Here is a 50,540-nt window from a genome sequence, read left to right on the forward strand (position 1 = left end):
CCGGACCCTAGAGGTCGTGGGGGAGAAGTGGACGATCCTGATCCTGCGCGAGGTCTGGTACGGCTCGTCCCGCTTCGGCGACTTCGAACGTGTCCTCGGCTGCCCCCGCAACCTTCTCGCGGCCCGGCTTCGGATGCTTGTCGAGGAAGGAATCCTGGCCACGGAGACGTACAAGGAACCGGGCTCGCGGAGCCGGCCGAAGTACGTGATCACACCCAAGGGTGTGGACCTGGTCCCGGCCGTGATGGGGCTCCTGCAGTGGGGTGACCGCTACCGTGCCGACCCGGAGGGCCCGGCCGTACTGACGCGGCACCGCGGATGCGGTGCCCACGTCGACACCCAGATCCGCTGCGAACGGGGCCACGCCGTGCCGGCGGAAGACATCGAAAGCGTCCCCGGCCCCGCATTTCGTATGAGGCCCGCGGAGTGAGCCCGGCGCGGATCGCGCCAGCTGCCCACGGGCTCCGTCTGCCGGAGGGTGCCCACTCCGCCCGAGGAGCGCGCGGCGCACGTATCCGCGCCGCGGACGCGCGTGCCGTATCCCGGCGGACAACGGGTGGGAGTCACACCCGAGGCGCGGGGACCGGGAAGAGCATGCAGCTGCTGGTGGCGTGGGCGAGCAGCCGGTCCGTCGCGTCGACCAACTGCGCCTGGGCAAGGGCGGTTTGGCGGCCCTTGCTGATGACCGTGCCGATCGCGCGCACCGGGCCTGTGTCCACGGTGATCCGCCGCAGGAACTTCACGGTCAGGTCGAGCGAGGTGTACGCCGTGCCCTGCGGGAGCGTGGACTGGACGGCGCAGCCCGCCGCCGAGTCGAGCAGGGTGGCGAAGATGCCGCCGTGCACGCTGCCGATCGGGTTGTAGTGCTCCTCGCCCGGTGTCAGCGAGAAGACCGCCCTGCCGGGCTCCACCTCGTCCAGGGCGAAGTCGACGGTGTAGTTGATCGGCGGTCCTGGCAGGCGCCCCGCCTGCAGTTCGCGCAGGAAGTCGATGCCGGCCATCCGCCCGGCGGCCTCTGCGAGGATCGCGGGGTCGTCCCATTGATACGTACGCGTTCGCCCCACGGTCCGGCGCCCTTCCCTCTGACTGTCGGCTGACTTTTTCAAGTGAAGCTAGACGTGTGCTCCACTGACTGTCAATGGCGAAGCCAGGTCGCCTACGATGGCGGGATGGAGTGGCTTGAGGCGAGCACGGAGAACTGCCCCGTCCAGCGCACGCTCGACGTGATCGGGGAGAAATGGACGCTGCTGATCCTGCGTGACGCCGTCAACGGCGTCCGCCGCTTCGACGACTTCCACCGCCACATCGGCCTTTCGGAGGCCGTTCTCAGCGACCGCCTCCGCAAGCTGACCTCGGCCGGCATCCTCAGGACCGTCCCCTACCAGGAGCCCGGCAGCCGCTCCCGCAACGAATACCGCCTGACCCGCAAGGGCTGGGACCTCTGGCCCGTCCTGATGGCGCTGAGCCAGTGGGGCGAGACCTACACCCTCGGCCCCGAGGGCCCCGTGCTGGACGTCCGCCACGCCGAGTGCGACGCCCCGGTCCGCGTCGTCGTCGAGTGCTCCGCGGATCACTCCGCCCTCACTCCCCGCGACGTCACCGCCCGGCTGGGAACGGGCGCCCGCCTCCGGTCGTGAGCGATCGACCTCGCGGTGGCGGGCCGGACGGCGGTGGCGCGTCAGTCGCGGTTCCGTGGCGGGGACGGACGTAGGTCGGAGCGGCCCGTGCGTCGGCGGCGGGCGGCGAGGCGCGTCGGCGACGGGTGGCGAGGCGCTGAACTCCGTGGCACGTCCTGTTCTGCTTCTGCGGTGCTCGTCGGCGACGCCCTCTCGGTGACAGATCCTGGGTGGCCGAGGGGGCGGCGGCCTGCCTTGCTGTCGCGCAGCGTCCGCAACTCGTGGCACATCGCGTGCTCTGTCCCTGTGCGGGGTGCTTGCGATCGCCGAAGCGCCCGTATAAGATTATGAACGTAATTTAAATCTGGCGTGCTCGCCCGTACGGTGCGCGCCGTTCTCACGCGGCCCCAAGGGCCTTGAACGCCTGCGGTACGTGCCTGTGGTACGGCCGACATCGCGTACCGGCGCCGTAGCCCCGGCGTGGTCGCTTCGGGCAGTGAGCCCTCCTACTCCACCAGGAACTCTCCATGGACCTTTCCGCCAGCACCGCCCTCGTCACCGGAGCCAACCGGGGCTTCGGCCGCGCACTCGCCGCCGAGCTGCTCAGCCGCGGGGTCACCGTCTACGCCGGCGCCCGCAATCCCGACCAGGTCGACCTGCCCGGCGCCAAGCCGATCGCGCTCGACGTCACCGACCCCGCCTCCGTCACGGCCGCCGCCAAGGCCACCGGCGACGTGAGTGTCCTGATCAACAACGCGGGGTCCTCCACCGGCGCCGACCTGCTCGCCGCCGACCTGGGCGACATCCGCCTGGAGATGGACACCCACTACTTCGGCACGCTCTCCGTGACCCGCGCCTTCGCACCCCAGATCGCGGCCAATGGCGGCGGGGCGGTGCTGAACGTCCTCTCCGGCCTCTCCTGGGTCAGCTACCCGGAATTCGGCGCCTACTGCGCGGCCAAGTCCGCCCAGTGGTCCCTCACCAACGCCCTGCGCCAGCAGCTTGCCGACCAGGGCATCCGAGTGGCCGGCCTGCACGTCGGCTACATGGACACCGACATGGTCCGGACCGTCGAGGCGCCCAAGTCCGACCCTGCCGAGATCGCCAGGATCGCGGTGGACGGCATCGCCGCCGGCGCCTACGAGATCCTCGCGGACGACGCCGCCCGCCAGGCCCAGGCCGCGCTGTCCGGAGGTGTCTCCGTGCTCTACCCGCAGCTCCCCTGAAGGTCCACCGCCCGGCAGGCCCCACCGCGGCGGCACAGGGCGGCGAGCAGTACTCAGTCGTCGTCGTCTGTGCCGGCCCGCATGGCCTTCCCGGCCGAGACGGCCACCTTCCTCGCCACCTGACCACGACGACCGGAACACCGGCACCGCTCACGGAAACGTCGTCGGGCCCCGCTCGCGTCCAACCCGCCTGTTCGACCCGCATTGAAGAAGCGCATGTCTTCCTCGGACGTCGAGAACCGAACGGCCACAGCCGACTTGCGCCGGCTTGCCGATGAGTACGTCAAGCTCATCAACCTGCATGACCTCGACGGCCTGTTCGCCCTGTACGCGTCGGACTTCCGCAACCACGCCGCCGACGGCAGAGACCCGCGCGGTGCTCGCGTCGTTCCTCGACGCGGTCCCCGACTTCGCCGCCGAGCCGGTCCGTGTCGTCGCTGAGGACGACTGGTTCGCGATCAGCTTCGTCCTCACCGGCGCGAACACCGGGCCCTTCACACGAACACCGGGCCCTTCAACGGCACTCCCGCCACCGGCCGATCCGGGGAAACTCGCCGACCACTGGGGCCTCGTCGACCTCGCGACGCTCTTCGCCCAGCTGCAGTCCTGACCGATCCGGCCTCGGCCTCGTCGAGCCCGCGTCGTCTTTGGATTACGTTCGCAATATCATAGACTGGCGCAGTCGGTAAAGGGCAACGGGTCCGTTTGGTCGGCGAAGGAGCGTGTGCTGTGGTGCGGTACGGAAAAGAGCACAAGTCGGAGACGAGGCGGCGGATCATCGAGACGGCGGGCCGCCGGTTCAAGCAGGACGGGATCGACGGTTCCGGCGTCTCGACGCTCATGAAGGACGCGGGGCTGACCAATGGTGCCTTCTATGCTCACTTCGCATCCAAAGAAGACCTCGTCACCACGGCTATCGCCGACCAGTTGAAGGCGCAGGCCGAGAGCGTTGTCGCGCAGGCCGCGCCCGGCCGTGCGGGACTCGAGCAGATCGTGCGGGGTTACCTTTCGCCCCAGCACCGCGAACTGCTTGGCGAGGGTTGCCCCAACGCCGCCCTGCTCGACGAGATCGGGCGCTGCACCGACGCGACCAGGCAGGCGTACACCGACGGCGTGCTGATCCTCATCGACGGCATTGCCGCCCGCATGGCGCCCGAGGCCCCGTCCTCCGCCCGTGTGAAGGCGCTCAGCCTTCTCGGTCTCATGGCCGGGACGCTGCAGCTCTCCCGCGCCCTGACTGACAACCGACTCGCCGATGAGCTCCTCGAACAGGGCGTGAAGAACGTCCTCGCGCTACTGGACGCCGGGCAGCGCGTCTGACACACCACGTTCCCGGGGCGGCCTCATTTTCATCGTGTGCACTGCATCTCTTGCGGCCTCATGAAATTACGGTCATACTTTAAAAAGTCGGCGTGACGTTGAAAGGCTCAACCGAACCGGACTTCGACTCCTGCGGATCTCCCGTCGTCGACCGAACTGACTGCAGACGCAGTGCAGAACCCCACCAGAAGGGCACGGTCATGAACGACGCACAAGGAGTCCGAGCCGAGGTGGTGACGTCGTACAGGAAGGCCCCCACCCGCACCCTCACCGCCGGCGGAGTGACCTTCGCCTACCGTGACCTCGGTCCGAGGACCGGCGTCCCGGTGATCTTCATCAACCATCTTGCCGCGGTCCTCGACAACTGGGACCCCAGGGTCGTCGACGGCGTCGCCGCCAGGCATCGCGTCATCACCTTTGACAACAGGGGTGTCGGCGCCTCCAGTGGCGCGACACCGAAAACCATCGAGGACATGGCGAGGGGCGCCGTCACCTTCATCCGCGGACTCGGGCTCGAACAGGTCGACATCCACGGCTTCTCGATGGGCGGCATGATCGCCCAGGTGATCGCGCAGGAGGAGCCGCGGCTCGTCCGCAGGCTGATCCTCACGGGTACCGGCCCCGCGGGCGGCGAGGGCATCAAGAACGTGACCTGGCTGTCCCATCTCGACACCGTCCGCGGCCTGTTCACCCTTCAGGATCCGAGGCAGTTCCTCTTCTTCACCCGCACCGCGGGCGGACGCCGAGCCGGCAAACAGTTCCTGGCCCGGCTCAAGGAGCGCACCCACGACCGCGACAAGGCGATCTCCCTCACGTCGTACTTCGCCCAGCTCAAGGCCATCCACCGCTGGGGCCTCGCGCAGCCCCAGGACCTGTCCGTCATCCATCAGCCCGTGCTCGTCGCCAACGGCGACAACGACAGGATGGTGCCGACGAAGAACTCGTCCGACCTGGCCCGGCGACTGCCGGACGCCGATCTCGTCATCTACCCCGACGCCGGCCATGGAGGCGTCTTCCAGTTCCACGAGCAGTTCGTGACGGAAGCCCTGGACTTTCTCGAGCGGTAGTGGGTGTCGGGGACGGGCGGAAGGTGATCGCGTCCGGGCGCGGCGCAACGTCCCCGCCCACTGAGTGAAGGAACCGCCGCCCGCGACGCGTCGCCGACGGCCCCCCGGCCTCGCGGTTCGGGTTTCCGGCGCCCGCAGCGATCCCTACTGAACGCCCTCACGGCGGCCCCGCAGCTCTTGGCACCACTCGTTCGGAGCTGTTTATATTATGACCGTAATGTAACGACCGCAATGCAAGTGGCGGAGCAGACGCCCTCCGCCCGTACCCGATGAGGTCAGATGAAGACGACAAAGAACATGAAGTGGGTCGACGTGCCCACCCGCACGATCGACGTCGGCGGGGTGCCGTTCGCCTACCGCGAGCTCGGTCCGGCCGGTGGTGTTCCGGTGGTGTTCCTGCACCACCTGATGGCTGTCCTGGACGACTGGGACCCGAGGATCATCGACGGCATCGCCGCCCGCCGCCGGGTGATCACGTTCGACAACCGCGGGGTCGGCGCGTCCGGAGGGTCCGTGCCGCCCGACCTCGAGGACATGGGGCGCGACGCCGTGGCCTTCATCCGTGCGATGGGACTCGACCAGGTCGACCTTCTCGGATTCTCGCTCGGCGGCGGGGTCGCACAGATGGTGGCCCTGCAGGCCCCCGAGCTGGTGCGCCGGATCATCCTGGCCGGGACCGGCCCCCGCGGGGGCGGCGGCATCAAAGAGATCAACAAGGTCGCGGTCAGTGCGTACGTCAAGTCCGCGCTCACCCTGAAGGACGCCAGGACGTTCCTGTTCTTCCCGCGCAACGCCGAGGGCAAGCGGGCCGCGAAGGACTACCTCGCCCGGCTCAAGGAACGTACCCAGAATCGTGACGAGAAGATCTCCCTGCAGGCTCGACGCGCGCAGCTGAAGGCCATCCGCGCGGCCGGACTGCACGCCCCCGACGACCTGTCGGTGATCACCCAGCCGGTCTTCGTCGCCAACGGTGACAACGACCTCATGGTGGCGAGCAGCAACTCGGCCGACATGGCCCGCCGGATCCCGAACGCGACGCTGAAGATCTACCCGAACTCCGGGCACGGCGGCATCTTCCAGCACCACCGGGACTTCGTCCCCGCCGTTCTGGAGTTCCTCGATGACTGAGAGGCCAGACCGGTCGATCGCCGGCAAGGTCGCCCTCGTCACCGGCGGCGGCCGGGGCCTGGGCGCGGCGACCGCACGGTCCCTGACCGCGGCCGGGGCCCGGGTCTTCGTTGTCGATCTGCACCGGCCGGCCGCGGGCGAGCCGATCGACGAACGGGTCACCTACCTGGTCGGCGATGTGACCGACCTCGGCGACATGACCCGTGCGGTCGAGACCGTCGTCAGGGACGCCGGCCGCCTGGACATCGTGATCGCGAACGCGGGCGTGCTCGCGCGGGGCGTGACCGTCCGGGCGTCATCGGCTCCAGTTGTCGATCGCCTCTTCGACGTGAACGTCGGGGGTGCGCTCAACACCGTCCGTGCCGCCCTGCCGAGCCTCATCGAGAACCGTGGCCGGCTCGTCCTGGTCTCGTCGGTGTTCGCCTTCGTCGAGGAGCGGACGGTGGGCCGGCTGGGCATGAAGGGGTCCGCTGTGTTGCGGAAGACGATGCGGAACAGGAAACCGAACGCGGCGTTCATTTCAATGAACGCCCTGATCGGCACTGGAGTGCGTGTGCGTCACCGGGAGGCCAGTCTTCGGAGGACGACTGAGGAGATGCTCGTGGGCAGGGCGCTCAGCGTGCGAACCAGCGCTGTCGTCGCCCAGGGGAAGTACGCCTGCGCCGGCTCCTTTTCCAGCGCGCGTACGACATGGCGTGCCGCACGTTCCGTGCTGACTTGGAAGGGCTTGGGCAGGCCGTCGGCGTCGACCCGGTCGGTCGCCACGAAGCCGGGGTGAATGCTGGTGAACCGGATCCCCTTGGGTGCCAGTTCGACGCGCGCGGCGTCGATGAGCGTGCGTGCGGCCGCCTTCGCGGCCGAGTAGGGGCCTTGGCGTGGGATGCCCATGAGCCCTGCGAGCGAGTTGGTGTGGGCGATCAGGCCGCCGTGCGCCTGGTTTCCCATCTGCGCGATCAAGGGGACTAGGTAGTTGACGACGACGTCGTAGTTCAGCGCCATGATCCGTGACACGTCTGCCACGCTGACGTCGTCCATCGACATGTCCGGTCCCTGACCGGCGTTGAGCAGGGCGACATCGACAGATCCGTACGCGGCGACGGCGGCCGCCACCACGTCGGCGGCCGCCTGCGGGGCCAGGGCGTCGGCGGCGATGTCCAGGCAGGCGCTGCCGGCGGCTCGTACTTCCTTTGCCAGGGCCGCCAGTTCGGGGCCGCGTCGTGCCGTGATGACCAGACGGTTGTCGCCGTGGCCGAGCTGCCGCGCCACCTCCGCCCCGATCCCTGACGAGGCGCCGACGATCAGAACCGTTCTGTTCGTGATCCGTGCCATGGGGTTCCTTCGCTTGCTGACGTGAGGAGAGGCTCTGCATCCGCAGGGCTTCGGGGATGACGCGGCGACGTTGAAGCTCCCGCGCCCGGGACGCATGCTGGGGCGCTGCGGACGGCGTCGAGCTCGATGATGCCCTGCGGAATTCGGAACGGGGTCGCCTATACCCGGTCTTCAGCCTGGACTTCGCCGGACCCGGGAGACGCAGACGCAGACGCCGTCGCACAGCGCACGGATGTGCGGGCGGCTTTGTTGGTGGAGGCTGCTCGTCTGGTGCCCGGCAGCCGGGACTTCCTCTTTGAGGAAACCGCCTGACCCGGACTGCATCCGTCTGCGTCACAGCGTGGCGCGCAGATGGCTGACGGTGACGAAGTGGTAGCCGCGAGCGGTGAGGGTGCGCAGGATCTCGGGGACTGCCGCGACCGACGTGGGATGGATGTCGTGCAGGAGGACGACGTCGTCGGGATGGGCCTTGGTGATGACGGTCCGGGCGACCTTGGCGGGGTCGCGGTACTTCCAGTCCTCGGTGTCCACGTCCCACAGCACGGGGGAGAGGCGGGTGGCCGCCCGGACCAGCCGGCTGATCGCCCCGTAGGGCGGACGGACCAGGGTGGGGGCCGTGCCGGTGGCGGCCTTGATGGCGGCGCTGGTGCGGTCCAGCTGGGAGGCGATCTGGCTGCGGGTGAGCCGGGTGAGGTCGGGGTGGTTCCAGGAGTGGTTGCCGACCTCGTGGCCGGCCCTCGCCTCGGCGCGGACGAGTTCGGGGTGGGCGGCGACGTTCTGGCCGACGGTGAAGAAGGTGACGCGTGCCCGGTACTGGGCGAGGTAGGTCAGCAGGGTCGCGGTCTCGGGAGCGGCGGGTCCGTCGTCGAAGGTCAGGGCGACGCACTTGACCTTCTTGCAGTCGGTGTCGTCGTCACCGGAGGCGGTACGGGCGGGGACGGCCGGGGCGGGGACGCGGGGCGCGCCCAGGTCGAGCGAGGGGCTGGGACCGGCGGTCTGCCGCTGGACGCGCTTGCCGAACCCGGACAGCCACGGCGTGATCGTCGCCTCGGGGAGGGTGACCGTGTAGGCCCCGGCCGGCGGGGCGCCCACCTCGCCGCGGTCGAGGTTCACCCGCAGTGCCCCGCCGGCGGTGAAGTCCATGTCGTCCAGGGCGGCGGCGCGGGAGTCCGGCTCGGAGAGCGTGCCGTCCAGGGTGGCGGCGTCCACGCCCTCCCGGCCTCGCAGCTGGTCCTTCACCGCGGCGACGAAGGCGTCCCGGGAGCCGCCGGCGACGAGTCCGAGCGCCGTGCTGTAGGCGCCTGCCTTGCCGTCGTACCAGTACGTCCTCGCGGACTGCCCGTCCGAGGCGGCGCTGTGGTCCTGCGTGGTGAGGCGGACGCCCAGCACGTCGCCGGAGGCCACCAGGAACTGGTGGCTGATGTTGAGCTCGCTGCCCTCCATGCTGTCCGAGCCGTCCGAGCACGCCCCCGAGCGGAAGGTCGCCAGGCGCTGCTGCACGTCCTTCTTCATCGCGGCCGTCATCGCCTCCGCGCCGGGCACGTCCGGGTAGCTGGTCGCGAAGGGGCAGGAGCTGTTCTCGCTGTTGTCGTCGACGATCTCCAGGCCCTTGATCTTCGACGGGTCGACCGTCCGGGCCGGGGAGGGTGAGGAGCCGGCCCGGGGACCGTCCGTGACCGGGGGTTCGGACGTGCCGTTTGCACAGGCCGAGGTGAGCGAGCCGAGCAGCAGGAGGGCGGGGAGCAGAGTGCGAGAGCGCATGTGACCAGAACCTGAGGAGAGGAGGACCGGCCGCCGCGTCGGAGGGACGCCGACGGCCGTTGTGATCTCCGATCGTTCTGGTCAGGGGCGTTTTTCAGCGAGCCCCGGAGTCGCCGTGAACAATTCAGCGCCCCGTCGGGCAGATTTGCCGGTACGGCGCGTCGGGGACGTACCGGCGCCACTGCGCCCTGGTCAGTCCGCCACCGGCGCGTTCGCAGACGGTCCGGACGGCCGCGTCGGGGGCGATGGGGTGGCGTTGCAGCACCACGTCCGGGCCGGCTGCGTAGACCGTGCCGTCGTCCCGGCCGAAGGCGAGGGAACGGATCTCGCCCCCGGGCGTGGGCAGGTCGCCGCCGAGGAGCCGCTGGCCCGCGGTGTCCCACAGCCGGAGGGTGCCGTTGGCTCCTCCCACGGCGAGGGTGCTGCCGTCGGCGGAGAAGGCCAGCGCGCCCACGGCCTCGGGGACGCCGGGCGGGGCCGTGTCGGCGGTGCCGGTCAGGACACCCGTGGTGTGGCGCAGGTCGCCGTCCCAGAGGGTCACGTGCCCGGTCGTGTCGCCGACGGCGAGGCGGCTGCCGTCGCGGCTGAAGGCGAGGGCGGTGACCTCGCGGCCGTCGGCGAGCGCCCACCCGGTGACCTTGCCGGAGGGCAGGTCGGCGTACTGGTCCAGGTCGCCGACGAGGAGCTGGCCGTCCGGCCGCACGGCCACGGCCTGCCCGAAGAGGCCGTGCAGGGCTCGCGGGCTGCGACGGGCCCGGGTGTCCCAGACCTCCGCCGCCTCGCGGTCGCCCGCGGAACGTACCGCCAGCAGCGTGCGCCCGCCGGTGCCCAGGGCGAGCGCGGAGACAGGACGGTCGGCCGCGCCGGAGGTCGTGAAGCTCGTACGGACCGTATGGGCTCGTACGTCCCACACCGTGAAACGCAGCCGCAGGGAGCCGCCCGAGGAAGTGGTGTCGGCGACGGCGAGCGTCCGGCCGTCCGGGCTGAAGGACAGCAGCGGGGTTTCGTCGCCGGTGTCGCCCGGCAGGGGGCCGAGCGCGCTCCGGGCGAGTACCGCGCCGCTGCCGGTGGAGCGCAGGTCGAGGCGGTAGCCGTGCCCGGCCCTGGTGACGGTGGCGAGGGTGGTGCCGTCCGGGTCGAGGAGTGTGGCGTCGGCCGGGGTGTGCCGCCAGGGGGTGGTGAGGCGGTCGCTGAGGTCGAGGGTGTGGACGGTGGCGCGGTCGAGGTAGCGCAGGGTCCGGCGGCCGTGGTCCGGGGTCCACGTCAGCCCCCTGACCTCCGCGCCGGCCAGCGGCCGGTGGAAGACCTGCCCGCCCCCGGACGCCAGCTGCCATACGGCGATCTCCTGGTCGTCGGTCGTGGCGAGGAACTCTCCGTCCGGGGAGAGGCCGGCCTCGGTGAAGCCCGTGGTGCCGCCGCCGGCGAAGTCGGCGACGCCACGACCGCTGCGGATGTCCCAGACGTCGGCCGAGGCGCCGTAGGTCACGGCCAGCCGGCTGCCGTCCGCGCTGAGGCGCAGCAGGCGCTCCCCGCCGTCGGCTCCCGTGCCGGTGCCGCAGACCATGCCGTCCGCCTTGTCCCACGCGCCGGACAGCCGCCTGCCGCGCACGGTGTCCCACACCTGCGGCGGCCCCTGGGCGGGACAGAGCGCGGCGAGGCGTCCGCCGGGGCCGAGGGCCGACGTGGTGATGGCGCGGGAGACGCCGGTGGTGAAGAGGACCTTGCCGTCGTCCGTCCGCCGAACCTGCACCTGGCCGGGCCCGTCGATCGGCTGGGTGAGATACGCGTCTCCGTCCGGCGCGGTCGCCCCGAGCTCCGCATCGCCCAGATCGGCGGCGGACCTCCCTTCGGGGAGGTTCCACAGGGTGTCGCTGTCCTCCCCGGTCAGGACGAGGAAGCGCCCGCCGGGGCCGACGTCGGACGCCTCGGTGCCGCTCGGCAGGCGGTAGACGCCCGTGCGGCGGTGGCCGGCCACGCTCCAGGCGGTGGCCCGGCTGCCGTCGGCCCTGAGCAGGGTGCGGCCCTGGTCGGTGAGGAACCGCCGGACGTCCTCGCCGGCCTGCGGGTCGGTGAAGGAGTCCCGTTCCGGCTGGGCGAGCGCGCCCAGCACGGCCGAGCGGGACTCGGTCAGCGGGGCGATCCGCCACGCGGCGGCGCCGAGCAGGGACGCGGTACGGGGATCCGTGGCCCGCAGGCTCTCGGCGACGGTGGCCAGGCGCCGGGCGGCGGCCTTGGCGGACTCCTCCTCGCTCACCCGCTCGCGCTGCCAGGCGACGAGTCCCGCGGTCAGCGCGAGCACGAGGAAGACGGAGAGACCGACGCTGAGCGCACGCGTGCGGCGGGCGGTGCGCGTGACGGCGTCCCGTTCGCCATCACGGGCCGTGGCCGAGGCGGTCAGGAAGGCCCGCTCCAGCCGGGTGAGGTCGTCGGTGTCGTCGTCGTCGTTCTCCCGCTGCCCGCCGAACAGCTCCTCGGCGCGCTCCAGCCGTGCCCCCCGGTACAGCGCGCCGGGGTCGCGGTCCAGCTCCTTCCAGGCGCGGGCGGCCTCCCCGAGGATCCGCTGGGCGCGCAGCCGCTCCCGGCTCTCCTCGATCCAACCGGCGAGACGCGGCCAGCCGGTGATCAGGGCCTCGTGGGCGAGTTCGACGGTGTCGCCGTCCAGGGTGACCAGGCGGGCGGCGGCCAGACGTTCCAGCACGTCCGGCGCACCGGGTCCCAGCTCGGAACGGGATGCCGGGCGCCGCGTGTCGGCCGTACGGTCGCCCGGGGTGATCAGCCGCAGCAGGATGCGCCGGGCGGTGCGTGCCTGGCTCCCGTCCAGGTCGCCGTAGACCTGCTCGGCGGTGGCGGCGATCGCCCCGCGCACACCGCCCGTCTCCTCGTACGCGGCCAGCGTCAGCGTGCGGCCCCGGCGGCGGCGCCAGGTCTCCAGCAGGGCGTGCGAGAGCATCGGCAGCGCGCCCGGCCGGTCGCCGACCTCCTCGGCGATCCGCGCGGTCAGCACCCGCTCCACGTTGAGCCCCGCCGCGGTGGCCGGGCCGGTGACGACCTCGCGCAGCTCGTCCGCGCTCATCGGCCCGACCAGCAGGTTCGCGTGAGCGACCGCCTCGGCCAGCTCCCGGTGCTCGGCGCAGTGGCCGTAGAAGTCGCCGCGCACCGCGACCACCACCCGCAGCTGGCTCTCCGGCTCACGCGCGCGGAGCAGCAGGTCCAGGAAGCCGTCCCGCTCCTCCCGGTCGTGGCAGAGCGTGAACAGCTCCTCGAACTGGTCGACGATCACCCAGGTGTCCAGCTCACCGTCCTGAGGAACGAGCGCCTGCCGATGTGTGTGGGCAGGTCGCTCGCCGGGGGTGAGGACCCGGACCACCGCCGGGCGGCCGGCACCCCTGTCCTCCCGCAGCAGCGGGATGAGGCCAGCCCGCAGAAGCGAGGACTTGCCGCTGCCGGAGGGCCCGAACACCGCCGCGAACCGGTGCGCGTGCGCCAGGTGCAGCAGTTCGTGGACGAGTGCCGCCCGGCCGAAGAACAGGTCGCTGTCAGCCGGTTCGAAGCGGGCCAGCCCGCGGTACGGCGCGCGCTCGTCGGCCGTGGGAGCCCGCAGCTCGGCGTCCGCCTCCCGCCAGCGGGCCGCCCACTCGTCGGGGTCGGCGTCGAGGGCCTCCGCGTACGCGCGGACCACCGCCAGTGTCGGCAGCTGGTCGCCGGCCGCGGCCTGCGACAGCGCGGTCGTGGAGTAGCCGGCCCGCTCGGCCATCTCCCGGTACGGCGGCTTGCCGGCCTTCTCCCGCAGCAGGCGCAGGTCGTGCGCGAGGCGCTGGACCGGTCCGGCACCGGGGTCGACCGGTTTTTCTCGTCGGCCCACCTGGTGGCACCTTTCAACCCGCGAACAGCTCTCGAACAACCCTGGAACACAAAACGGAGCTCAACCTACGTTTTCAGTCATCCGCAGGCAATCCCGGTCCATCACGCGGAACGCCCCGCTCAGGGCACCAGCTCGATGGCGTCGTAGGAGACCCCGGGGCTCAGGTAGGCGGTGCCGCCGGAGCCGCTGACGATGTCGATCGTCAGCTCCTGGTAGGCGTCGGCGGACTTGATCCAGGCGCTCACCGGGACGGCGTAGCTGTAGGTGTGGTTGCTGCCCCGGTAGGAGCCGACGGTCAGGGAGCGGGTCGTGGGTTCCTTGGCGGGCTGGGGTGCGGCGGAGAGCCAGTCGTTGACCCTGATCCGGGGCCTGCCGTTCGCGAACGCGGTGGTGATGCCGATGTTGAGGGTGTGGCCGGAGGCCAGCTGCTGCTGCGTCAGCCTGAAGCGGATCTTCAGTTCGTTGTTGATGTCCGCCCACTGGTAGCAGGGGAAGTCCGCCGCGGCGGAGGAGCCCACCGTGTGGACACCGGTGGCCCAGGGCCTCGCGCGTGCGTCGGAGGGGTGCATGGTGGTCATGAGAGTGGCGTTCCGGAAGCCGGCAGGGGTGCCGGTCCAGTCGCCGATGCGCCAGATCGCGGGGTTCCGGCTCGGGTCGGCGGTGATCCTCAGCGTGTGAAGGGCCGTCGTCTTCCCGGCCGTGACGGTGACGGACTCGGTGTGGACGGCGAGTTCGTCCTTGTACACGGTGAGCGTGTAGGTGCCCGGGAGCATGTACGGGGAGAGGAAGTGGCCGGTGGCCGCGTCGGCCTTCGCCCAGTACTGGGCGGCGGCGTTCGCGAAGCCCACGGTGTAGGCGTGGCCGTCGCTCCGGCCGCTGACGCCCACGCCGGCGACCCGTCCGCGACCGGCGCGGCCGACCCAGCCGACCAGGCCCAGGCCGTCGGCCCAGGAGGTGTCGATGACGTCGTGGGAGAGGGAGCGGGCGGGGGCGCCGCCGTCGGTGAAGGCGAGGACGTAGGGCCCCTGGAGGCCGAAGCGCATCGGCTCGGTCTGGTTCTCCCCGTAGTAGAGGATCTCGTACAGCCCTGCGCCGTCCTCGTAGTGGTGGCGCATGAGCGAGCGGTAGAAGGGGCCGCCGGAGGCCTTCTCGTGGTTGCTGCGCACCATCCACATGCCGGTCCTGCCGTCGCTCCAGCCGACGTGGTCGTAGTCGATGACGCGCTGGTTGGAGTAGTGCTTGGAGCGGGTGGTGCCGTTCGGCTTGCGGCGGATGTCCTGGGCCTCGATGAGGGTGTCGGTGCGGGCGTCCCAGGTGTCGGGGTTGTCGTTGGGGAACAGGCCGGGCCTGACGCGGACGATGTAGCGGGTGGCGGTGATGGAGGCGTCCGCCTTGTTCGTCCACATGTAGACGTTGTTCTCGCCGCGGCGGGCGGCGTAGTAGTGGTGCATCGTGCCGTGCACGACGGTGACCAGGATGGTGTCGCCGGTCTTGCGGATGCCCACGGACGAGGCGCCGAGCCCCGTCTCGACGTGGGAGTTCCGGTTGCCGTAGCCCTGGTACTCGGTGCCCTTGTGGACCAGGGAGGTCAGGTCGCCGTTGCGGTGGTCGACCTTGAAGACCAGGTCGGCGCCGGTGGTGACGACGTAGGCCCGCCCGTCGTCGCGGTATCCGAAGGCGCTGGGTGCCGCGTCGGCGCTGGCGAGCAGGGGGCCGGCGACCGCGGCGCCCCCGCCGAGGACGAGTCCGCCGGCGGCGGTTCTGAGCAGGACGTCGCGGCGGGTCGGACGTCGGTGACCGTGTGCGGCCATGGTGGTTCCGTTCGTGAGCATGGGACTGACGGGCCGTGGTGTGCGGCGGTGGCGGCCGGGCTGGCCCACCACCGCCGGGTGCCTTCCGGTTACCGGACGGTGCGGTAGGCGTGGCGGATCGTGCCGGTGTACGTGTTGCCGGCGGTGTCGGCGAGGTCCGCCCTGAAGGAGACGGTGCCGGGCCGGTTCGGGTTGGTAAGGGCCAGGTAAGGCTTGCCGCTCGCCGCGTTGTGCACGGTGACCGGGGCCCAGGTGCGCCCGCCGTCGTACGACACCTTCACCCTCAGCGACCTCAGGTGCCCCTTGGCCGCCGCCGGGCCCTGCAGGGACAGCGGGACGGTGATCCGGGCGCCCGCCTTCGCGGTGCCGGTCAGGCTCAGCTTCGGGTGGAAGCGGACGACGGACAGCGGCCAGGCGACCACCTGGGTCTCAGGCGTGTTCGCCGAGGTGAAGGTCCACACGCCCTCCACGTGGTCACTGATCTTGTAGCCCCTGCTGCGGTCGGCGGTGACGGAGAGTCTGAAGCGCGCTGTCCCGGCCGGCAGGTTGGAGTAGGTGTTCGGGCAGGTGTCCTCCGTGAAGTCGCCCACGACCTTGCTGCCGGAGGTGAGCCGGGTGTGGACGCCGGTCTGCGCGGAGTACGAGAAGTCGCCGGGCCCGTCCGAGAACATCGGCACACACACCGCGTAGTACCGGCCGACACGCAGCCCGCCCACGAGCTTCGTCGGTGTCACGATCGGGCCGTGGACACCGCCGTCCAGCGTGACGCGGTAGACACGGTTCGGTTCGAAGCGGCGGACGGTGGTGAAAGCGACCATGCCCTCGCCGTCCGTGCCGTTCTGGGTCCGGGCGCCCAGGTACCAGCGCATGCCGTGGTCGGCGGACAGGTACTGCACGACGGAGGAGGCCGGCGCCGGCCGCAGCGGCCCTTCGAGGGGCGAGACGACCTGGTCGAGCGATGGCCGGCCGGGTGTGCTCCACCAGCTGTTCGGCGCGGTTTCCGCCTTGGCCAGGGCGGTGGCGACGGAGGTGTTCACCCTGGCCATGCCCCGGGTGGAGGCGAAGGTGCGGGTGAGGCCGTCGAAGAACCCGCCGGTGCGGGTGGTCACCAGGGTGTACGCCGGTGAGGTCGCGCTGCGCTGCCAGACGCCACCGATCTGGGCGATGGCGGAGTTCGCGGGGGCGTTCGGGCCGACCTGGCCGAGGAAGCTGTTCTTGGCGTCGATGGACGTGCCGACGGAGAAGTCGTAGGCCGCTGTGGCACCGCGGGCGGCGAAGACGGCCTGGCCGTCGCGCAGGGTGGCCCGGCGGTCCGGAGCGGTCACCTTCACAGGTTTCGCCTTGCGTCCGTCGAGGGCGACGGTGGTGTCGTGGTCGAGTACGAGGTGGGGGGCGATCAACTGGACGGACTGTCCTGCCGGGGTGATGGTGGCGGCGCTGATCGCGTAGCGCCCCCGGGGCAGCCGCAGGGTGACCGTGCCGCCGCGTGCCTTTCCGTCGTCGTAGGGCGTGAACTGCTTGCCCGTGTCCAGTCCTGCCACGGTGACGTCCGGCTCGTTGTCGCGCTTGCCGTCCCGCCGGGTGGTGACCAGGGTCAGTCTGTGGGTCTCGACCTCGCGGTCGACCGCCACGGCGGTGCGGACGCTGTGCCCGTCGCCGTTTGCGGTGATCGCGCCGGAATAGAGGCCGTCGGCGCTGCCGAGCCGGGTGTCGGCCGTGACCGCCGCCCGCGCGGTGCCGCCGGCCGGGACGGTCAGCCGGGCGGGGGAGACGGTGACCATGCCGGTGGGCGCCGTCCTGCCGCCGGGGCCGGTCGCGGTGATGCCCAGGTCCAGGGTGACCGGCCCGGTGCCGTCGTTGCGGTAGGTGAGGGTCCTGGTGGCCGGGGTGTCGTCGTTGTGCGGCCACGGGGCCGGGGTGCCGAAGTCGACCGCGGACGGCTCGCTGCCGACGGTCGCGCCGATCGCCCCTGCCAGGTCGACCCGGCCGGCGCCGACGTCGTACGCGGTGACGCCGCCCAGCGTCTTCGCCGAGGCGGTGAGGGCGGACTTGAGCCGTTCACCGGTCCAGCCGGGGTGTTCCTGGGCCAGGACGGCGGCGGCGCCCGCGGTGTGCGGGGTGGCCATCGAGGTGCCGGACATCGACACGTAGCCGGGCGCCTCGTCGTTGCCCTCGGTGCCGTGGGCGGCCTTCGCGGCGATGATGTCGACGCCGGGCGCGGCGATGTCTGGCTTGAGGCGGCCGTCGGCGGTGGGGCCGCGGCTGGACCAGGAGGCGATCGTGTCGGCGCGGTCCACGGCGGCCACCGTCAGGGCGGACGCGGCCGATCCCGGGGAGCCGACGGTGGTGTCCGAGGGGCCGGAATTGCCGGCGGCTATGACGAACAGGGCGCCGGAGGAGGCCGACAGGTCGTTCACAGCCTTCTCCAGAGGGTCGACGTCCGGGGTGTCGACCTCGCCGAGACTCATGTTGACGACCTTGGCGCCCTGCGCCACGGCCCACTGCATCCCGGCGATGATGCCCGAGTCGTCGCCGAAGCCCGTGTCGTCCAGGACCTTGCCGACCAGCAACTCCGCTCCCGGTGCCACTCCCTCGTACGTCCCGCCGCTCCTCGCCCCGGAGCCGACGATGGTGGAGGCGACGTGGGTTCCATGACCCTGCCTGTCGTCGGCCGAGTCGGAGTCGGTGAAGTTCCTGGACTCGAGGACCCTGCCCTTCAGGTCCGGGTGGGTGGCATCGATGCCGGTGTCCAGGACGGCGACCTTGACGCCCTTGCCGGTGTAGCCCGCCTTCCAGGCCGTCGGGGCACCGATCTGCGCGACCCCGCCGTGCGGGTCGGGAGCACCGGAGTCCTGCGCGCTGATCCTGACCCGGCCGTCGAGCCACACCCGGTCGATCCCGGGGGCGGCGGTCACGGCGGCGCGGCCGCCGGCGGTGTCGGTCAGCGCCTGCCACACCTTGCCGGCGTCCGGCTTGTCCGCGGTCAGCGAGTCGCCGTGGATGGCCGGCAGCCGGTGCGTGACCTCCGTCGCGGTGGCGAGGAGGGCTGCCCGGGCCTCCTGCTGCGCACGGCCGGCGCCCTTGTAGGAGACGATCAGTGGCACCTGCGCCCGGTGGGTGTCGTCGTAGCCGTCCTCGACGAGCCGCGTGACGTCGAACAGCCGGCGGTCCAGCCTGCCGCTGCCCAGCAGCCTCGTCGCGTCGAGCGGCACGACGTAGGTGTGGCCGGCGAAGTGCCGTACCGAATACCCGATGCCGCCGCGGCCCTTGCCCGGCCGCACCTCGACCACCCGGCCGTGGCCGTCCACGGCGACGGTGTCACCGGTCAGGAGCGTCACGCGCGCGATGGGCTTGGCCAGGGCGCCCGGGGGCGCGGTGGGCGGGCCGCCCGACGTGCTCGGTGCGGCGGAGGTGACCGTCGCGGTCGCGGTCAGGCAGGTCAGGGCCAGGACGGCGGTGATGCCGCACAAGCTCCTGGTGTGCCCGGTCGGTCGCCTCGTGGTTCGTCGGTGCTGGTGCCGCAAAGGAAGGTCCCTTTCCCCGTGATCGGTGCGTCGTCCGTAGCTGGTCGCGGACGCGAGCGGAAGGGCGGCCCCGAGTCACCGAGGGGGGTTCGGTGACCGGGGCCGCCTGCTGAAGAGCCGACGGCGAGGGAGCGCCACCGGTTCGCACCGACTCTGCAAGGACGGGGAGTTGTTCAGTAGGCCCTGACCAGCACTGAAAAACAGGACGGCCCGTGGTCAGAGGCGTTCGACGGGCCCCCTGCGACACCTGCCACACACGGCAGCGTCCGACCCCCTGGTCAGACGTGCGAGAGGGCGAAGGAGACCAGGAAGCCGCTCACGGTGATCAGGCCGATGGCCAGGTGGGCGTCCTCGAACGCCTCGGGGATCATCGTGTCGGCGACCATGGCGAGGATCGCGCCGGCCGCCACGGCGGTCACCGCGGCGATCCACGCGGGGGAGAGGGAGCCGACCACGGTGTAGCCGAGGACGGCCGAGACGGTGCTCGCGGCGGCGATCGCGGCCCAGACGCCGAAGACGTACCCCTTGGTGCGGCCCGCCTTCTTCATCCCCGCCGAACTGGACAGTCCCTCGGGCACGTTGCTGATGAACACCGCCGCCACGGTCACCAGGCTGACCGCGCCGCCGTCGAGCAGGCTGACGCCGATCACCGCGGACTCCGGCACGCCGTCGAGCAGCGCGCCGAGGGCGAGCGCCATCCCCGAGCCGCCCTGCTGGGCCTCCGAGGGCTGTGCCGCCGACTGCGCGTGACCGGAGCGCTTGCGGTGCCGGGCACCCCGGCGGGCCAGCCACACGTTGCCCGCGGTGTAGGCCAGGGCGCCGACGAGGGTGCCGACGGCGGCGGGAGTGAGGCCCGCCTCGTCGTACGCCTCACCGACCAGCTCGAAGGAGACCGCCGACAACAGCACCCCGGCACCGAAGGCCATCACGGTCGCGATCACCTTCTGCGGCACCCGCAGCCCGTATCCCAGCGCGGCACCGAGCAGCAGCGCCGAGCCCGCCACCAGCCCCCACAGTCCAGCTTGTACCACTTCAGCCATGCTGACGCGTCTACCCGGTATGGATGTGGATCAACAGGCGACCAGCACGGTCGTACGGACGACGAACACCCTGTGCCGGCCATCCCGACACCTTTGACCAGCCAAGATGCCTGTATCAGGTGAAGGCGCGAAGATGCGGGGAAGAAGTTGCGGCAACCGATGGGAGGTTGCTGTGGAGGGTGGAGATCTGGAACTGGGCGAATTGCTGGCCGCTGCGGAAGCGGCCCCGCCCGGTGAGTCCGTCGACGTGGTGGCCCGCGACCTGCAGAAGCGGTTCGGCGCGGAGCGCGTGTCGTTCCTCTTCGTCGACCTCATCGGCCAGCGGCTGGTACGGCTCGCCGCGGCCGGCGCCGATGACGGCACGGATCAGGCCGAGCCGGTCGACCTGCAGGGCAGTGTCTACGACGAGGTGTTGCGCAGCCAGCGCCAGCATGTGGAACCGGACGGCCAGGGCGGACGGCGCGTCATCACGCCGGTCACCAACCGCGGCGACTGCATCGGCGTACTGGAGGTGAGCCTGCAGAGCGCGGACGACACCGTGCTGAGGCAGGTCCGCGAGGCGGCGCACGCGCTGGCCTACATCATCGTCACGGACGGGCGCTTCACCGACCTGTACCACCTGGGCCGGCGCACCACCGAGACCAGCCTGGCCGCGGAGATCCAGCACCAGCTGCTGCCCTCGGCCCCCTGCTGCGAGGCGGAGCAGTTCACCCTCGCCGCCGGGCTGGTGCCGGCCGACGACATCGGTGGCGACACCTACGACTACACCCTCGACCGCGACACCCTGCATCTGTCCATCACCGACGCGATGGGGCACGACACGAACTCGGCGCTGCTGGCCACCCTCCTGGTCGGTGCGCTGCGGCGGTCCCGGCGCAGCGGCTGCGACGCCCTGGAACAGGCCGACGACGCCCATCAGGCCCTGCTGAACCACAGCCGTGGGCTGGCCACCGGGCAGTTGCTCTGCGTCGACCTGGAAACGGGCCTGTGCGAACTGGTCAACGCCGGCCATCCCTGGCCGCTGCGGCTGCGTGACGGCGTTGTCGAAGAGGTCAGGCTCGCCGTCAATCTGCCGTTCGGAGTGGCCGCACCCGCCTCCTTCCAGCTCCAGCAACTGCAACTGCGCCCCGGGGACCGCCTGATCCTGCTCACCGACGGCATGCTGGAACGCGGTGCCGCGACGGCCGACCTGGCCTCGGTCATCCACGACACCGGCGCGCTGCATCCGAGAGAAGCCGTCCGGGCCCTGACCGCCGCGGTCCTCGATGCCTGCCATGGCAGCCTCAGAGACGACGCCACGGTCCTGATACTGGACTGGCACGGTGATCGCCGCCGCCGACCGGGGCCGTGAACGCGGTGACCCTCGTGTGTCAGGGGTTCAGGGCCTGCTCGAGCGTGGGATGGCAGGGGATGACGGTGTCCAGGCCGACGAGTTCGAGGACCCGCATCACCGACTCCCGCGCGGCCGCCAGGCGCAGCCATCCGTGAGCCGCGCTCACCTGGTGGTGGACGTGGACGAAGACGTTGATGCCGGTGGAGTCCAGGAAGGTCACGCCGCTGAGGTCCGCCACGACACGCGGTGCCGGACCGTGGTCGGCGCCGTCCTCGGGCAGCAGCGCCGCGGTCAGCGCGTCCTTGCCGTCGTGGTCGATCTCTCCGCGCAGGGTCACCACGCGGATGCCGTCGACCGCGGAGTGCGCGATGGACAGCTGTCCGGGTCGGCCTGTTGGCGATATGTCGGTCACCGTTCCTCATCTGAACCTGGGCTGCTGGGGAGCAGCGTCCGCGGACGATTGTGCCGCACCGTCCGGGCCGGTCGCACCAGGGCGTCTGTGCCGGACATCACCCGTCCGTCGGCCTCGCCCTCTCGGGAGACGACGGACGCACCGCCCCCGCCCGGTGATTGTCGACCACCGCTCCGTGAAAACGGTTTCTGAGCACACCCGCACACACCCGCACCCCCGCACCCCTGGCCCCTCACCCCTGGAGCGCCATTGCTCACCGGGTCGCCCCTGTCGGTGTACCTGACCTGGGCCGTCCTCGCCCGGCCGCCGACGGGGGAGCCCGCGTCGCACCGCGCGCGACACACCACGAGGGCGTTGAGGAAGTACGCCGTCACGGCCCTGGCGCGAGGGGAGGGCCGTACCTCACCCGGCGGGTTCGATGCGGAGGACGGCGGCCGCATCGAGGATGTCGACGACCTTGAGGCTCATGGCGCTGTTGATGGTCGCGGCGGGCTCTTCCTCGCAGCTGAGGGTGACCCCGCCCCCGCCCTCCGACGACACGCCGCCACCACCGGAACACCCCGAGACGCTGAAGCCGGACCCGGTCAGCCGGGTGACCATGTCGACCTTGCCGCCCGCGATCCCCGTCACCTTGATCGGCCCGAGGCCGTACGCCTCCGGCACGCTCACGGCGTCTCCCACGGCGACCTTGATCTCACACGTGCCGTCAGCACACGGTCCGGTCGGCGACGGCGACGGCGACGGCGGCGAGGGCGGCGGTGTGGACGACGCCGTGGGCGTCTTCTCGGAGTCGGAGGCCGACCCGCCGGAGGAGTTCGAGGAACACGACACGAGAACGGCGGACGCGCAGGCGACCACAGCGGCGACGGCGACGGCGGAAGGGCTGCTGCTACGCATCATGGGTGCCGTTGAACCCCCGCCGCCAGCCGCTTTGCGGGCAGTTGTGAGAACGGAACCGCGCCCCACATGCGTCCCGGACGCCCCGGCAGGGGAGAATGGGCCCCGTACCCAACGGTCGACCCTTGCGGAGGAGCGGGCACATGCAGAACGCGCGAGCTGGGCAGGTCGCCGGGCCCGAGGACCTCATCGACGTGGCCCGTCTGGTCACGGCGTACTACACGCTGCACCCCGACCCGGCCGAACCCGGGCAGCGGGTGGCCTTCGGCACCTCGGGACACCGCGGTTCGTCCCTCGCGGCGGCCTTCAACGAGGACCACATCGCCGCCACCAGCCAGGCCATCTGCGAGTACCGCGCCGCCCAGGGCACCGACGGCCCCCTCTTCCTGGGCGCCGACACCCACGCCCTGTCCGAGCCCGCCCGGGCCACGGCGCTGGAGGTGTTCGCGGCCAACGACGTGACCGTCCTCATCGACCAGGCCGACGGCTACACGCCCACCCCGGCCGTCTCGCACGCCATCCTGACCCACAACCGGCACCGGACCTCGGCACTCGCCGACGGAGTCGTGGTCACCCCCTCGCACAACCCGCCCGCCGACGGCGGCTTCAAGTACAACCCGCCGAACGGCGGCCCCGCGGGATCCGAGGCGACCTCCTGGATCCAGGACCGCGCCAACGAGATCATCACCGGCGGCCTGAAGGACGTACGGCGCATCCCCTACGCCCGCGCCCTGACCGCCCCCGGTACCGGCCGCCACGACTTCCTCGGCGCCTACGTGGCCGACCTTCCGAACGTGCTGGACCTGGAGGCGATCCGGTCCGCCGGCGTGCGCATCGGCGCCGACCCGCTGGGCGGCGCCGCGGTCGCCTACTGGGGCCGGATCGCCGAACAGCACGGACTCGACCTGACGGTGGTCAATCCGCTCACTGATCCCACCTGGCGCTTCATGACGCTCGACTGGGACGGCAAGATCCGCATGGACTGCTCGTCGCCCTACGCCATGGCCTCGCTCATCGAGCAGCGCGACCGGTTCGACATCGCCACCGGCAACGACGCCGACGCCGACCGGCACGGCATCGTCACACCGGACGCGGGCCTGATGAACCCGAACCACTACCTGGCCGTGGCCATCTCGTACCTGTTCTCGCACCGGGACCAGTGGCCCGCGGGGGCCGGGATCGGCAAGACCCTGGTGTCGTCCAGCATGATCGACCGGGTCGCCGCTGACCTCGGCCGCACGCTGGTCGAGGTCCCCGTCGGCTTCAAGTGGTTCGTGGACGGCCTGTCCGACGGCACGATCGGCTTCGGCGGCGAGGAGTCGGCCGGCGCGTCCTTCCTGCGCCGCGACGGCTCGGTGTGGACCACCGACAAGGACGGCATCATCCTGGCGCTGCTCGCCTCCGAGATCACGGCGGTCACCGGCAAGAGCCCCTCGCAGCACTACGCCGCGCTCACCGACCGCTTCGGTTCCCCCGCCTACGCGCGCGTGGACGCCCCGGCCTCCCGCGAGGAGAAGGCCCTGCTCGCCAAGCTGTCCCCGAGCCAGGTCACCGCCGACACCCTCGCCGGAGAGCCGGTCACCCAGGTCCTCACCGAGGCGCCCGGCAACGGCGCCGCGCTCGGCGGCATCAAGGTGGCCACCGCCAACGCCTGGTTCGCGGCCCGCCCCTCCGGTACCGAGGACGTCTACAAGATCTACGGGGAGTCGTTCCTCGGCCCCGACCATCTGAGCCGGGTCCAGGAGGAGGCCAGGTCCGTGGTGCTGTCGGCGCTGGGCGCCTGACCCGGCATGGACGAGCGCGACGGGGCGTCGAACGAGGAAGCCGGCGAGATCCGCCGCTTCTGGCGCGGGCTCGGTCTGCCGGGCCTGATCGACGTCCACACCCACTTCATGCCCGAGCGGGTCCTGCACAAGGTCTGGGAGTACTTCGACGGTGTCGGGCCGCTGACGGGCGGACTGGAGTGGCCGATCACGTACCGGAAGGAGGAGGCGGAGAGAACGGCCCTGCTGCGGGAGTTCGGGGTCAGGGCCTTCACCGCGATGCTCTACCCCCACAAACCCGCCATGGCCCGGTGGCTGAACGGATGGGCGGCCGACTTCGCCCACCGCACCCCCGACTGTCTGCACACCGCCACCCTCTACCCCGAGCCCGACGTCGAGACCTACGTCCGCGAGGCCGTCGAGGCAGGGGCGCGGGTGTTCAAGGCGCACGTCCAGGTGGGCGGGTACGACCCGGCCGACGAACTCCTCGACCGGGCCTGGGGGCTGCTGGCCGAGGCGGAGGTCCCCGTGGTGATCCACTGCGGCTCCGGGCCCGCGCCCGGCAAGCACACCGGCCCCGAGCCCGTCGCGCGGGTGCTGGCCCGCCACCCGAGGCTGCGGCTGATCGTCGCGCACATGGGCATGCCCGAGTACGAGGAGTTCCTCGACCTCGCCGAGCGGTACGACGAGGTGCGGCTGGACACGACTATGGCGTTCACCGACTTCACCGAGGGCTTCATGCCGTTCCCGCGCCGCGCCCTGCCCCGGCTCGCCGCGCTCGGCGACCGCGTCCTGCTCGGCTCCGACTTCCCCAGCATCCCCTACCCTTACCTGCACCAGCTCCAGGCCCTGGAACGCCTGGACCTCGGACCGGAGTGGCTGCGGGCCGTGTGCCACGACAACGCGAGAAGCCTGTTCGACCTGTAGCGGCGCCGGCGCGCACGGGCCGAGGGGTGGGGGAAGGGCCGCCTCGACCTCCCCAGGTGCGACGGCCCTTCCCCCGGGTAAGCATCGATCCTGCTACCCCGAAGATCCGGACTCATGCCACAGGGGTTGACGGACACGCGTGGTGCGGTCACGTTGGACAACGCCAGGGATGTGGGAGCGCTCCCGTGCCGTACGGGCCGTACGGGCCGTACGGAGCATTCCGGGGCTGGCCACCGCATCCCGACCGACCGTCCCCGACCGTCCCCGACCAGCCAAGGATGGCCAGATGCAGCCCCCTTCGCCCCGTCGCTTATCCCGCAGAACCCTGGTGACCGCCACCGCCGCCGGCCTGGTCGCCGCCGTCGCCGCCCCCTCGCGGGCGTCCGGCGCCGCCTCGTTCCGGTTCCACACGGTGGGCCGGGTCAAAGCCGCCGCCGACGGGTTCGTGCGGTACAGCTGGCCCGGCATCTACTTCGAGGCCCGGTTCCGCGGCACCGGTGTCGGCGTCCTCCTCGACGACTCCGTCAACGACTACGACGTCCAGGTGGACGGCAGGACCGCGGCCACCCTCGTGACCCCGGGCCGGACCACCGCCTGGGTCAGGGGACTCTCCGACACCGAGCACCGCGTATGCCTCGTCAAACGCACCGAAAGCCCCTGGAGCGAAGGCAGGTTCGGCGGCTTCGTCGCCGCTGCGGGCGGCGCGATCCTCGCCGCGCCCCCGGCCCGGCGCAGGCAGATCGAGTTCATCGGAGACTCCTACACCGCGGGCTACGGCAATCTCTCCGGCACCCGTGACTGTTCGACCAACGGGGGAGTCGACCGGAACACCGACTCCGACCTCTCCTTCGGCGCCCTCACCGCCCGGCACCTCGGCGCCGACTACCAGATCAACGCCTTCTCCGGCCGTGGCATGGTCCGCAACTACAACGGCAGCAGCCCCGGCACCGACTTCCGCACCTACTACGACCGTGCCCTGCTGAGCGTGGAGGGGGACGTCTGGCGGAAGCCGGCCGACTGGCGGCCGCAGGTCGTCGTCATCGGGCTGGGCCTGAACGACTTCTCAACACCCTTGAATCCGGGCGAGCGTTGGGGCACGGAGGCCGAACTCGTCACTGCCTACGAGTCCGCCTACCACGGCTTCCTCGACAAGCTGCGCGCCCGCTACGGCCCCAGGACGTTCCTCGTCGTCAGCGCCACCGGTCTGGGCTCCAGTCCCTTCGCCGAGACCGTCGAAAGGATCGCCCGGACCCGCAACGCGCGGGGCGACGAGCGGGTCGGCCACTGGTACTACGACGACGCCGCCCTGGATCACCTCGGCTGCGACTGGCACCCCTCCGTGCGGGACCACCGCATCATCTCGGGCCTGCTGGACGAGCACCTCGCCACGCTTCCGCTGTCCTGGTAGCGGGTCTGGCAGGCAGGTCCGGTGTTCAGCTGATGCAGAGCAGGTTGAGCACGCACAGTCCCGAGGGGTCGGTCGCGGACGACGACGTGCCCGTCTGTGAAGTCGTCGAGCTGTCACCGCTGGTGCTGGTGCTGGTGCTCGTGCCCGTGTTCGTGTTCGTGGTGGTCGTGCCGGCGGTGGACGAGGAGGAGGTCTGCGTCGTCGTGCCCGTGGTGCCCGTGGTCGTCGTGGTCGTACCGCTCGTGCCGCCGGTCTTGGTGCCGGCCGCGACCGACGTCGAGCGCGTCCCCTGGGACTGCGAGCGCGAGGCGGTCGTCGCCGTGGGTGTGGGGGCGGTGGCGGAGTCGGTGTGGACCGACGACCGGGTCGTGGTCGACCCCGAGCCGACTGTCCGCCGGTGCGAGCCGACCTTCGTGGTGGGGGTGGTCGTCGACGCCTGCTGTGCCGTGGCGGGCGTCGCCGCCGGGAGGGCGTCGTCCGAGGTGGGCAGCTCCGCCACGCCCATGGACCGGTTGTCCGGCGCGGCGGCCGCCTGGTCGCGGGTGTTGGACTGCTGGCTCATCGCGGTGACGGTCAGACCGCCACCGACGAGGGCGACGGCGGTCGCGACCACGGCCTTGCGCTGGTTCTTCTTCCAGCGGACCCGCTGACGCCGGCGTGCCGCCCGCCCCTCCGCCACCACGGGTGCGTCCGCCACGTCCTCGGACGGGACGCCGGGGTCGGTGCTGGCAGCCGGCTCCTCGGGGAGGCCCGCGTCGTGCCACTTGGGTGCTTCGTCCCACGCCGCTGACGCCGTGCCCGTCGTCGCGTAGAGGTGGGCGGGGGGAGCGATGTCCGGGGCGTAGGCGCCGCATCCGGGACACGCCAGGGCGCCGTTGAGATGCCGACGGCACGAGGAGCAGTAGTCCATCTGGTCTTCCTGAGTCGACTGCACCATCGGCCCGATGGCCGTGGCCGGTCTCGTTCGCACGGAGGATCGAGCCGAGGCAAAAGTAGCGAGGCTTTCGAAAGGCGGTGTGCAGCCTGTGTGATGCTCCTGCGCAGATGTCCGAGGGGTGCGGTGGGCATGGGGGACGTACGTCGTATTCGAGCCACTTGTCTGGCATGCGCCCCCGGCTCCTGGGTGGCTTCCCATGTGGGCCGATGTGCCGCACAGCACATCGGCCCACCTCAGGAAGCCCAGCAAGGGCCAGCCGCGCCGGAGCGTCCAGAGGGTGGCGTGATACACGCCGTCGGGGCTCGCGGGGTCGGTCGACGCCGTCGCGCCGTTGCCGACCGCGGCACCCTGCCGGTAGACGTCGGACGCCGTGGAGTGGACGCCTCCGACGGCGGGCAGGAGCGTGAACTCGCCGGTGTCGACCCGGTAGACGTAGGCGAAGGGCCCGGGATTGATGTCGCTGGCGGCGTACTTTCCGGCCACGCCGTTGATGTAGGTCCGTCCGGGTCCGGGGCCGAACGCGGACAGGGTCCCGGAGCGGAGGTCGTAGGCGTACGCACCGGGGCGCGTGGTCGCCAGCACGGTGTGCCCGGTGACGACCGGGCGGTAGGACATCTCGGGGCCGAGGTCGGACCAGACCCCGCTGCGGATGTCGTACGCGAAGCCGCGCTCCGGAGGTGTCCCGGAGGAGCCGTCCGGCTTCGGCTGGAAGGTGCCGACGACCGTGTGGCCGGTGATCGAGGTGACCTTGCTGGAGACGCCGTTGTCGTAGGTGCTCAGATCGGTCCAGGCCCGGGTGCGCAGGTCGTGGACGTAGGCGTGGCCGCCCGCGAACGGCGTGTCGGGCTAGTCCCAGGTCCCCGCGACGTACCGGCCCTCCGAGGTCCCGGCTGCGGTGCTGGTCCCGTCCGGGCCCACCGGGAGTCGACTTCGGTCAGGACGCGGGTGCGGGGTCGTATGCGTAGGCGTGGGTGTTCTGGTTGCCGGGTGTCCTGGCGCTGCCCACCACGAGGCCGCCGCTGATGGCGGCGACATGGCTGTCACTGCCGCCGAAGGTGCCGATGGTCTGCGTGCGGTGGGTGCGCAGGTCATGGACGAGCCCGCGTCAGTCGCCGCCCGCCAGCGAGGAATCGCCGATCACATAGCGAGTTCCCCCCTGTGGACAGGTGTGCGAACTCGGCGTTGCTACCGTCCAGCCACTCCGGCCAACCGCCGCCCCAGGGAACGTACGGAAGAACTCATCCGGGTGACGCACCCCTTGTGGGCGCTCACCGCGCCGGCGCCCGCGCCGCCAGCGCATCGAGGAGCAGGTCCACCGCCTCCTCGAACGAGCTGTCCGCCATCCCCGGCAGCTCGCGGCGTACCGCGGTGAGCGCCGGGTACGTCACCGGGTCCAAGGCCTGGTAGACCTCCCGCCACGCCCGCCGGTCGGCCTCGCGCTGCTGCCGGGGGAGCGCCTGGAAGGCCGCGTCGGCGGCCGCGTGGCTCAGCACGGTGTCGATGAAGGCCAGATACAGACGTGCCGCGGCGGCCGGTGCGAAGCCGGCGGTCAGCAGCAGGCCGATCCCCGTGTCGACCGCCCGGATCTCGCTCCTGCGACGGGTCACCCGGTGCGCTGCCAGGGCGGCCGCCCGCGGATGGGCGAGATATCCGGCGCGGACCCGCAGGGCCATCTCGCGCAGCGAGGCCACCCAGTCGTCACCGGGGACGAATCCCGCCATCGCGTCGCCGATGATCCGGTCCGCGATGGCGAGCACCAGGTCGTCGGTGTCGTGGAAGTAGCGGTACAGGGCGGTCGGGTCGCAGCCCAGCGCCGCGCCGAGCCGGCGCACGCTCAGCGCCTCGGAACCGTGCTCGCCGATCAGCCGCAGCGCGGTCTCGACGATCAGGCCCTCGGACAGCAGGACTCCGGAGCGGGTGGGCCGCCGACGCCGGCGCTCCGCCGGGACACGGCTGGACATGAGCGGATCCTCTCGCCGGGGCCCTCGCTGAACGACCCAGGCACTCGGTGACCGACCCGGGCCCTCAGTGAATGACCCGGGCCCTCAGTGAACGACCCCCGCCGCCTTACGTCAACAGGGTTGACCCAATGTGGACCTCGGCTGTTCCATCACCTCACCGCGCGGCTCTTCCCCGTCTCCCGTCCCCGAGGAGCCCTCCATGTCCTCCGCACCTCCCCTCTCCCCGGCACCGAGTCCGAATCTGCGCCGCTCCCTCGGCGTCGTCGACGGCGTGGCCATCGCCGCGTCCAGCACCGCGGCCACCACCAGCATCGCCATCGGCATGGGCACGATCGCGACGATCGTGGGCCTCCAGGCCCCGGCCCTGCTGCTCCTGGCCTTCCTGCCGGTCCTCGGCATCGCCACCGCCTACGCCCGCCTGAACCGCTCGGAGCCGAACTGCGGCAACGGCTACGTCTGGGTCGGCAAGTCCCTCGGCCCCTGGCCCGGCTTCCTGACCGGCTGGGTCACCCTGGTCGGCTCGGTCATCTTCTGCGCCTACACCAGCGCGATCATGGGCTCGGTCGTCCTGGCCTTCGCCAACAAGGCCGGACTGCACAGCGTCGCCGGCATCGCCCTCGACCCGACGTCCACCGGTGTCACCACCGCGATCGGACTGGTGATCCTCCTCGCCCTCACCGCGCTCGCCGTCACCGGGGTGCGGGCCGCCACCCGCTTCCAGTTCGCCCTCCTGGTCTTCGAGTACACAGTCCTGCTGGCCTTCTGCGGCTGGGCCCTGATCACCGGCGACCACGCCCTCTCGCTGTCCTGGTTCAACCCCTTCGAGATCTCCAGCGGCACCGCCTTCGCCCAGGGAATGGTCCTCGCGGTGTTCTTCTTCTGGGGCTGGGACGCGGCCTTCAGCGTCAACGAGGAGACGAGGAGCCCGGGCGACGCGGCCCGCGGCGGCCTCATCGCCCTCTTCGCGATGCTCGGCCTGTTCCTCTTCGCCTCGGTCGCCTTCCAGCGGGAGATGAGCCTGGCCGAACTCGTCAGGAACGGCCCCCAGGCCCTGCCGTACCTCGGCGAGAAACTGGCCGCCGAACCCTGGGCCACCCTCCCCCTGGTCGCGCTGATGTTCTCCGCGGTCGCCTCCGTGCAGGCCACCCTGATCCCCACGGCACGCGGCCTGTTCGCGATGAGCCGCGACCGCACGATGGGACCGGTGTGGACCCGCGTCCACCCGCGCTACGGCACCCCCGCCGCCGGCACGGTCGTCGTGATGGCCATCGCCGCGGTGGTCGCCCTGCTCGCCGTGGCGATTCCCAAGCTGAGCGACATGCTGCTGGCCGCCGTCAACGCCATCGGCCTCCTCGTCGCCCTCTACTACGGCCTCACCGCGCTCGCCTGCGCCGTACGGTTCCGCTCCGCGCGTCACGAAGGAGCACGGGAGGCGCTGCTCGCCATCGGCGTGCCCGCCGTGTCCGGCCTGATCCTGTTGGGCCTCGGCGGCTACCTCGGATACTCGTACCTGACCATGAGCGACCACTTCGAACTCAGCCCGGACAACGGCTGGTTCATGTTCTCGCTGCCCGCCGTGATCGTCCTCGCGGGCCTCGCCATGGCCGCCGTCGCCAAGTACGTGCGGCACTCCCCGTACTTCACCACGGGGCGCGGCACCGACGCCGAGTCCCTGACCCTGCCGATGGACCGCACGGCGGTCTGACCTTCCTCTGGAGCCCACTCCCATGTCACACACCGCGGACCTCGTCCTCACCGGCGGTCCCGTGCACACCGTCGATGCCGCCCGCAGCCGCGCCACCGCCGTGGCCGTGCGCGACGGGCGGATCGCCGCCGTGGGCCACGACGAGGTGCACGAGCTGATCGGCCCGCGCACCGAAGTCGTCGACCTGGCGGGGAAGTTGCTCCTGCCGGGCTTCCAGGACGCCCATGTCCACCCGCAGGGCGCGGGCCTCGAACTAGGCCTGTGCCACCTCGCCGACACCGTCAACCCGGCGGAGTACCTGCGCCGGATCAGGGCGTACGCCGATCAGCACCGGGACGTCGAGTGGATCACCGGCGGCGGCTGGTCCCTGGAGGCGTTCCCCGGCGGGGCGCCGACCGCCGCGGCCCTCGACGCGGTCGTCCCCGACCGGCCCGTGTTCCTGCCCAACCGCGACCACCACGGCGCCTGGGTCAACAGCCGCGCCCTGGAACGCGCGGGCATCGACGCCCGCACGCCGGACCCCGCCGACGGCCGGATCGAACGCGACGCCGACGGCAACCCCACCGGCATGCTCCAGGAGGGCGCCGTCCACCTGGTGGGAAGGCTGGTTCCGGACCCCACCGCGGAGGCCCAGCTCACGGCCCTCCTGCGGGCGCAGGCCGTGCTGCACTCGTACGGTGTCACCGCCTGGCAGGACGCCATCGTCGGCGCCTACGCCAACATGACCGACCCGGCACCCACCTACCTCGCGGCTCTCGACCGGGGCCTGCTCACCGCGCGGGTCGTCGGCGCCTTGTGGTGGGACCGCGAACGGGGCGCCGAACAGATCCCCGAACTCATGGCCCGACGCGAGGAGTTGAACCGGGGCCGGTTCCGGGCCGGCACCGTGAAGGTCATGCAGGACGGCATCGCGGAGAACCACACCGCCGCGATGCTCGACCCCTATCTGACCGGCTGCGGCTGCTCCTCGGACAACAGCGGCATCAGCTTCGTCGAGCCGGACGACCTGAAGAAGTACGTCACCGAGCTGGACGCCTCCGGCTTCCAGGTCCACTTCCACGCGCTCGGCGACCGCGCGGTGCGCGAGGCGCTGGACGCCGTGGAGTCCGCCCGCACGGCCAACGGCCGGCGCGACACCCGGCACCACCTGGCCCACCTCCAGGTCGTGCACCCGCACGACATCCCCCGGTTCCGTGCCCTGGGCGCGAGCGCCAACCTCCAGATGCTGTGGGCCGCCCACGAACCCCAGATGGACGAACTGACCCTGCCCTTCCTCGGCGACGAACGCGGCGCACGGCAGTACCCCTTCGGCGACCTGCTGCGCGCGGGCGTGACCCTGGCCGCCGGCAGCGACTGGCCGGTCAGCAGCCCCGACCCGCTCCAGGCCATCCATGTCGCCGTCAACCGGATCGCCCCGGACGCCCCCGAGGGCACCCCGGAGTTCCTCCCGGGGCAGCGCCTCGACCTGGGCGCCGCCATCGCCGCGTACACGGCGGGCAGCGCCTACGTGAACCACCTCGACGACACCACCGGCACCATCGCCGTGGGGAAGTCGGCCGACCTCGTCGTCCTCGACCGCGACCCCTTCGCGGGCCCGCCCGAGGAGATCGCCGCCACGCGCGTCCTGCAGACCTTCGTCGAAGGGCGGCGCGTCCACGCGGCGGGGGACGCCTGATCCGCCCATCGGGTGACGTCGGGTGATTTCGACATCGGGGGACGGGGCAGTAGGGATGCGGACGGGGGGAGTTGTGCACGCCGAAACCGTCCCTGCTGTCCTTCGAACCGAGGAACACCATGGCAACACCCAGCTCCGACCGTGTCCGGGGAACCGCCCTGCTCGCCGACCCCCTGCTCAACAAGGGGACCGCCTTCAGTCCCGAGGAACGCGCCGACCTCGGCCTCGACGGGCTGCTGCCACCGGCGACGGAGACGCTCCAGGAGCAGGCGGACCGTGCTTACGCGGCGTTCCTCGGCTACGACAAAACGCTGAACCGGCACATCTACCTGCGCCAGCTCCAGGACACCAACGAGGTGCTCTTCTACGGCCTGCTCACCCGCCATCTGGAGGAGATGCTGCCGGTCGTCTACACCCCGACGGTCGGTGAGGCCTGCCGGCGCTTCAGCGAGATCTACCGCAGGCCGCGCGGTCTGTTCCTGACCTACGAGGACCGGCACCGCTTCCGGGAGATCCTGCGCAACCGCCCGGGCGGCGAGGTCGACGTCATCGTCGTCACCGACGGCCAGCGCATCCTGGGCCTGGGCGACCAGGGCGTCGGCGGCATGGGCATCCCCATCGGCAAGCTCAGCCTCTACACCGCCATCGGCGGCATCCACCCCGCCCGCACCCTGCCGATCCTCCTCGACGTCGGCACCGACAACGAGGAGTTGCTGGCCGGTGAGCACTACCTCGGCCGCAGGCAGCACCGCGTCACCGGCGACGCCTACGACGAGATGATCGAGGCGTTCGTCTCCGCCGTGGAGGCCGAACTCCCCGGCACCCTGCTCCAGTGGGAGGACTTCGCCACCGCCCACGCCCGCCCGATCCTCACCCGCTACCAGGACCGGCTGCTCACCTTCAACGACGACATCCAGGGCACCGCGGCCGTGGCACTCGGCGCGCTGAGCACTGCGACGAAGGTCGCCGGAACGTCCCTGACCGACCACCGGCTCGTGGTCCTGGGCGCGGGATCCGCGGCGATCGGGGTCGCCGACATGATCCGTACCGCACTCGTGGAGGAGGGCTTGTCCGAAGAGGAGGCGGCCGGCCGGTTCTGGTTCGTCGACGTCGACGGCCTGCTGGTGAGCTCCCGCACCGACCTCACCCCCGAGCAGCGCGTCTACGCCCGCGACGACGAGGAGGTACGACAGTGGGGCGGGGACGCGCCCGACCTCGGCCGGGTCGTCGACCAGGTGAAGCCGACCGTGCTGATCGGACTGTCCACCGCGCACGGCGCCTTCACCGAACAGATCGTTCGGACGATGGCCGACTCCTGCGACCGGCCGGTGATCCTGCCGCTGTCCAACCCGACCTCGAACGCCGAGGCCGAACCCGCCGACCTCGCCCGCTGGACCGACGGCAGGGCCCTGATCGCCGCCGGATCACCCTTCCCGCCGCTGAAGGTGGACGGCCGCGAGGTGCCGGTCGCGCAGGCCAACAACGTCTATGTCTTCCCCGCGGTCGGCCTGGCGGTCACCGCCTGCCGGGCCACCCGGGTCACCGACCGCATGATGGTGGCGGCGGCCAGGGCCGTGGGCGACTGCGCGGTACGGGCCGGCACCGACGACGCCACCCCGCTCCTGCCCCCGCTGGCGAGCATGCGGGACGCGGCCCGCGAGATCGCGCTCGCGGTGGCCCGGGCCGCCGTCGAGGACGGCGTCGCCCCCGAGGCGACGGAGGCCGAACTGCGCGACGCGATCGCCGAGGCCCAGTGGACACCGCGGTACACGTCCTGAGACTCACCGGCTCGGCGAAACGGGCCTGCGCCACCGACAGGCGGGGCGCCGAGGCGTTCCCCTGGAGGCGCCGCCGAGTCGAGGAGGCGGCCCACCGCCTGTGGCAGGATCGGCGGAGGGCGTGGGCCGCCTGCTGGGGTCGAGGCAGAGGACGAGTGACATGGACCGGCCGCCAGGCATGATGGACGTGGCCCGGGAGGCCGGCGTCTCGCACATCACCGTCTCCCGTGTCGTCAACGACCATCCGTCGGTCCGGCCGGAGACCCGGGCCCGGGTCGAGGCGGCGATCCAGAAGCTGGGATACCGTCGCAACAGCGTCGCCAGGGCCCTCAAGAGCCGTCGTTCCTCGACGATCGGCGTGGTGATCGTCGGATCGGAACTTTTCGAGCTGCCACGCATCCTCCTCGGCGTGGAGACGGCCGCCAAGCAGGCCGGTTACTGGGTGAGCCTGGCCAGCCGGCAGGGCGAGAGCACCACCGGTGACCTCATGGAGACCCTGCAACGGCTCACCGACCAGTCGGTGGAGGCGATCGCGGTCGTCGCCGACCGGCCCGACACGGTGGAGGCGCTGTCCGGCCTCGCCCTAGGGGTGCCGGTGGCGGTGGTGATGTCCGGCAACGCGCCCGACCCCGAGCTGAGCTTCGTCGAGGTCGACCAGGAACTCGGCGCCCGGCTCGCGGTCCGGCACCTCCTCGACCTCGGACACCGGAACATCGCCCACCTCACGGGCGCGCTGCGCACCTTCGACGCCCGGGCCCGCGTCGAGGGCTGGCGGGCCGAACTCACCGCCGCGGCAGCCGAAGGGGCCCTGCTGGAGGGCGACTTCGGCGCGGAGAGCGGGTTCCGCCTGGCCCACGCGCTCTGCGACGCCGACAGTGCCCTGCCCACCGCCGTCTTCGCGGGCAATGACCAGATGGCCATGGGTGTGCTGGCCGCCTTCGCCGAACGCGGTGTGAAGGTGCCGCAGGACGTGTCGGTGGTCGGCTTCGACGACATGAAGGGCGCCGGATATCTGGTACCCGCCCTGACCACGGTCCGCCAGGACTTCGCCCACCTCGGAAGAAGCGCCATCGAGCTGTTGGCGCGCAGGGTGGGCGGGGAACCGGCGCAGCGGCAGAAGCTCACACCGCGACTCGTCGTACGGCACAGCACGGCCGTACCCCGCGCGGATTCCTGAAGCACGTCCCGTAGTCCGAGGCGGACCTGGGCGGGCACGGGATTGACCTGGGGCGAGGCCTTGACAGCTTGTTAACGTTAACATCACCGTTGTTCCGGTACAGCCCCCTGGCCCTCATCGGAAAGCGACCCGCATGTCGACAGCCCAGCCCCTGTCCTTCCCCGCGCACTTCCTCCTCGGCTCCGCGACCGCCGCCTACCAGATCGAGGGCGCCGCCGACGAGGACGGGCGCGGTCCCTCCATCTGGGACACCTACTCCCACACGCCGGGCAAGACGTGGAACGGCGACACCGGTGACGTGGCCGCCGACCACTACCACCGCCTCGACGAGGACCTCGACCTCATGGCGTCCCTGGGCCTGAAGGCCTACCGGTTCTCCATCGCCTGGCCGCGCATCCAGCCCACCGGCCGGGGCCCGGCCAATCCCAAGGGGCTGGACTTCTACAGCCGGCTGGTCGACGGTCTGCTCCAGCGGGACATCGCTCCCGTCGCGACCCTGTACCACTGGGACCTGCCGCAGGCCCTCGAGGACGAGGGCGGCTGGACGAACCGCGAGACCGCCTTCGCCTTCGCCGACTACGCCCGAGTCGTCGGCGAAGCCCTCGGCGACCGGGTGGCGATCTGGACCACGCTGAACGAGCCCTGGTGCTCCGCCTACCTCGGCTACGGCGCCGGTGCCCACGCTCCCGGCCGCAGCGACGGCGCCGCGGCGCTGAGCGCGGTCCACCACCTCAACCTCGCCCACGGCTTGGCGGTCCAGCAGCTCAGGGAGGTCACCACCAACGATCCGCAGTACTCGGTCACCCTCAACTTCCATGTCCTGCGCGGCGAGGGGGACGGCGCCGAGGAGGCCGTACGCCGCATCGACGCGCTGGCCAACCGCGCCTTCACCGAACCCCTGTTGCGCGGCCACTACCCGCAGGACCTCCTGGAGGACACCGCGGCCGTCACGGACTGGTCGTTCGTCGAGGACGGTGACCTCGCCCGGATCCACCAGCCCCTGGACCTGCTCGGCGTCAACTACTACGCCACCACCCGGGTGCGACTGTGGGACGGCGCGACGGAGCGTCAGAACAACGACGGTCACAAGGACATGGGCGGCTCACCCTGGCCCGGCTCCCCGCAGGTCGAGTTCGTGGCGCAGAAGGGCCCGCACACCGCCATGGGCTGGAACATCGACCCCGACGGACTCGAAGAGCTCCTCCTGGACCTGCATGCCCGGTTCCCGGACCAGCCGCTGGTCGTCACCGAGAACGGCGCCGCCTTCGAGGACCACGTCACCACCCGCGCCGACGGCAGCCGTGCCGTGCACGACCCGGAGCGCGTCGACTACCTCCACCGGCACTTCGTCGCCGCGCACCGGGCGCTCGCCGCCGGCGTCGATCTGCGCGGGTACTTCGTGTGGTCGCTGATGGACAACTTCGAGTGGGGGTACGGCTATTCGAAGCGCTTCGGCATCGTCCACGTCGACTACGAGACCCAGCGCCGCACACTCAAGGACAGCGCCCTGTGGTACCGGGAACTGGCGACGACGGGCAGCATCCCGCCTCCCGGAACCACGGAGCAGCCCGAACGGGGCCGTTGAGGAGTTGCCCGCGGGCGAGGGGACGGGTGCAATGTCGGCATGATCACCCAGGCGCGTCCGGCGGCACGGCCGGTCCAGATCGGCGCTCTCGTTCCCCTGACGCCGCCCGGTTGGGTCGAGGCGGGCCGGCACCTGCTGGCCGGCCTGGAACTGGCCGTCGGTGACGTCAACGACGCCGGCGGGATCGGCGGAAGACCCCTCAAGCTGCTGGTGAGGGACACCGCGGCCGATCCGCAACGGGCCGCGGCGGCCGTGGAGGAACTGGCCCAGCTCGGCGTGGCCGCCGTGGCGGGGGAGTACCACAGCGTCGTCGCCCGCACCGCCGCCACCACGGCCGACGCCCTCCGCCTGCCCTTTCTCTGCTCGTCGGCGGTTCTCGACACGCTGACCGAGCAACCGACCGAATGGGTGGCGCGACTGGCCCCACCGCAGTCCCACGGCTGGCGGCTCTACGCGGACTTCCTCCTCGGAGCGGGGCACCGCCGTATCGCCGTGGCGACCGAACCGAGCGTCTACTGGGCGGCGGGGACCCGCATCCTGCGCGACCACCTCGCTCCGCACGGCGCAACCGTCATCGAGCTCGACGCCCGGGCACTCACCCCCGAGGACGTCTGCGACCAGCTCGTGGACCAGCGGGCGACGGCCCTCCTGCTCCTTGCCGGCTTCCCCGAGCCGGCCGTGTCGATCGTCGGATCCGTCCGCCGTGACCAGCGCCTCGCCGAGCTCATGATCGGCGCTCCGGCCGGGCAACCCGAGTTCGCCGCATGGGCGACCCTGCTGGGCGACGACGGCGCCGGAATCCCGTTCCTGCGCTATCTGCCCGAGCGCCTCGGCCCACTCGGCGCACGGGTGGAGACCGCCCTGCGCGAGCGGTTGGGCGCGGCGCCCTCCTTCGTGGCCTTCGAGGGCTACGACACCATCGCCGTCCTCGCCGAGGTGCTGCGCTCGCACGGGACGGGCCGGGCGGACATCGCCGCGGCCTGGCCGCGCGTGGCGGTCGAAGGCACCCGCGGGCCGATCCGGTTCTCCCGCGTGCCCGGCGTCAGCGTCTGGCAGTGGGACCGGACACCGGTCCGGATCGTCGACCGGGATCCGTCGCAGCCCGGCCGCTTCCGGATCCGGCATACCGGCTGAGGGCCAGGGTTCGGCCGGTCAGGCGGGCTGCCACAGCTCGATGCGATGCCCCTCCGGGTCGGTGACCCAGCCGAATCGGCCGACGCCGTCCATGTCCTGGGTCTCCGCGGCCACGTCCGCTCCGGCGGCGCGCAGCTGCGCGAGCATCGCGTCCAGGTCCCGGACCCGGAAGTTGAGCATGGTCTGCTGGGCGCGGGACCCGAAGTAGGCGGTCCCGGACTCGAACGTCGCGAACACCGTCGGCCCGGCTTCCTGCCGCCACAGACCGCTCTCGTCGGCCTCCAGGCCCAGGCAGTCGCGGTACCAGGCGCTCAGGGCCACGGGGTCCTCGGCCCTGAGGAAGTATCCGCCGATTCCCAGCACACGTTCCATGCCGGCCATCCTGCCAGGAGAGCGGGCCGGCGGCCCGGCAACGCCGGAACCGTGGGGCAGCGGGGTGGCGGCACGTCACCGGTGTCCGCGCCGGGTGACCTGCCGCCTGCCTCGCCGCCGCGGCTTCAGACCGTCATGGCATCACGGACGAGGGCCGTGTCGACGAACTGTTCGAAACGCACGATCAGCCCGCCCCGTACGACGAAATGGTGCGCGACCCGCACGTTGATCCGCTTGCCCGTGGCCTTGTTGGCCGCGGTGTAGCGGGCGAGGACGACGACGTTCTCGCCGTCGACGACGTAGGTGTCGTCGTGGGCGGTCCAGCCGTCCCAGTCCTTGCCGAGCCGCTCCATCACGTTCGACGTGACCCCGTCGGGGGTGCGATAGGTGCCGGCCAGGGGGAAGCCGGCCATCTCGGTCCACTCCACGTCGGGTGCGAGGGTGGCGCGCAGGGCTTCGAGGTCTCCGGCGGCGGAGGCCAGGTACTGACGCCGTACGACGTCGGCGGGGGCGGTGGAGGTGGTGAACTCGCTCATGGTCAGCCCCACTTCATCTCGCCCTTGGCGACCTTCGCACCGATCTGGGCGGCGATCAGCATGCCGTTGTCGGGGTAGCGCTTGACGAGGGCCTCGGTGAGCGCGGCGCCGTCGGCGGCCTTGGCGAGCTCCTCCTCGAAGGCGAGGAGGTACTCGCGGGTGGCGGTGATGGCGGAGGCGTCGGCGGGGGTGCCGGGCAGGCGGTGACCGGGGACGACGAGCTGGGGCTGGAGGGCGGCCATCTCGTCGAGCAGGTCGATCCAGGCGGCGCGGGACTCGGGGGTGGCGGTGTCGGCCACCCAGACGTGCTCCTGCTGGAAGAGCAGGACGCCGCCGAGCAGGGCGCGGGACTCGGCCTGCCACAGGTAGTGGCGGTCGGGAAGGCCGGCCGGGCCGCCCTTGAGCTCGAAGCGGTGGCCTTCCAGGCTGAGGTCGCCGGTGAGCGGTTCGAGGTCGACCAGGCGGGTGGGCAGGTTCGGGCCCAGCGCCGCCCAGGCCTTGAGCTTGCCCTCGTAGGAGTGCTGGATGTGCTCGATGACGATCGGGGTCGCGACGAACGTCGCCTCCGGGAAGGCGTCGGCGATCACCTCGGCGCCGAAGTAGAAGTCGGGGTCGGCGTGGGAGACGAAGACGGTGGTGAGCTTCTTGCCGGAGTCGAGGATCTCGGCGGCCAGGCGGTGCCCGTCGGCGCGGGTGAAAGCGGCGTCCACCAGCAGGGCCTCCTGCTCGCCGGTGACGAGGGTGGCCGTCTTGTTCTTGCTGCCGGCGGGGAAGTCGAGGTCGAGGACCTTGAAGTCGAGGGCGCTCATGAAAGGGCTCCTAGCTCTCGGAGAGGGGGTGACGGGGTCAGGAGAGGCTCGCGAGCCGCCGGTCGATCTCGTCGGCGGTGGCGCGGCCGCGGGCCAGCGGGACGGCACGCTCGCCGTCGAGGGCGAGCAGGGTGGGGAAACCGGTGACACCCAGCTCGGCGGAGCGGCGGAAGTCCGCCTGGGCCGCCGTCCGCGCGCCGGGTGCCTCGAATGCGGTGACCACGGTCTCGGGGTCCAGTCCGGCGGCCGTGGCCAGCTTCCGGTAGGTGGCCGGGTCGGACAGGCTCAGGCCGTCGACGTAGAAGGCCGTCTGGAGGTCGGTGGCCAGTTCCACCGCGCGCTCGGGAGCGGTGCGGCGCAGTGCGGCCACGCCGCGGGCGGCGGCCTCGGAGTCCATGACGAACGAGCCGTCGGCGATGAGCCGCTCGTAGGCCTCGCCGAACTCGGCGCCGGTCAGCTCCGCGATCTGGGCGTTGGCCCCCTGGACGTAGCCGAACTCACGGACCGGGACCCGGCGGCCGCCGGTGAACAGGCCGCCGGAGACGACCTCGACCGGCAGTTCGGGATGCCGGGAGACGACCTCGCGCAGCGTGGCCGAGAAACCGTGGGACCAGCCGCAGTAGGCGTCGAAGACGTAGACGAGCTTCATCGAGGACCTCGGGGGACGTGGCGGCCGCCTGGTGCGGACACTCACCCCCTGGAACATTATCTGACTCGTCAGATATTTCAACGCGGGGAGATCCGGTCGAGTGATGCACGTCACGGGTCTCGCTCAGGGCAGCAGTGGCAGGGAGTCCCGGGCGGCGTGGCTGAGAATGCGCAGGTCCTCCGCGAAGCGTTCCCGGTGGGCATCGGGCAGGGGTTCCAAGAAGTACCGCTTGATGTTCTCCACGTGCAGCCGGGAAGCGCGTACGGCGGTCTCCTCACCCAGCTGCGTCAGATGCACCAGGCGTCCGCGCCGGTCGTGCGGGTCCGTGACGCGCCGCACCAGCCCCGCCGCCTCCATGCGGTCCACCAGCCGGGTCGCCCCGCCCGTGCTGAGCACCTGCTCCTGGCCGATCGCCCGCATCGACAGTCCCGGCTCGCCCGCCCGGCCCAGGATCAGCAGCACCTCGTACATCAGGTGGCTGATCCCGCACTCCTCCTCCATCCGCCGGCCCAGGATGTACTCCAGCCGGTTCGCGGCGCCCTGGAGCCGCCCGAACGCCAGGACCAGCGCGTCGTCGGCCGCCTCCTTGGCGGTCGTGATCTCCCTCTGTGCGTCCTGCTCGCCCACGGCACCTCCGTATGTTCCTGCAGGGGGAACCTATCGCGCCCGGTCGCGGTGCCGGACGTCTACCTGTTGTTCCAGGCCTCGGGGAAGCCGGGTTCCGTGAAGGTCGCCAGGGCCATGGTGTCGATGTCGGACTCCGCCGGCGTTCCCCGATAGGTGATCGTGTCCGGGAGCATCGCCAGGGCCGTCGTGCCCTGTCCCTCCTCGGACGGGCGGAGCTGGACGCGGATGCCGTGCCGGTCCGCGAGCCGGCCGACCACGTACAGGCCCATGCGCTGGGAGATCGCCACGTCCACGGTGGGCGGGTCGGCCAGGGTGTGGTTGATGTCGGCGAGCTCCTCCGGCGGCAGCCCGATGCCCCGGTCGTGGACCTCGACCATGATCCGGCCGTCGGGCAGCCGCGCCGCGGTGACCCGGACCCGGGACTGCGGCGAGGAGAACGTCGTCGCGTTCTCCACGAGTTCGGCCAGCATGTGCACCAGGTCGGTCACGGCGCGGCCGTGGATCTCGGCCTCCGGGACCCCCGCCAGCTCGACCCGCTCGTACTGCTCGACCTCCGAGGCCGCGGCGCGGATCACGTCGACCAGGGGCAACGGCTGGTCCCACTGCTGGGCGGGGGTCTCACCGCCCAGCACCAGGAGGTTCTCGCCGTTGCGGCGCACGCGGGTGGCGAGGTGGTCCAGCATGAAGAGGTTCTCCAGCTGGTCGGGGTCCGCCTCCTTGCCCTCCAGACTGGTGATCAGGGCGAGTTGACGCTCGATCAGCGACTGGTTGCGGCGCGCCAGGTTGCCGAAGATCGTGTTGATGTTGGCGCGCAGCAGGGCCTGTTCGGCGGCGAGCCGGACGGCCTCGCGGTGCACGTGGTCGAAGGCCCGGGCGACCTCGCCGATCTCGTCCGTGGTGGTGATCGGTATCGGCACCACCTGGGCGTCGACCCGGCCCGGGATGGCCCGGGTGAGCTGGGTGAGCAGGGCGGGGAGCCGCTGCCCGGCGATCTCGTGGGCCGAGGCGCTCAGCCGGCGCATGCTGGTGCTCATCGTCCGGGCCACCCAGGCGGCGAGGAGGAAGGCGACCAGGACCGAGGTGAGCACCAGCGCGGCGTTGACGACGGCGTCGTTGCGGGCGTTGTCGGCGATGCTGTGGGCGTCGGCCAGCGCGCTGTCGGTGAGGTGCACCTCGACCCCGCGGTACGCGTCGAAGCCGAGGGTGGAGGCGGCGAAGAACGTCTCGGGCGTGATGCCCTGTGCGGCGAGCTGCGCCGCCGACCTGCCCGAGGCGATCTCGCCGGCCATCTTCGCCAGGCTCGGCGGGGCCACGAAGGTCTTCCCCGCCGCCTCGGCCTGCGTCCGCGCCTGCTCCACCTGCTCCTCGCCCTGCTTCTGCGCGTCGGACAGCGCCGTGCGCAGCCGGGTCATGTCGTCGGCGGTGCCGGCGCCGGCGTACTCCTGGAGCGCGACCTGTTCGAGATAGACGTAGGAGCTGAACGAACCGAGCTGGGACTGGAGTTCGCCCGGGGCCAGCTTGGTGCGGTCCTCGACGAGGAGGTGGGTGCCGATCGCCCGGATCAGGGACTCGGCGGCCTGGGTGAGGGACGCGGCGTAGAGGGTGCGGCCGAAGCTCGCCTGGTTGCTGCTGCCGAAGCCGAGCTCGTTGGAGAGCTCCATCAGCGGGTGCTGGACGGCGTGATAGCTCTCCTCGGTCTGCACGCCGGTCAGCCGGGAGGTGAAGGCGTTCGCGCGCACCAACGTGAGCTGCTTCTCGCCGGTGCGCACGAGTTCGACCCGGCGCAGCAGTCCGGCGGTCCGCGGCATCCGCTCCACCGCCTCGTTGAACCTCTCGGCGTCGGCGTCGGTGATCGCGCGGGCCTTCGTGACCACCGTCGACGTCCGGTCGCCCCTGACCAGGGGGATCACCGACACATCGCGTTCGTCGATGGCGTCGCTGGCGTACTTGTTGGCCGCCTGGACCAGTTCCGCCACGCGGACCGCGTCGTCGGCGTCCTGCCAGGTGTCGATGGAGCGCTTGACCCGTATACCGCCGAGGACAAGGGCGACGATCACCGGGATGAGGAGGATGGCCTGGAGTTTTCTGGCCACGCGCCAGTTGCGGGTTCCCCAGCCCCGGCGGGTGGCGGTCGGTGCGTTCGACAAGATGGCCTCACGGTTCTGGGTTCGCCTCGTGCCCTGCACTCCTAACAACGTGGCGGACAGGGGTGGGTGTTCAGATCGACCCCAAATGTTCGGATCGGCCGCCGGGTGATCCGGTGGAGGAGGGCGAAGGCGTGCCCTCGCGGAAGACGCGGGACAGTCCGTCCTCGCCGGCCCACGGGGACTTCCGCGGCACCCGCCACGCCGCCCCGGGTCTCCGGCACAGAGCTGTCACGAACCTGTCGTAAGAGGTCAGGAATTCCCCTGCCGGACACGGCAGTTGCTCCAGGTATGACCCTTGGCCTGACTCTTCCTCTCCATCATCGGATCGACGCTACGGTGCAGCTCGCGCGGGAGGCCCACGAGGCCGGACTGCGCTCCGTGTGGTTCGGGCAGACCTTCGGATACGACTCTCCCTCACTGGCCGCCGTCGTCGGCCGCGAGGTGCCAGGACTCCAGGTCGGCACCTCCGCGATCCCCGTCTTCGGCCGCCATCCCCTGATCGTCGCGAGCCAGGCCCTCACGGCCCAGGCAGCCACCGGCGGCCGCTACCACCTCGGGCTCGCGCTCGGCACCAAGCACCTCACCGAGACCGGGTTCGGCATCCCGTACGAGCGCCCCATCGCCCGGCTCCGGGAGTTCCTCACCGCCCTGCGCCCGCTCGTGGAGACCGGCAGCGCCGACTTCCACGGCGAGCTGCTGACCGCCACCACCCCGCTGCCGGCCACGGTGCCGGGCGCCGAACCGCCGGTGCCGATCCTGGTCGCCGCCATGGCACCGCAGGCCCTGCGCGTCTCCGGTGAACTCGCCGACGGCATCCTGCCGTTGCTCGCGGGCCCACGCGCTCTCGCCGAGCACATCGTCCCGGCCGTCACCGCCGCGGCCGAGTCGGCGGGCCGCCCGGCACCCCGGATCGTGGCCTTCGTGCCGGGCGTGGTCACCGCCGACGTCGAGGGCGTACGGCGGGCGGCGACCGAGACGCTCGCGTTCTACGAGCAGTTCCCCTCCTACCAGCGCGTCCTCGGTCTCTCCGGCGCCACCCGGGCCGCGGACGTGGCCGTCATCGGCGACGAGGAGACCGTCGCGGCCGAGGTGCGCCGCTACCGTGACGCCGGGGCGACGGAGGTGGTGTTCACCGCGACGGACCTGGGCGGCGAAGAGGACCAGCGCCGCACCTGGAAGCTGCTGGGGGAACTGGCGGACGGCTGAGCGGTCTCACACGCGCAGGGAGCGGCGGACCGTCAGGACGGCCACGTCGTCGTGCGGGCCGCCGCGGCCGGCGAAGGCGCGGGCGTCGTCGTGCAGGGCCTGCGGCAGCTCGGTGGGGGAGAGGTCGACGTACGTCGTCAGGCGCTCGTCGACCGGGTAGAAGGCGCCGTCCGCGGAGCGGGTCTCCGTCAGGCCGTCGGTGCTCAGCAGCAGCGTCGCGCCCTCGGGGAAGTCGAACCAGCCCACGGTCGTGGGTTCGTGGGCGAGTTCGGCCAGGCCCAGCGGGACACCGGGATCGAGTTCGGGGGTACTGACCGTCCCCTCGTGGATCACATGCGGCAGCACGTGTCCGCAGTTGACGGCCTGCACCTCGGTGTCCGCGTCGACGCAGACGATGAGCGCGGTGACGAAGCGCTCGTCGTCGCCGGTGTGCGCGGCGTACGAGTTGTGCCGCACGACGGCGGCGTCCAGGGCGTCCACGAGCGCGGTGAGGGTGGGCTCGCGGTGGGCCGCCTCGCGGAAGGCGCCGATGACGGCGAACGCGGCGCCCACGGCGGCGAGCCCCTTGCCCTGCACGTCCCCGATCAGCACCCGGGTCCCGAAGGGCGAGTCGACCACGTCGTAGATGTCCCCGCCGACGAGCCGTTCCTCCTGGAGCGGCTCGTACACGCCGTTGACCAGCACGTCGTCGGTCAGCAGGGGGAGGGGATGCAGGATGTGCCGCTGCATGGCGGCGGCGGTGGAACGCAGACGCAGCATCGCGTGCTCGCGCCTGATCCGCCGGTGACATCCGTAGACGGAGGTCGCCGCCAGGACCAGGGTGAACAGGATCAGCAGGAGCCGGTCGAACCAGTGGCCGGCTTCGCGGTCCCGCACCAGCACGCTGGTGGTGACGACGAGCGTGGTCCACACGGCGACGAACGCCGTCTGGCGGACCGTGCCCAGCGCCGAGGCGGCACCCGGCAGGAACACCAGGAGCCCGAGAAGCCACACCTCGGACCCGGACAGCGCGCCGAGGAACTCCACCAGGCCCGTCACGATCACCACCGTGGCGACCAGCTGGACGTCGCCCGGCGGCTCGATGGTGTCGAAGGTGTCGCCGGGTCTCTTGCGGCGGCTACCGATCATGCGCGCTCCCGGGCAGATGGTGATCTCCCTCTACGGTATGCAGGCCCGTCCCGGCCCGGAGCGGCGCCCCGCCGATCAGGGGCGCTCGCCCTCCGCTCCGACCGCCGGCTCGGGTACGGCGTCCTGCTCTCGGCGGCGGTCAGCGGGCCGCGAGGCCAAGGCGGGGGGTGCCCTCCTCGGCCTCCGCTGTGCGGCGCTGATCGTGCGCGGCCCCCGACGCGGACTTCGTGCACAGCGCAGAGAGCAGGGACGTGGACCGCCCCCGCCGACCGCGGTGCTCGTGGGCACCTACCGTGGCCCGACCGGGTCCTGTCGTGGCCTGAACGGGTCCGGCGCCGGGGTGGTACCGAGCCGGTTCTTCAGCCCTCGTACGCGCGCGGCTTGCGATACAGCGTCGCCCGCCCGATGCCGAGTGCCGCCGCCGCGCGGGACTTGTTGCCGCCGTGGCGGCGAAGCGCTGCTCACGGACGCGCTGCGGCGGATCCTCGGTCACGCCTGAGAACGCGCGACCATGGCAGAAGCGCAACGCCGTCGAGAACGAGGAGCCGGGATGACCACCGACGCGATCGGAACCAGCGTCACAGAGGAGGCCCTCGCCAGCCTCCACGCGACCACCGATCCACGACTGCGCGAACTGCTCGCCGGTCTGATCGGTCATCTGCACGACTTCGTGCGCGAGACCCGGCTCACCCCGCAGGAGTGGGAGAAGGCGATCGCCTTCCTGACGGAGACCGGGCAACAGTGCACCGACACCCGGCAGGAGTTCATCCTCCTCTCGGACGTCCTCGGCGTCTCCATGCTGGTCGAGACGCTCAACGGCGACCGGGTGCGGGGCGCCACGGAGTCCACCGTGCTCGGCCCCTTCCACATGACCGAGTCGCCCGTGCGGGAACTCGGCGACGACATCGACCTCGTGGGCGGCGCCGAGCCGTGCGTGGTCAGCGGCCGGGTGCTGTCGGCGGACGGCACCCCGCTGCCCGGCGCCGTCCTCGACGTCTGGCAGGCCGACGACCGGGGCTTCTACGACGTCCAGCAGCCCGACGTGCAGCCGGCGGGCAACGGACGCGGACTGTTCACCACCGACGCGGAGGGACGCTTCCGGTTCCGCACCTGTGTCCCGGCGCCGTACCCGATCCCCACCGACGGCCCGGTCGGAGACCTGCTCCGCGCGACCGGCAGACACCCCTACCGGCCCGCGCACATCCACTTCATCGCCGCCGCCGAGGGCCATACTCCCGTCACCACCCACATCTTCGTCGCGGGCAGCGACTACCTCGACTCCGACGCCGTCTTCGCCGTGAAACAGAGCCTCGTGCAGGACTTCGCGACGACCGACGACCCGTCCCTCGCCGCGGAGTTCGGCATCCCCAATCCCTTCCGGTACGCCCGCTTCGACCTCGTACTGGAGCCGAACGCATGACGTTCTCGGGCGACTTCACCTACGAGAGCCGTCCCGGGCGGGTCGTCTTCCGGCCCGGCGCCGCCGTGACCGCGACCCCTTCGGAGGCCGAACGGCTGGGTCTGCGGTGCCTGTTGGTGGTGTGCGGCAGCCGGGGCGAGGCCGTCGCGCGGGCGGTGGCGGACGCGCTCGGCGACTCCTGCGCGGGGCTGCACGCCGAGGCCCGTATGCACGTACCCGTCGAGGACGCGGACCGGGCCGTGGCGGTGGCACGCGCGGCCGGCGCCGACGGTGTCGTCGCGGTCGGCGGCGGCTCGTCCATCGGCCTCGGCAAGGCGATCGCCCTGCGCACCGGACTGCCGCTGATCGCCGTGCCGTCGACCTACTCGGGCTCCGAGATGACCCCCGTCTGGGGCCTCACCGAGGGCGGGGCCAAACGCACCGGCCGCGACCCGAGCGTCCAGCCCCGCAGCGTGGTCTACGACCCCGAGCTGACCCTCTCCCTGCCGGCGGCGCTCACCGTGACCAGCGGCATCAACGCCCTCGCGCACGCGGTCGAGGCGCTCTACGCCCCGGACACCTCGCCGTTGATCGCACTGATGGCGGAGGAAGGCGTCCGGGCGATGACCGAGGCGCTGCCCCGACTGGCCTCCGACCCGGCGGACAGGGCGGCTCGCGGACAAGCGCTCTACGCGGCGTGGCTGTGCGGGTCCTGCCTCGGGTCCACCACCATGGGCCTGCACCACAAGCTGTGCCACGCGCTCGGCGGCGGCTTCGGGCTCCCGCACGCCGAGACCCACACCGTCGTCCTGCCCTACGCCCTCGCCTACAACGCTCCCGCGATCCCGGAGGCGTTGACCGTGCTGAAACGGGCACTGGGCACCGATGACCCGCCACATGCCCTGTGGGACCTGGCCGGACGCCTGGGCGCTCCGCGCTCCCTCGCCGAGCTCGGTCTCCAGGAGACCGACCTGGCTCGGGCGGCCGTACAGGTGGCGGGGCAGCCGTACGCCAACCCGCGTCCCGTGACGGAGGAAGGTGTGCGGGCGGTGCTCCGGGCGGCCCATGAGGGCCGTCGGCCGTGAGCGCCGCAGCAGTACAGCAAGTCCCCGAAGAAAGGTGAACATCATGGCCCTCGCACTCCTCAGGCGCCGGCGGTCCAAGGCTGCCCTTGCCGAGGCGGCGGGCCTCTCCGTCCCCCTCCCCGAAGGCGCCGGCGCCGTGGCCCGTGAGGTCGTCGACCCGATGGGCTCGCCCATGGCGGGCGCCGACGTCACCGTCACCGCCCTGGACACGCACCGGGTCGCGGCGCGCGGCACGACCGATCCCTACGGCTACTTCGTGGCCGTACTGCCGCCCGGCCGCTACAGCCTCATGGCCGCGGCCGAGGGACTCCAGCCGCACCGAGAGACGGTCGAGGTGGGGCCGTACGGCGTGACGCCCACCGAGCGGGTCTGGCTCCAGCCGGCCCAGGCGCTCCAACTGCCCACGCCCGGCGTCTGGTTGTTCGATCCGCCGCACACCGCGATCCGCTTCATCGCCAAGCACGTCGGCATGGCCCATGTGCACGGCCGCTTCGAGCGTTTCGAGGGCGGCATCCAGGTCGCGCAGGACATGTCCCAGTCCCGCGTCCAGGTCCGCATCGACGCCTCCAGCATCACCACCGGCAACACCACCCGCGACAACCACCTGCGCTCCGGCGACTTCCTCGACGTGGAACGCTTCCCCCACATCGACTTCGTCAGCAGCCGCTTTGCCTACCGCGGCGGCAGCAAGTGGACCCTGCAGGGCAGCCTGACCATGCACGGCGTGAGCCGCTCGGTCGCCCTGGACACGACGTACCTCGGCACGGTGAACGGCGGCTACGGCGAGGAACTGCGCTGTGCGGCCCTGGCAACGGCGGAACTCCACCGCGAGGATTTCACGCTGAACTGGCGGTCGATGCTGGCCCGGGGCATCGCGGTCGTCGGTCCCACGGTCCAGCTGGAACTGGACGTCCAGGCGATGTACCGCACCCACGACACGCCGACCCCGCCGGAGTAGGGGCGAGCGGCCGGCCGGGGATTGTCGGACCCGGTCGGTACCGTCGGCCCATGAGAGCAGACGGAACATTCAGCGTGAAGGCGTTCGTCCCGACCGAGCTGAAGCCCGAGCCGGCCGTGGCCACCGGGCTCCCGGTCGGTGTCGCGACGATCGAGAAGCACTTCGAGGGCGAGGTCGCCGGCCGCTCGGCGACCTTGTTCACCGCCGCGTACGACCAGGAGTCCGGCGTCGGCACCTATGTGGCCATGGAGTCCTTCGAGGGCTCGGTGCACGACCGGTCCGGCGCCTTCAACTTCGCGCACTCGGCGACGACTTCCGGCAGCGACCGCACCGCGGAGTTCTTCACGATCGTCCCCTCCAGCGGCACCGGGGACCTGGCGGGCATCTCCGGGACCGGGGGCCTCGCGGTCGACGCCGACGGCACCCACCGGATCTGGCTGGACTACGAGCTCGGCTGACGCCCGGTCGCCGAGAACTTCACGGAAACCGCACAGGACCGCACCGTAGCTTTAGGTTTCAAGCGTTACGCTCACCGGCATCCGAGTGCCCGGGGGAGCGGCTCGTCCGTCATGGCGCTCCCTCCCCCCACGGTTTCAGGAGTCTCGGCGTGAGTGACGGCGACGTAGTGGTGATCGGCGGCGGCTATGCGGGCGTCCGGCTGGCGAAACGGCTGGACACGACGGCCCGGGTCACGCTGGTGGACCGCAAGGAGGTCTTCTTCCACCGCATCTCCTCCCTGCGGGCGGGAGTCCGCAGGGAGTGGAGCGCGACCCCCTTCATCCCGTACGACCGGCTGCTGCGCCACGGCCAGGTCGTCGTGGGCAAGGTGGTCCGCATCGACACCGCCGAGCGGCAGGTGGTGCTGGCCAACGGCACACGACTGCCCTACGACGTGGTGGTGATCGCGACCGGCGCCGACTACCCGGAACCGGCCCGCTTCGCCGGGAGCACCACCGAGGAGGCGATGAAGTCCTTCGCCGAGCACCAGCAGAAGATCGCCTGCGCCGAGCACGTCCTCGTCGTCGGTGGCGGGCCCTCCGGCGTCGAACTCGCCGCCGAGATCCGGCTGGCCCGGCCGGACGCCCGGGTCACGCTCGCGCACGCGGGTCCCGCGCTGCTCGGCAGCACGGGCAGCGAACGGGCCGGCCGCAAGGCGCGCGCCTGGCTGGAGTCCCACGACGTGGAGGTACGGCTCGACTCCTTCATGTCCCCGGGCAACGACTTCGGCACCTACCGCGACGCCCGCGG

42 protein-coding genes and 2 pseudogenes (1 of these 44 only partly in view) are annotated in these 50,540 nt (G+C 71.6%); 25 read left to right on the plus strand and 19 right to left on the minus strand.

Translation table 11 applies throughout. From position 1 onward, the window contains the following. Positions 1–430: the 3' portion of a winged helix-turn-helix transcriptional regulator gene (locus ACFVYN_RS12375; protein ID WP_389996623.1), read on the plus strand. The gene continues 44 nt to the left of window position 1, outside the view; 430 of the gene's 474 nt are visible here — the last part of the coding sequence; the start codon falls outside the window, past its left edge; the stop codon is at positions 428–430. Positions 431–563: 133 nt separating this feature from the next. Here ACFVYN_RS12375 and ACFVYN_RS12380 read toward each other — a convergent pair whose 3' ends face one another. Beyond that, positions 564–1,064, minus strand: coding sequence for a PaaI family thioesterase (locus ACFVYN_RS12380; protein ID WP_389996387.1), 501 nt, complete (start codon positions 1,062–1,064; stop codon positions 564–566). A 105-nt stretch (positions 1,065–1,169) separates the two neighbouring features. Between ACFVYN_RS12380 and ACFVYN_RS12385 the strand changes: the two genes are divergently transcribed. From ACFVYN_RS12385 to ACFVYN_RS12415, 7 genes and pseudogenes are all read left to right on the plus strand, one after another. Next, positions 1,170–1,637 (plus strand): winged helix-turn-helix transcriptional regulator, encoded by a 468-nt coding sequence (locus ACFVYN_RS12385; RefSeq protein WP_389996390.1) that lies wholly within the window; start codon positions 1,170–1,172, stop codon positions 1,635–1,637. Between the two features lie 506 nt (positions 1,638–2,143). After that, on the plus strand, positions 2,144–2,842 hold the full coding sequence (locus ACFVYN_RS12390) for an SDR family oxidoreductase (RefSeq protein ID WP_389996393.1): 699 nt from the start codon (positions 2,144–2,146) through the stop codon (positions 2,840–2,842). A gap of 376 nt (positions 2,843–3,218) precedes the next feature. After that, positions 3,219–3,452, plus strand: a complete 234-nt coding sequence (locus ACFVYN_RS12395; protein ID WP_389996396.1) for a hypothetical protein — start codon at positions 3,219–3,221, stop codon at positions 3,450–3,452. 119 nt (positions 3,453–3,571) lie between these two features. After that, complete coding sequence (locus tag ACFVYN_RS12400; RefSeq protein ID WP_389996399.1) at positions 3,572–4,162, plus strand: TetR/AcrR family transcriptional regulator; 591 nt, start codon at positions 3,572–3,574, stop codon at positions 4,160–4,162. Positions 4,163–4,362: 200 nt separating this feature from the next. Beyond that, complete coding sequence (locus ACFVYN_RS12405) at positions 4,363–5,229, plus strand: alpha/beta fold hydrolase (RefSeq protein WP_389996402.1); 867 nt, start codon at positions 4,363–4,365, stop codon at positions 5,227–5,229. Between the two features lie 279 nt (positions 5,230–5,508). Beyond that, the gene (locus ACFVYN_RS12410) at positions 5,509–6,357 is read left to right on the plus strand and encodes an alpha/beta fold hydrolase (RefSeq protein ID WP_389996405.1); all 849 of its coding nucleotides are present in this window, start codon (positions 5,509–5,511) and stop codon (positions 6,355–6,357) included. Continuing rightward, positions 6,350–6,781 (plus strand): annotated as a pseudogene (locus tag ACFVYN_RS12415) (SDR family NAD(P)-dependent oxidoreductase); the annotation flags it as partial. The gene ACFVYN_RS12410 and the pseudogene ACFVYN_RS12415, both read left to right, overlap by 8 nt. A gap of 134 nt (positions 6,782–6,915) precedes the next feature. Here the strand turns inward: ACFVYN_RS12415 and ACFVYN_RS12420 are convergent. The 6 genes from ACFVYN_RS12420 to ACFVYN_RS12445 all read right to left on the minus strand — a co-directional run bounded on the left by ACFVYN_RS12420 (position 6,916) and on the right by ACFVYN_RS12445 (position 19,684). Then, positions 6,916–7,686, minus strand: coding sequence for an SDR family NAD(P)-dependent oxidoreductase (locus ACFVYN_RS12420; protein ID WP_389996408.1), 771 nt, complete (start codon positions 7,684–7,686; stop codon positions 6,916–6,918). A 333-nt stretch (positions 7,687–8,019) separates the two neighbouring features. Continuing rightward, on the minus strand, positions 8,020–9,447 hold the full coding sequence (locus ACFVYN_RS12425; RefSeq protein WP_389996411.1) for a polysaccharide deacetylase family protein: 1,428 nt from the start codon (positions 9,445–9,447) through the stop codon (positions 8,020–8,022). 124 nt (positions 9,448–9,571) lie between these two features. Beyond that, a complete protein-coding gene (locus ACFVYN_RS12430) occupies positions 9,572–13,309 on the minus strand; it encodes a helix-turn-helix domain-containing protein (protein ID WP_389996414.1) in 3,738 nt (1,245 codons plus the stop codon). A gap of 119 nt (positions 13,310–13,428) precedes the next feature. Continuing rightward, complete coding sequence (locus ACFVYN_RS12435) at positions 13,429–15,141, minus strand: rhamnogalacturonan lyase B N-terminal domain-containing protein (protein WP_389996417.1); 1,713 nt, start codon at positions 15,139–15,141, stop codon at positions 13,429–13,431. A 68-nt stretch (positions 15,142–15,209) separates the two neighbouring features. Next, a complete protein-coding gene (locus tag ACFVYN_RS12440) occupies positions 15,210–18,590 on the minus strand; it encodes a S8 family serine peptidase (RefSeq protein ID WP_389996420.1) in 3,381 nt (1,126 codons plus the stop codon). 332 nt (positions 18,591–18,922) lie between these two features. Beyond that, positions 18,923–19,684 (minus strand): ZIP family metal transporter, encoded by a 762-nt coding sequence (locus ACFVYN_RS12445; protein ID WP_389996423.1) that lies wholly within the window; start codon positions 19,682–19,684, stop codon positions 18,923–18,925. Positions 19,685–19,856: 172 nt separating this feature from the next. Between ACFVYN_RS12445 and ACFVYN_RS12450 the strand changes: the two genes are divergently transcribed. Further along, complete coding sequence (locus tag ACFVYN_RS12450) at positions 19,857–21,035, plus strand: PP2C family protein-serine/threonine phosphatase (RefSeq protein WP_389996427.1); 1,179 nt, start codon at positions 19,857–19,859, stop codon at positions 21,033–21,035. A gap of 19 nt (positions 21,036–21,054) precedes the next feature. Here ACFVYN_RS12450 and ACFVYN_RS12455 read toward each other — a convergent pair whose 3' ends face one another. Both ACFVYN_RS12455 and ACFVYN_RS12460 read right to left on the minus strand, forming a co-directional pair. Further along, on the minus strand, positions 21,055–21,429 hold the full coding sequence (locus tag ACFVYN_RS12455) for an STAS domain-containing protein (protein ID WP_389996430.1): 375 nt from the start codon (positions 21,427–21,429) through the stop codon (positions 21,055–21,057). Positions 21,430–21,831: 402 nt separating this feature from the next. Beyond that, complete coding sequence (locus tag ACFVYN_RS12460) at positions 21,832–22,098, minus strand: hypothetical protein (RefSeq protein WP_389996433.1); 267 nt, start codon at positions 22,096–22,098, stop codon at positions 21,832–21,834. Between the two features lie 371 nt (positions 22,099–22,469). On the opposite strand from ACFVYN_RS12460, the gene pgm reads away from it, so the two are divergent. The 3 genes from pgm to ACFVYN_RS12475 all read left to right on the plus strand — a co-directional run bounded on the left by pgm (position 22,470) and on the right by ACFVYN_RS12475 (position 26,424). Then, positions 22,470–24,110, plus strand: a complete 1,641-nt coding sequence (gene pgm, locus ACFVYN_RS12465) for a phosphoglucomutase (alpha-D-glucose-1,6-bisphosphate-dependent) (RefSeq protein WP_389996436.1) — start codon at positions 22,470–22,472, stop codon at positions 24,108–24,110. Positions 24,111–24,116: 6 nt separating this feature from the next. After that, entirely contained in the window at positions 24,117–25,016 is a 900-nt protein-coding gene (locus ACFVYN_RS12470; protein ID WP_389996439.1) for an amidohydrolase family protein, read from the plus strand. A 286-nt stretch (positions 25,017–25,302) separates the two neighbouring features. Then, entirely contained in the window at positions 25,303–26,424 is a 1,122-nt protein-coding gene (locus ACFVYN_RS12475) for an SGNH/GDSL hydrolase family protein (protein ID WP_389996442.1), read from the plus strand. A gap of 25 nt (positions 26,425–26,449) precedes the next feature. On the opposite strand, the gene ACFVYN_RS12480 is transcribed toward ACFVYN_RS12475, so the two are convergent. Beyond that, positions 26,450–27,976, minus strand: a complete 1,527-nt coding sequence (locus ACFVYN_RS12480) for a hypothetical protein (RefSeq protein WP_389996444.1) — start codon at positions 27,974–27,976, stop codon at positions 26,450–26,452. Between the two features lie 34 nt (positions 27,977–28,010). On the opposite strand from ACFVYN_RS12480, the gene ACFVYN_RS12485 reads away from it, so the two are divergent. Further along, on the plus strand, positions 28,011–28,133 hold the full coding sequence (locus ACFVYN_RS12485) for a hypothetical protein (RefSeq protein WP_389996447.1): 123 nt from the start codon (positions 28,011–28,013) through the stop codon (positions 28,131–28,133). A gap of 496 nt (positions 28,134–28,629) precedes the next feature. On the opposite strand, the gene ACFVYN_RS12490 is transcribed toward ACFVYN_RS12485, so the two are convergent. Next, positions 28,630–29,322 carry a TetR/AcrR family transcriptional regulator gene (locus ACFVYN_RS12490; RefSeq protein WP_389996450.1) on the minus strand — a complete coding sequence of 231 codons (693 nt, stop codon included), beginning with the start codon at positions 29,320–29,322 and terminating at the stop codon, positions 28,630–28,632. Between the two features lie 199 nt (positions 29,323–29,521). On the opposite strand from ACFVYN_RS12490, the gene ACFVYN_RS12495 reads away from it, so the two are divergent. From ACFVYN_RS12495 to ACFVYN_RS12520, 6 genes are all read left to right on the plus strand, one after another. Continuing rightward, on the plus strand, positions 29,522–31,027 hold the full coding sequence (locus tag ACFVYN_RS12495; protein WP_389996453.1) for an APC family permease: 1,506 nt from the start codon (positions 29,522–29,524) through the stop codon (positions 31,025–31,027). A 22-nt stretch (positions 31,028–31,049) separates the two neighbouring features. Beyond that, positions 31,050–32,702, plus strand: coding sequence for an amidohydrolase (locus tag ACFVYN_RS12500; protein ID WP_389996456.1), 1,653 nt, complete (start codon positions 31,050–31,052; stop codon positions 32,700–32,702). Positions 32,703–32,821: 119 nt separating this feature from the next. Then, positions 32,822–34,480, plus strand: coding sequence for an NAD-dependent malic enzyme (locus ACFVYN_RS12505; RefSeq protein ID WP_389996459.1), 1,659 nt, complete (start codon positions 32,822–32,824; stop codon positions 34,478–34,480). 160 nt (positions 34,481–34,640) lie between these two features. Further along, positions 34,641–35,657, plus strand: coding sequence for a LacI family DNA-binding transcriptional regulator (locus tag ACFVYN_RS12510; protein ID WP_389996461.1), 1,017 nt, complete (start codon positions 34,641–34,643; stop codon positions 35,655–35,657). A 133-nt stretch (positions 35,658–35,790) separates the two neighbouring features. Further along, complete coding sequence (locus ACFVYN_RS12515) at positions 35,791–37,242, plus strand: GH1 family beta-glucosidase (protein ID WP_389996464.1); 1,452 nt, start codon at positions 35,791–35,793, stop codon at positions 37,240–37,242. 39 nt (positions 37,243–37,281) lie between these two features. Then, positions 37,282–38,376, plus strand: coding sequence for an ABC transporter substrate-binding protein (locus tag ACFVYN_RS12520; protein WP_389996467.1), 1,095 nt, complete (start codon positions 37,282–37,284; stop codon positions 38,374–38,376). 18 nt (positions 38,377–38,394) lie between these two features. Here the strand turns inward: ACFVYN_RS12520 and ACFVYN_RS12525 are convergent, their stop codons facing one another. The 6 genes from ACFVYN_RS12525 to ACFVYN_RS12550 all read right to left on the minus strand — a co-directional run bounded on the left by ACFVYN_RS12525 (position 38,395) and on the right by ACFVYN_RS12550 (position 43,516). Then, on the minus strand, positions 38,395–38,748 hold the full coding sequence (locus tag ACFVYN_RS12525; RefSeq protein ID WP_389996470.1) for a VOC family protein: 354 nt from the start codon (positions 38,746–38,748) through the stop codon (positions 38,395–38,397). Between the two features lie 125 nt (positions 38,749–38,873). After that, positions 38,874–39,284, minus strand: a complete 411-nt coding sequence (locus ACFVYN_RS12530; RefSeq protein WP_389996473.1) for a nuclear transport factor 2 family protein — start codon at positions 39,282–39,284, stop codon at positions 38,874–38,876. A gap of 2 nt (positions 39,285–39,286) precedes the next feature. Further along, positions 39,287–40,093 (minus strand): MBL fold metallo-hydrolase, encoded by an 807-nt coding sequence (locus ACFVYN_RS12535; protein WP_389996476.1) that lies wholly within the window; start codon positions 40,091–40,093, stop codon positions 39,287–39,289. A gap of 37 nt (positions 40,094–40,130) precedes the next feature. Continuing rightward, positions 40,131–40,742 carry a DsbA family protein gene (locus ACFVYN_RS12540; RefSeq protein ID WP_389996479.1) on the minus strand — a complete coding sequence of 204 codons (612 nt, stop codon included), beginning with the start codon at positions 40,740–40,742 and terminating at the stop codon, positions 40,131–40,133. A gap of 123 nt (positions 40,743–40,865) precedes the next feature. Then, complete coding sequence (locus ACFVYN_RS12545; RefSeq protein ID WP_389996482.1) at positions 40,866–41,369, minus strand: MarR family winged helix-turn-helix transcriptional regulator; 504 nt, start codon at positions 41,367–41,369, stop codon at positions 40,866–40,868. A gap of 59 nt (positions 41,370–41,428) precedes the next feature. After that, complete coding sequence (locus tag ACFVYN_RS12550) at positions 41,429–43,516, minus strand: nitrate- and nitrite sensing domain-containing protein (protein WP_389996485.1); 2,088 nt, start codon at positions 43,514–43,516, stop codon at positions 41,429–41,431. 288 nt (positions 43,517–43,804) lie between these two features. Between ACFVYN_RS12550 and ACFVYN_RS12555 the strand changes: the two genes are divergently transcribed. Then, a complete protein-coding gene (locus tag ACFVYN_RS12555; protein WP_389996488.1) occupies positions 43,805–44,722 on the plus strand; it encodes an LLM class F420-dependent oxidoreductase in 918 nt (305 codons plus the stop codon). A 6-nt stretch (positions 44,723–44,728) separates the two neighbouring features. Here the strand turns inward: ACFVYN_RS12555 and ACFVYN_RS12560 are convergent, their stop codons facing one another. After that, positions 44,729–45,850 (minus strand): PP2C family protein-serine/threonine phosphatase, encoded by a 1,122-nt coding sequence (locus ACFVYN_RS12560; RefSeq protein WP_389996491.1) that lies wholly within the window; start codon positions 45,848–45,850, stop codon positions 44,729–44,731. A 359-nt stretch (positions 45,851–46,209) separates the two neighbouring features. Then, positions 46,210–46,299 (minus strand): annotated as a pseudogene (locus ACFVYN_RS12565) (helix-turn-helix domain-containing protein); the annotation flags it as partial. Between the two features lie 101 nt (positions 46,300–46,400). Here ACFVYN_RS12565 and ACFVYN_RS12570 point away from each other — a divergent pair. The 5 genes from ACFVYN_RS12570 to ACFVYN_RS12590 form a co-directional block, all read left to right on the plus strand. Beyond that, complete coding sequence (locus ACFVYN_RS12570; RefSeq protein ID WP_389996494.1) at positions 46,401–47,270, plus strand: intradiol ring-cleavage dioxygenase; 870 nt, start codon at positions 46,401–46,403, stop codon at positions 47,268–47,270. Continuing rightward, a complete protein-coding gene (locus tag ACFVYN_RS12575) occupies positions 47,267–48,334 on the plus strand; it encodes a maleylacetate reductase (protein ID WP_389996496.1) in 1,068 nt (355 codons plus the stop codon). The genes ACFVYN_RS12570 and ACFVYN_RS12575 overlap by 4 nt, the downstream gene beginning before the upstream one ends. 43 nt (positions 48,335–48,377) lie before the next feature. Then, on the plus strand, positions 48,378–49,292 hold the full coding sequence (locus tag ACFVYN_RS12580; RefSeq protein WP_389996499.1) for a YceI family protein: 915 nt from the start codon (positions 48,378–48,380) through the stop codon (positions 49,290–49,292). 50 nt (positions 49,293–49,342) lie between these two features. Next, complete coding sequence (locus ACFVYN_RS12585) at positions 49,343–49,750, plus strand: DUF3224 domain-containing protein (protein WP_389996501.1); 408 nt, start codon at positions 49,343–49,345, stop codon at positions 49,748–49,750. Between the two features lie 149 nt (positions 49,751–49,899). Continuing rightward, positions 49,900–50,540 (plus strand): FAD-dependent oxidoreductase (locus ACFVYN_RS12590; RefSeq protein ID WP_389996503.1); only part of this gene is annotated, 641 nt, incomplete at its 3' end.

The organism is Streptomyces sp. NPDC058307 (assembly GCF_042880295.1).
Taxonomy (GTDB): domain Bacteria; phylum Actinomycetota; class Actinomycetes; order Streptomycetales; family Streptomycetaceae; genus Streptomyces.

Excerpts from the sequence above, each read along its gene's own strand:
- ACFVYN_RS12520 (WP_389996467.1), top strand. The coding sequence starts at position 37,282 with ATGATCACCCAGGCGCGTCCGGCGGCACGGCCGGTCCAGATCGGCGCT.
- ACFVYN_RS12495 (WP_389996453.1), top strand. The coding sequence starts at position 29,522 with ATGTCCTCCGCACCTCCCCTCTCCCCGGCACCGAGTCCGAATCTGCGC.
- ACFVYN_RS12445 (WP_389996423.1), bottom strand. The coding sequence starts at position 19,684 with ATGGCTGAAGTGGTACAAGCTGGACTGTGGGGGCTGGTGGCGGGCTCG.
- ACFVYN_RS12585 (WP_389996501.1), top strand. The coding sequence starts at position 49,343 with ATGAGAGCAGACGGAACATTCAGCGTGAAGGCGTTCGTCCCGACCGAG.
- ACFVYN_RS12540 (WP_389996479.1), bottom strand. The coding sequence starts at position 40,742 with ATGAAGCTCGTCTACGTCTTCGACGCCTACTGCGGCTGGTCCCACGGT.
- ACFVYN_RS12490 (WP_389996450.1), bottom strand. The coding sequence starts at position 29,322 with ATGTCCAGCCGTGTCCCGGCGGAGCGCCGGCGTCGGCGGCCCACCCGC.
- ACFVYN_RS12505 (WP_389996459.1), top strand. The coding sequence starts at position 32,822 with ATGGCAACACCCAGCTCCGACCGTGTCCGGGGAACCGCCCTGCTCGCC.
- ACFVYN_RS12575 (WP_389996496.1), top strand. The coding sequence starts at position 47,267 with ATGACGTTCTCGGGCGACTTCACCTACGAGAGCCGTCCCGGGCGGGTC.
- ACFVYN_RS12500 (WP_389996456.1), top strand. The coding sequence starts at position 31,050 with ATGTCACACACCGCGGACCTCGTCCTCACCGGCGGTCCCGTGCACACC.
- ACFVYN_RS12485 (WP_389996447.1), top strand. The coding sequence starts at position 28,011 with ATGTCGTACGCGAAGCCGCGCTCCGGAGGTGTCCCGGAGGAGCCGTCC.
- ACFVYN_RS12435 (WP_389996417.1), bottom strand. The coding sequence starts at position 15,141 with ATGCTCACGAACGGAACCACCATGGCCGCACACGGTCACCGACGTCCG.
- ACFVYN_RS12530 (WP_389996473.1), bottom strand. The coding sequence starts at position 39,284 with ATGAGCGAGTTCACCACCTCCACCGCCCCCGCCGACGTCGTACGGCGT.
- ACFVYN_RS12535 (WP_389996476.1), bottom strand. The coding sequence starts at position 40,093 with ATGAGCGCCCTCGACTTCAAGGTCCTCGACCTCGACTTCCCCGCCGGC.
- ACFVYN_RS12470 (WP_389996439.1), top strand. The coding sequence starts at position 24,117 with ATGGACGAGCGCGACGGGGCGTCGAACGAGGAAGCCGGCGAGATCCGC.
- ACFVYN_RS12570 (WP_389996494.1), top strand. The coding sequence starts at position 46,401 with ATGACCACCGACGCGATCGGAACCAGCGTCACAGAGGAGGCCCTCGCC.
- ACFVYN_RS12480 (WP_389996444.1), bottom strand. The coding sequence starts at position 27,976 with ATGTCCTACCGCCCGGTCGTCACCGGGCACACCGTGCTGGCGACCACG.
- pgm (WP_389996436.1), top strand. The coding sequence starts at position 22,470 with ATGCAGAACGCGCGAGCTGGGCAGGTCGCCGGGCCCGAGGACCTCATC.
- ACFVYN_RS12420 (WP_389996408.1), bottom strand. The coding sequence starts at position 7,686 with ATGGCACGGATCACGAACAGAACGGTTCTGATCGTCGGCGCCTCGTCA.
- ACFVYN_RS12510 (WP_389996461.1), top strand. The coding sequence starts at position 34,641 with ATGGACCGGCCGCCAGGCATGATGGACGTGGCCCGGGAGGCCGGCGTC.
- ACFVYN_RS12410 (WP_389996405.1), top strand. The coding sequence starts at position 5,509 with ATGAAGACGACAAAGAACATGAAGTGGGTCGACGTGCCCACCCGCACG.
- ACFVYN_RS12405 (WP_389996402.1), top strand. The coding sequence starts at position 4,363 with ATGAACGACGCACAAGGAGTCCGAGCCGAGGTGGTGACGTCGTACAGG.
- ACFVYN_RS12425 (WP_389996411.1), bottom strand. The coding sequence starts at position 9,447 with ATGCGCTCTCGCACTCTGCTCCCCGCCCTCCTGCTGCTCGGCTCGCTC.
- ACFVYN_RS12580 (WP_389996499.1), top strand. The coding sequence starts at position 48,378 with ATGGCCCTCGCACTCCTCAGGCGCCGGCGGTCCAAGGCTGCCCTTGCC.
- ACFVYN_RS12515 (WP_389996464.1), top strand. The coding sequence starts at position 35,791 with ATGTCGACAGCCCAGCCCCTGTCCTTCCCCGCGCACTTCCTCCTCGGC.
- ACFVYN_RS12555 (WP_389996488.1), top strand. The coding sequence starts at position 43,805 with ATGACCCTTGGCCTGACTCTTCCTCTCCATCATCGGATCGACGCTACG.
- ACFVYN_RS12475 (WP_389996442.1), top strand. The coding sequence starts at position 25,303 with ATGCAGCCCCCTTCGCCCCGTCGCTTATCCCGCAGAACCCTGGTGACC.
- ACFVYN_RS12385 (WP_389996390.1), top strand. The coding sequence starts at position 1,170 with ATGGAGTGGCTTGAGGCGAGCACGGAGAACTGCCCCGTCCAGCGCACG.
- ACFVYN_RS12390 (WP_389996393.1), top strand. The coding sequence starts at position 2,144 with ATGGACCTTTCCGCCAGCACCGCCCTCGTCACCGGAGCCAACCGGGGC.
- ACFVYN_RS12525 (WP_389996470.1), bottom strand. The coding sequence starts at position 38,748 with ATGGAACGTGTGCTGGGAATCGGCGGATACTTCCTCAGGGCCGAGGAC.
- ACFVYN_RS12560 (WP_389996491.1), bottom strand. The coding sequence starts at position 45,850 with ATGATCGGTAGCCGCCGCAAGAGACCCGGCGACACCTTCGACACCATC.